Consider the following 57,671-nt stretch of genomic DNA (forward strand, 5'->3'; position numbering starts at 1 on the left):
ATGGCAGGTTGATTGTTTGTGCCTGGTATAACAGTCCGCTGGTTAATGAGGACGGTGAGCTGGTTGGCGTTGCTTCACTCACAGATGATATTACTGACCAGAAAATGGCTGAACTCAAACTCCAACAACAGGCAGAAGAGTTGGCAGCGGCATTGCAAAACTTAAGGCAAACCCAATTACAGATGGTGCAAAACGAGAAAATGGCCATGTTGGGTAACCTGGTTGCTGGCATTGCTCACGAAATCAACAACCCCATTGGTTTTCTCAATGGTAGTGTTAATAACGCCAAAGATTACGTGCAGGATTTGTTCGGCCATCTTGCGCTCTATCAGGAACATCATCCCCAGGCGGCCACCCCAGTTCTGGATCATGCAGCAGCGATCGATCTGGAGTTCTTGCGCGAAGATTTGCCCAAGGTACTCGATTCCATGAAAGGGGCGACCGATCGCATCAAGTCCATCAGCAACAGCCTGCGAACCTTCTCCCGGGCCGATACTGAATATAAAGTCCGGGCCGATATTCACGAAGGCATCGACAGCACGATCTTAATCCTGAAATATCGACTTAAAGCCAATGAGTTCCGCCCAGCGATCGAAGTGCAAAAAGCATACAGCAATCTGCCTATGGTTGATTGTTTTCCTGGACAGTTGAACCAGGTGTTCATGAATATCTTAGCCAATGCGATCGATGTTTTTGATGAGGCAGCCCAACAGTCTTCGTTTAATGACCTGAAAGCAAAGCCTCAGAGGATCACAATTCAAACCCAGCTAGCCGCACAGAATACCGTTGAAATCCGGATTCGTGACAATGGTACAGGGATGTCGAGCGAAGTACTATCTCGCATTTTTGACCATTTATTCACCACCAAAGGGGTAGGAAAAGGAACCGGATTAGGATTGGCGATCGCCCGTCAAATTATCGTGGAGAAACATGGAGGTTGCATAGAGGTGCAGTCGGAAGTGGGGCAAGGCACCGAATTCTGTATCAGCCTACCCATGTCGGTTCATCCATAGTCGGTTCACCCATAGTCGGTTCACCCATGAGCACTCAAGCATGCAGTGATTAGCTTAAAAATTTGTTATGTCACGCAAAGTAGACATCGAATGATGTCTACCCGCAATGTCTGCCCTATGGCTGAAGCAGATTTCTGTTGCGATCGCTAGGCTAAAAAATTGTAGCGAAGATTCAGGCAGCCAGTGAAATTGCGATCGCTCCATCGAAGCATGAGGGTTGTTGTAATAGCCCTGTTCGTTGCGCTGCTCATCATTTTACCCAGTATCGCCCAGGTGCCAGAAACCCAGATCCCACCCCCTGATGCTGAACTGAGCCAATTGGAACCCTTCGACCCGCCAGAGGTAGAAGCCTTCGTGGAGGAGTTTGTCCGGGCGCAGTCGCTCCCAGGTGCAGCTTTTGTTTTGGTTCAGGACGGAGCAATTGTAGCCCAACAGGGTTATGGCTATGCTGATATCGCCCAACAGCGTCCCGTTGATGCAGAAACCACTTTATTTCGGATTGCATCCATCTCGAAATTAGTCACCACCGTTGCCCTGTTGCAGCTTTATGAGCAGGGACAGGTGAGCCTGAATGATAATGTGAATCGCTATCTGCAAGCCTTTCAAATTGACGAAACCTATCCCGCTCCCATTACGGTAGAAAACCTGCTGACCCACACCGACGGACTGGATGTGTCCTGGGGAATTGGCGCGGCCAACACGACAGGAGATCGGTTTTTGCCCCTGGCTCAATTTTTGCAAGACCGTTTGCCACCGCGAGTGGTTGCCCCAGACCGGGTATATCTTTATGGTGATGCTGGAATGACCGTTGCGGGCTATCTGGTTCAGGCTTTGAGTAGCATTCCCTTTGCGCAATACGTAGAACAGCAGATCTTTCAACCCTTAGGGATGGAGCGCAGTAGCTTTCAGCAACCTTTACCGCCCTCCCTTGCAGCGGATGTTGCGGTGGGATATGAAGCGGATCACTCACCAGTTCCGTTTCAGCGAATTCAAAGTGTCCCTGCGATCGCCATGAGTACGACGACCACCGACATGGCGAACTTTATGCTAGCCCAACTGCAAGGCGGACAGTTCAACAACAGCGGCATCTTGAGCGAAGAAACAACGCGCCAAATGCAGCAGCAGCACTTTACCCACCACCCCCGACTTCCCGGTTCTGCCTACGGGTTTTATCTGCGCCAACAAAGCGATCGTCTGATCCTGGAGCATGGTGGCGTGATGCCCGGTTTCAGCAGTACCCTGTTCCTGATTCCAGAAGATAATTTAGGATTCTTCCTGGCTAGCAACAGTTTTCGGGCTGATCTGCCGGAGCGTTTGATGCAAGCCTTCCTGGCGCACTACTATCCATCAACGCCGAGTCCACCCCGGGATTCCCCAACCGGAACCCGATTATCGCCCGATCTGTCCCGGTTTTTTGTCGGCACCTATCGATTCAATCGCTATCCCCACAGGAGTTTTGAGAAGTTAACTGCTTTGATCGGGCTTGTTCCTGAAATTCGGATTGAGGTCACCGAAGATGGCGCGTTAACGATTCAGGGTGCTCGCTACACTCAGATAGAGCCGCTGCTGTTTCAGTTAGGAAATAGTTCTTACTACAGTGCCTTTCGGCAAAACGATCGCGGCCAGATCACCCACGTTTTCCTGGGGCAGAGTGTGTTTCAAGCATTTGAAAAATTAGCGTGGTTTGAAACCGTTCGCTTTAATGCCCTGTTACTGGGAATCTGCGCCTTAATTTTCCTATCGATGGGGATTGTTTATTTAATTGACTTCTACCGTCGCCTGACAAAACGCCTTTCTGGACAGCGACGCTTGCCTCAATGGGCGCTACATTTGGCTGGGTTAACCAGTACCTTAAATCTCTTATTCGTCATGGGTATGGTCTTCACTCTGGTGTTCACCGATATCTGGGTTCTCTATGAAGGAATGCCCTGGCTCGCCCTGCTTCTGCTAGGCATTCCACTCATCACTACTGGCTTAACATTGGGGTTAGCTGTTGGGACGATCGCCGTTTGGGCAAATTATTCAGGCGCGCTCTGGCAAAAGTTGCATTACTCCCTGGTCACGCTGGCTGCCATTGGCTTCATCTGGTTTGTTGAGTACTGGAATCTTTTAGGCTTTCGCTTTGCTTGAGTCAATCCACCCCTCACCCTTCTCCACCAGGGATTTCCCAACATTCCCCTCCTGGGAGGGGTTGGGGTGGGTTCAATGCGACTTAAGCCGCAGAGGAGGATGAGGGACTCGGTAACTGAGTTTCAGCCGCTGTTAGCCTGAACGGGTTATCACTCCCCACCGTCAGGAAGTCCCTGGCACGGAGAGAACTCGCCTGAATGCCATTCAGAATGGCTAACCGTTGGTTATCTCTGGTAATCCGAATCACCGTATTGTCTCCCCGCTGTCGCAACGTCAGGCGATCGAACGTTAGCCTGCCGCCCAAGACAATGCGATCGATTCCCAGTTCAAAATCCAGAATCGTATCTATGCCCTGTCTCGGTTGCAACCAGAAGCGATCGGCTCCTCTGCCGCCTTCCAGCACATCATTGCCTCTCCCACCGTTCAGGAAATCTGCCCCTAAGCCACCCCTCAAGGTATCCTGACCATTGTTGCCATACAGCCGATCGTTCCCGGCATTCCCCAGGAGCAAATCATCCCCTGCTCCACCGACCAGTAAATCTCGACCCTGGAATCCGTACAGCGTATCATTCCCGGCATTCCCCAGGAGGGTATCATTGCCCCGGTTGCCCTCCAGCCAATCGTTCCCGCCCCGACCCGTCAGGAAGTCATTACCGCTATAGCCAACTAAGCGATCGGCCTGCGGCGTACCAATCCGGGCAATGTTGTCAGTGATGCCATTAATCACATCTTGCCGGAGGGTTTGAGCCAGGAGAGAGTGGCTGCGGGTTGTGGGATGTGCCTGATCCCAGAAGAAAAACGTATCTGCATCGGCTGGAGCCGATCGGGGGACTAAATTCACCAGGAATGGATCGGTGACATTGGAAAACCCAAAGGCGGATGGATTTGCAGCAACTTGCTCTCCCAAAGCGAACAGATCAGTCAGAACAACGTTAACGCCCAAGCTTTGTTCCAGCGGCAGCAGGTTACTTTCCAGACCCGCATTGAGGGTTTGCGTCACCTGGGTTAGAGGAGCTAAAAAGTTCTGGCTGAGGGGTAATCGCCCCAGGTTGGGGTTTTGCACCACAACAATATTTTTTGCACCGGCATTCGCCAACGATTCAACCGCCAATCTAATATTACCAACAGCCTGGTTGATGGCTGGCCAAAGGAGCCTGGATCGTTCAGATTCAGGAAATCATTCGCGCCTGACCAAACAAAATACAGGGCATTGGGATCGGCTCCCCCGGCCCAACCTGAGTCACAAAGCGATCGATCTGATCCAGCAGTCCACCCAGTTGAGGGAACGGATTCACATTCGTCCGCCCCGTTGTGGCTCCACCTACCGCAAAGTTGGTCGTTAAATCAAGGTTTAATCCGAGGCTGTCCGCCAGGAATTCCACCGCCACTGGGCCATTTGAAAATCGACCCTCGGCATAGGGAGGGCTGGGGGGCAATAGCCCTGCCGTCAGAAGGAACGAATTACCGATATCCGTCGTGCTGTCACCAAAGGCAATCACCTTCGCATCCCGCTGGGGGATGACCGAAATTTCGTTCATATTAAGTTCTGCCTTTACCAAAATAGATGTTCTAATCTTTACGAACTCGCCAGTCACTCAACCGTACATTGAAGCGTATAGTTATCATACGATTAAGTATTCGATCTGGTTCATTAGAAAAATCAAGAATTTGTAAACTTGCTCCACTTCCGGTTTTTCGCTGATCGGATGAAGCTCCTATCCTCCGAAAGCCCGATCGCCCTGCGCAATTGCTTTCAAACAGAGCTTTCCCAGATCAGGTTTATTTGCCAGTCAGTTACCAAAGGTTTCCAATTCGATCGTGGGTTCAGCAAGAGAATCAAGTTTGTGTGGATCTCCGTGATCTAAGTTTGATTTTTTACTCAGTGTAGGAGCCTTTGGTTCATCTTTTGCTCAGTGAAAATGAGCAGCGAAATCTCTGTATTGTCAAGGCTCAGAGGTATGATTTGTCCAAACAATTTGCACCTCATCTCCGGTTTCTCACGAATCTGCCTCAAGTACAGAAGCCTTGCAATAAAAACTGTCATGATGCATCCGATTGGTCATTCTCTCCGTACCAGGGACGTAGAGTTTGATACGGTTCAACGATGGCTTCATTCAACAACCTGAATAGCGTACTCAGTCAACTGGGTGATGCTTTAAACACGATCGCCGCTCAGGATGACGCAACCCTGCGGCAGCGGATCAATCAAGTCGTTTCAGACTTACAAGCCGGGCGACTCGATGCGATCGACAAAATTCTGTCCTCGCTTCAGCCCACCCCAAAAGCCCCTGACCCTACCACAGCCAAATTTGTCGGACTCACAGCCGACAACCGTCTGGCATTCTTCAATCCTGATGATTTGAGCAATACGACAACCGTTTGCATCATGGGGTTACAGCCGGGAGAAACACTGTTGGGAGTAGACTTTCGCCCAAATACTGGAGAATTGTTTGCCCTCGGCAGCAGCAATCGGCTGTACACAATCGATCCAGAAACGGGAACCGCCACTTCAGTGGGAACTGAACCCTTTGCGATCGCCCTGGAAGGGACAAATTTTGGGTTTGACTTTAATCCCACCGTCGATCGAATTCGGGTGGTCAGCGATGCCGGACAAAACCTGCGGCTCAACCCGGACACCGGAGCAGTCGTCGATGCCGACCCCACGATGGAGGGGATTCAGCCTGACGGTGCGCTGAATGGCGATACGGATTCAATTATTGCCACGGCCTACACCAACAGTTTCACTGGAACAACGGCAACCACTCAGTATGGGATCGATGCGGTTACCAATCAGCTCTTTATCCAGGCTCCGCCTAACGATGGGACTCAAACGATCGTCGGTGATTTGGGCGTTGACTTTGATGCGGGTGCAGGATTTGACATTCTGTTTTTAGAAGATCAAAACCTGGGCTTTGCCACCTCCGGCTCCTCCTTATTTTCGATCGACCTGGAAACAGGAGCTGCTACCCTGGTGGGTGAAGTCAAAGCGGGCGGTCAGTCCCTTGAGCTAGTTGGCTTTGCTGGACGTAGCCCGATCGTGAAGCCTGATCCAGAAACGGCAGAATTTATTGGTTTGAGCGATGCCAACGCGCTGGTATTCTTCAATTCCAATGCCTTAAATAATGTGACTCAGGTTGAAGTAACGGGACTGCAACCCCATGAAACATTACTGGGGATCGATATTCGTCCTGAAACGGGGGAACTGTTTGCCCTGGGCAACGATCGGCTGTACACGATCGATCGGCTTACGGGAGTTGCAACTCAGGTGGGAATGGAATCCTTTGCGGCACCGTTGGCAGGAACAAACTTTGGGTTTGACTTTAATCCCACCGTCGATCGAATTCGAGTGGTCAACGATGCCGGACAAAACCTGCGGCTCAACCCGGACACCGGAGCGATCGTCGATGCTGATCCCTTAACCGGGGGAATTCAGTTCGATGGCAACTTGAATGGTGATACGGATTCAATCATCGCCACAGCCTACACCAACAGCTTCGCTGGCTCCACCATGACCACCCAGTACGGTATTGATGCCCTGACCAACCGCCTCTTCATCCAGGCTCCCCCCAACGATGGCACCCAGAATTTTGTTGGAGAACTGGGCTTTGATTTTGATGCCGGGGCAGGGTTCGACATCGTATTCCGCGAAGGCATGAACCTGGGCTTTGCCACCTCAAATTCTTCCCTGTTCTCGATCGATCTGGACTCTGGGGCTGCCACGCTGATCGGTGAAGTCAGAGATGGTGCAACGTCGATTAATCTGGCTGGATTTACCGCAGCTATGTAGGGGAAAGGAGGTCGTAGGGTAGGCATCTTGCCTGCCCCGTTTGGATTTGTACCGTCTGCTATGGGGGCGTATTGCTGTGCGCCCCTACGAGATACACTATTTTTCGCATATCTCTTCCGACGGATTCCTTAATATTCCTGTCACCATCACAAGTTCCTCAAATTTTTCCTCTACAACAAAGTTAGAAGGTAGTGAGTGCAGAACGATCGAAAACGTCGTTCATTCGCTTCACAGTGCAGATCACACTAAAGCGCATTTCAACCTTCTCTCTCTTCTCACCTTCCCCTCAATTAGGTGAACGCCATGCGAAAAATAGCTTTATCACCGTGGCAGATTTCAGAAACGGACTTTCCGGCTCAGGGTACTCCAACCGAGCAACTTCAGTTTCTATTGCAGTACGCAGTCCTGGCCCCTTCCAGCCACAATACGCAGCCCTGGTTATTTAAGCTTCAAAACGAACAGGTGCAACTCTACGCCGATCGCAGTCGCGCTTTGCCGATCGTTGACCCCCAGGACAGAGCATTAATTATTAGTTGTGGTGCAGCATTATTTAATTTGTGCCTTGCCATCCGCCAGTTTGGTTATACCGACATCGTTAAGCTGTTTCCAGATGCCAGTCAGGCTGATTTACTAGCCCAAGTTCAGCTAGGGGAACCGTATCATGCCACTGCCACTGAGCAAGCTTTATTCAGGGCCATTCCCCATCGCCATACCCATCGCCCCCAGTTTCTCAATCAAGCCCTCTCGCCAGATTTTTTGATAACCCTACAATCAGCCGCGATCGCAGAACATACCTGGTTGGAATTCATTTCCCAGGCAAACCGAGAGGCGGTGGCTGACTTAATTGCTGAGGGCGATCGTCGTCAAATGAAGAATCCCCAATTTCGCCGGGAACTATCCGACTGGATTCATCCCAACCGCAGTCCGCACCGGGATGGCATGCCAGGCTATGCCCACGGGTTTAGCGATTGGTTGTCCTACGCTGGCCCGTTTGTGATTCAACACTTTGATTTGAGCCATCCTCAAGCGAAAAAAGATAGACAACTCGCCCAGCAAGCTCCTGCTCTAGCAGTCTTGGGAACAGCAGCGGATCGTCCAGAGGATTGGATCGCAGCGGGACAAGCCTTATCCCATGTGCTTTTACTCGCTCGCTCGCAGGGAGTCATGGCAGCCTTTATGAACCAGCCGATTGAAGTGGCAGAATTACGTCCTCAACTTAGCCAACAGTTGAAGCAATCGGGTTATCCTCAACTTTTAATGAGACTCGGCTTTGGTGCTGATATTAAACCCACGCCCAGACGGTCGATCGAAGAGGTGTTACTCTCCTCTACTTAGGATTATGGATTAAACAACTAGCACAATGCTCTACTTGACGGACTGGGCGGGCAAGATGCCCACCCCACAAGAGTTTCAGGTTATTAAATTTTTATTCCTTAAGACTAAAAATCTTCCAACAGGGGAGCCAGCCGATCGAGCAAAGGATCGGGTTCTGGAGTCGGAGGGGGAGAAGCCTCAGCAGAGGATAGTTCCACAGGTTGTAGATTAATTCTGGACTCTAAATTGTCCAACCGATCGGCCACCTGAGCCACCTGTTGCACGACCTGTTGTTCGAGCTGCACCATTTTCTGTTCCAACTGCCTCAGGGACATCGATCGCTGCATCTCGATCGCCCCTTCCAATCGAGCCATTTGCCGTTGCAGGGTAGCCATCTGGTTCTGAAGCTCCGGGTCAGAGGGTGGCGGAGATGCATCCTGATCCAACAAAAATTTCCTTAACGCCTGCTTACAAAGGGCACTAAAACTCTCATACTCACCCCCCTTCATCGCCTGCTCAACGGCTTTCAGCAACATCTGATCGGCTTCCGAAGCGGTAAACCGAATCATCTGTCCAACCTTATCTTTGGCATCCCTAGAGGGCATACTGTAACCCTTTAAGCTATGTGAGCCGTAACCCCCGTAGCGCAGGCATCCTGCCTGCCCTTTCCCCTTCTACCTCTTACTCTCTTGTGGGGTGGGCATCTTGCCCGCCCAGTCAACTCAGACGATCGAACTCACGCCCTAAGACTGAGTCGTCGCCAGCTTATTCATCAAGGCAACCAGTTGCGCCTCACCATAAATATACTGTCCCAGGGAATTTGCCTGACGCGAAGGTTTCGCCAGATGCCCCTTCAGCCGCGCATCCTTTAACAAAGGACGCAGATCCGACCAGAAGAACTCACCCCCACCGCCACTGACAATCACATCCGTCACCCGCTCCGGCAACCAGGAAACCAGGCGATCGGACAGGTCACGGGCAAAACTGCGCTTCAGGCTTGGCAGAATGTCATCCAAATTCGTGGGTTTAGTGGCTCCCCTGGGACGGAAAAATCGTTCTCCCTCTGGACGATGCACCGCTTCAATCAGGGAAAGAGACTGACTATCAGCCCCCTGAATCTGGGCTGCCACCTGATCGTAAAACTGACTCATGGCAAAGGGTTCGCTCTTGGATGCGCCCCTGGCAAACCGGAAGCGATCGACCATCAAAAAATCAGTCGTCTGGTGTCCAATATCCACCACCGCTACCGATAGACTGGGAAAATCTGGACTGGAGGCGCGTTTGTCCTGGGCTTCACACCAGATCAGGCTGCCAAATCCCTCCGGCATTACCCAAACCTGCTGAATATCGACGGCGGCAAACTCCCCTCGATAGCTCATCACATGGGGCGATCGAATCAGGCTGATCATCTGCTCTTTTTCGCGGTCAAACTGCTCCTGGGAGTAGTAGGGCAATCCCAGCACCACCGCAATTTCACCCTGCAACCCAAAGTAACCAATACAGGCCAGCACCTTCACCAGCGCATCTTCCACCTTGGATTGTCCCACCCCCAGGTTCGCCCCAAAGTCTGCTGCCAATTGCCCGATCGCAAACCCCTGCCCCTGATATTCCAACCAGATATCCACCAATGGATCGGTTGACTGAGACTCAAACCCACCACGACGCACCTGCTCTACCGTCAGATGGGCCACATTGGCGGGAATCAACACCACCTGATTCGGGTCACGGCTGGTGCAGGTCTTGGTGGAGGTGCGACCGAGATCCACACTGAGAACAGTCACGGAAGAAGCAGAAGGCTGTTTGCCAACCATGAACGCAATCCTCTCCTGAACGATGCTGCGATTCTACTATGGATTGGGTTGAAGCCAAGGTATCGTACTTACGGTTTCAACCAATTCATCCAATGAGCTTATTCTAAGTTCAAATGTACTGAAATACAAACATACTAAATCTTGATTTTTCTCAGGATTTGAGTCGATCGTCAGTCAAATTGAGGCAACGAGTCCAGCAAAATGAACCAACATTTCAAATTCTGTAAAGCTTGTCTGATCTGGCGTTGCGCCAGGGAAGTTGAGACTCAGTTGCCCGAATTTCCATAATTAAGTTAAATTTAATTAAGAATTGCTCTCAGCATAGAACCTTTGCAAGTGGGGATGGCAGGGGTAAAGCCCTAGCCAGCTTGACCCAGAGGATCACAGTCAAAGCGATCGACTTGCGAGATCAGTTACCGTGAGCAGCACCAGTGGTTCAACCAGTGGTTTTTCTGCCTCAGGGCTGGTTTAGGTTCTAAACTGAGATCACTAATGTAGATGATGTTGAGATTCAGTTGAGATCAGCTGAGAACAGCGCGATCGAACTGTTTAGAAAACTCAGTTGAAGCGGTCAGGAGTCCTGCGATCGGGTCATTGCCCCTCATTGGGTTTCTGGCAACAGCGACATTTTAGAGGCGAATTAAACTATGAAATTTTCCTGGAGAGTCATCCTTCTCTGGACTTTACCACTTTTGGTCATTGGGTTCTTCGTCTGGCAGGGCGCATTCACCTCGTCCCCGATGAATGTAGGAAACAACACTGCCAGTGCCCGCATGACCTACGGACGTTTCCTGGACTATCTTGACCAGCACCGAGTCACCAGTGTTGACCTGTTTGATAACGGTCGGACGGCGATCGTTGAAGCAACGGATCCAGATTTGGATAACCGCGTTCAACGGCTGCGGGTCGATCTGCCAGGGAATGCCCCTGAACTGGTGTCCAGACTGAGGAATGAGCACATCAACTTCGATATCCATCCGCCTCGCAATGATGGGGCAATCTGGGGACTGTTGGGTAATCTGATCTTTCCGATTCTCCTGATTGGTGGGCTGTTCTTCTTGTTCCGTCGCTCCAGCAACGTACCCGGTGGCCCAGGTCAGGCGATGAACTTTGGAAAATCCAAAGCTCGCTTCATGATGGAAGCCAAAACTGGGGTGATGTTCGATGATGTGGCGGGCATTGAAGAGGCGAAGGAGGAACTCCAGGAGGTTGTGACTTTCCTGAAGAAGCCGGAACGCTTCACGGCCGTCGGAGCCAGAATTCCCAAAGGGGTGCTGCTGGTTGGCCCTCCAGGAACGGGTAAAACGCTGCTGGCCAAGGCGATCGCCGGAGAGGCAGGGGTTCCTTTCTTCAGCATTTCTGGCTCTGAATTTGTAGAAATGTTTGTGGGAGTCGGTGCTTCCCGCGTTCGAGACTTGTTTAAGAAAGCCAAGGAAAATGCGCCCTGTATTATCTTCATCGATGAGATCGATGCAGTGGGTCGGCAACGGGGAGCGGGAATTGGCGGCGGCAATGATGAACGGGAACAAACCCTGAACCAGTTGCTCACGGAAATGGACGGCTTTGAGGGCAACACCGGCATCATTATCATCGCAGCAACTAACCGTCCGGATGTATTGGATTCAGCCCTGCTGCGGCCAGGTCGATTCGATCGCCAGGTAACGGTGGATGCTCCTGACATTAAGGGACGGTTAGAAGTCCTCCAGGTTCATGCTCGCAATAAGAAACTGGCTGAGGATATTTCCCTGGAAGCGATCGCCCGGCGGACTCCTGGATTCACGGGAGCGGATCTGGCTAATCTGCTCAACGAAGCCGCCATTCTCACAGCCCGTCGCCGGAAAGAAGCGATCACCATGCGTGAAATCGATGATGCCGTCGATCGCGTTGTGGCTGGGATGGAAGGTACGCCCTTAGTAGACAGTAAGAGCAAGCGACTGATTGCCTACCACGAAGTCGGTCATGCGATCGTCGGGACGCTGCTGAAGCACCATGACCCAGTACAAAAAGTCACCCTGATTCCCAGAGGGCAGGCCCAGGGACTCACCTGGTTTACCCCCAGTGAAGATCAAGGTCTGATCTCGCGGGCTCAACTGATGGCTCGCATTTCTGGAGCTTTAGGCGGACGGGCTGCGGAACAGGAAATCTTTGGTGATTCCGAAGTCACGACTGGTGCTGGGGGAGACTTACAGCAGGTGTCTGGCATGGCTCGCCAAATGGTAACGCGCTTTGGGATGTCAGACCTTGGCCCGCTCTCCCTGGAAAGCCAGACGAGTGAGGTTTTCCTGGGTCGAGACTGGATGACTCGCTCGGACTATTCTGAAGAGATTGCGGCTCGCGTCGATGCCCAGGTACGGACGATCGTAGAACACTGCTACGAAACCGCCTGCAAGCTAGTCCGCGATAATCGGGCTGTGATCGATCGCCTGGTGGAACTATTGATCGAAAAAGAAACGATCGATGGGGAAGAATTCCGGCAAATTGTGGCGGAATACACAGCGGTTCCTGAGAAAGAGCAGTACGTTCCCCAACTGTAGGTTGCTGCAACTGCTGCGATCGGTTCCTCCCGTAGCGCAGGCATCTTGCCTGCCCGTGAATTAAATTCTTGGGAAATCTACCACTGGACTGAACCGATCGCCCTGACTGGCAAATGATTTGACTGAATGAACGCTCCTACTGAACGATGGCAGGAGCGTTTTTTACTCAAGGTTAGAACTTCACAGCTTGTATGGTGGTAATGCCTGCTAGACTGGGCGGGCAAGATGCCCATCCCACAAGAGTTGTGGTTCTCAGAAGTTTTTCTTAATCCGCCATGTCCTCAATTACCTACGATGAGTTTGAGAAAGTAGAGATTCGAGTCGGTAAAGTGATTCAGGTCGAAGACTTTTCCAAAGCTCGTAAACCTGCCTACAAGCTATGGATTGATTTTGGCGAAGCCCTCGGCATCAAAAAATCCAGTGCCCAAATCACCAAACTTTACGATAAAGCCGATCTCGTCGATCGCCTGGTTCTGGCTGTGACAAACTTTCCCCCGCGTCAGGTGGCAGATTTCATGTCCGAAGTCCTGGTGTTGGGCATCGTGGTCGAAGACGGAGAAGTGGCGCTGGTACAGCCCGATCGCCCCGTCCCCCTCGGCAAACGCTTACTCTAACGGACTTGCCGCTAAAATCTAAAATCCAAAATCCAACCCCCGATCGCCTGCTATCCTGGAAAAGGAGCTTTACCGAACTTAACAGTATCCTTCATGAAGTGCATCATTAACCGTCGGGCCCAGTTTTCCGCCAGCCATCGCTACTGGTTGCCGGAACTGAGCGATGCTGAAAATCAGCAGCAGTTTGGGCTTTGCGCCAAGGCTCCAGGCCATGGGCATAACTATGTTTTGTATGTCTTGATGGCAGGCGAACTGGATGAATACGGCATGGTGTTGAACCTGTCCGATGTGAAGCAGACCATTAAGCGGGAAGTGACCAGCCAGCTTGATTTTTCTTACCTGAACGAAGCCTGGCCGAGTTTCAGGAAACCCTGCCCACCACCGAAAATATCGCGCGGGTGATCTGGCAGCGTCTTGCCCCTCACCTCCCTCTTGTCCGCATTCAACTGTTTGAACATCCCGAACTCTGGGCTGAATACGAAGGAAACCAAATGGAAGCATACCTCACGATTAGCACCCACTTTAGTGCCGCCCACCGTCTGGCCTTACCCCACCTGACCCTGGAGCAGAATAGTGAAATCTACGGCAAGTGTGCCCGCGTCAATGGGCATGGTCACAACTACCATCTAGAAGTCACAGTCAAGGGTGAAATTGATTCCCGTACAGGCATGATTGCTGATTTGGGTGCGCTTCAGCAGGCGATCGATGATTACGTCGTGGAACCGTTTGATCACACATTTCTGAACAAAGATATTCCCTACTTCGAGAAAGTCGTGCCCACGGCCGAAAACATTGCCATTCACATTCGAGATTTGCTGCAAGAGCCGATCCGCGCCACGGGAGCTGCCCTGCATAAAGTTAAGCTGATCGAAAGCCCCAACAACTCCTGCGAGGTGTACTGCGATCAATTAGAGCAGCCCATGAATTCCCAACAACACCAGGAACCAGCCCTGGTTTAGAAATGCGAATTGAATCATCTGAAACTCTTGTGGGGTGGGCATCTTGCCCGCCCAGTCACTGAAATTCTTGTGGGGTGGGCATCTTGCCCGCCCAGTCAGCAAAGACAAACCTGACACAGATTATTCAATCCATAGTCCTTAGCAAATAAAAAGCCCTATCGTGTCTGGGCGATCGCAGTCCGATGACGGGGACTATTCGCAACGACGATCGGCGGATGAAAGCCAGCTTCAGTCAGAGCAGCCTCCAGATCCAGCGCAAAGTATTCATCCAGGTAAGGCTCTGTACTCTTCAGCAGGGTCAAAATGTAGGGTGGCATCCTGGCATACACTTCGGATTGGGGGTTCATGTCCATCAGAGCGAAGTGACCTCCTGGACGCAGCAACCGCCGAGCTTCCCGCAAGATCTCGATCGCGGCAGATTGGGGTAATTCGTGGAAGATGAGATGGGCTGAAACTAAGTCGAACGAACCATCGGGCAATCCTGTATCCTCAGCGGCCGCGTGAATCCAGGTGGGAGAAGATTCGGGTTGCGCTGGGGAAGGGTGCAGTTGGGCGCGGTGCTGATGGGAACGATATTGAGCGATCGCCAGAAAGTAGGGAGACAGATCGATGCCAGTCAGCCGAGCCTGAGGGTAGATTTCCTGGAGGGCGAACGTACTCATCCCCACACTACAGCCGATGTCGAGAATATCCTGGGGCGGTTGGGCAATGTGCTGTTGGAGCAGGGTGTGATAGCTCTGGCGCAGCATCGCATCTCCCTGTGCTCCCGCATTTGGCCAGATGCGAGCATGAACCGCATGGGCCGCCACTTCCACCTCCATCGCTGCATCCCAACTCAGGTTGCCCTGATCATAGGCGTGAAACGATCGCAGGTAATAGTCCGGATAATGGAGGTCAGGATTCTGAATCTGCGCCAGTTCTGCTTCCCAGGCTGGAGAGAATTCTGTTTCCGTATTCCGAGCGCGGAGTTGCTTCACTTCCTCCCGCCAGTAAACTCCGATCGACTCTGCCCGCTTAATCATCATCGATCGGGCTTGATGCTTTGCCAGACTGAAGAGGGGCTTGATGGCCAGAATGCCATTGACGAGTTGAGCAGTCAGGCTAGGGGTAGGGCTGGAAGTAACAACCATAGGAGTTTGATTTGAGGCTATTAGACGTGGATACTAAAAAACACTTGAGTAGAGCCGCTTTAAACCATCGGTGAGATGAGCTACTCCCTAACAAGATAGGGGGTGAGGGGTCAACAGACAACTCCTTTTAACAATGTTTCAACCTCTTTACAGACAAATTTGTGATCCGTAATTCATCTGTGGGCTTGGTTATCTTTCTCCGTATGATCGGTCTTCCCACCAGGTACGATCGGCGAAACCGTACATCCTCTTTTAGTTCAGTACGATATTCTAAAGTTAGTTGAGAGATAACGCATAAACTCTTCAGATTTATCTCTTCAAACTATCTCTTTCGTATAACGCTGTCGATTTAGATCAACTACTGGAAAGGAGAATAGGAGGAAAGAAACCTATGGCACTTGTTCGTTGGGAACCGTTCACTGAAATGGATTCGCTCCGTCGTGAATTTAACCGACTGTTTGATGATGTCCTGTCGCCAAACGTTCGTAAAACCAACGGATTGACCTTTGTTCCGGCGGCAGAAATGGAAGAAACAGGAGATGCAGTTCACCTGAAGCTGGAAATCCCTGGAATGGAAGCAAAGGATTTAGATGTGCAGGTTACTTCTGAATCGGTATCGATTAGCGGTGAGCGGCGATCGGAAACCCGCACGGATGAGCAAGGCGTAACCAGAAGCGAATTCCGCTATGGTCGCTTCCAACGTATCATTCCATTGCCATCCCGCATTGATAACCAAAACGTGCAAGCAGAGTACAAAGATGGAATTCTGCGGCTGACGCTTCCCAAGATGGAAGAGGAAAAGCACAAAGTCGTTAAGCTGAACCTTGGATCGTAAGGCTGCAGATCGTGAGGCGATCGAGTACTCGATGATTCTGCAATAGCGTATACCCCTTCTTCTGTAGCGCAGGCATCTTGCCTGCGTTATTTTTATAGCTTGCCTGCGTTATTTTTAATCGAGGAGGCAGCTCAGGCAAAAGACATGGTTAACCCAACGTGCGTTTCCTTTAACCCTTTAACTGCTTTAACCCCATATGGGTGCGTTACTCAATCGCAGCCTCCCTCCCCCTCAACGCTTCTACATTTGCAGGAGCTGCCGCCGACGAGGGAACAGCTGTATTTGCGCCGGTTCTACAGTCTTTGCCACCTGGCTGAGGGACAATACCCGCGTTTTCTTCTGAAACACATTGAACTGATAAACCTGTTGATTAGTATAGTCAAATCCGGTGAGCCAGCCGCTTTTAGGATGGTAGGCACCTGTATCAATGTCCAGCCAGCCGTGCCCTCTCGCTAATTCTCCGGGAGAAACACCGGGTAGGGTAAAGGTAATCGTGTGGCCAGTAATAATCAACTTATCGGAGAAATAGGGCTTAGGGCTACTATGGAATTCTTCCCGAATCCAGCAGTATTCCTGAGCCGTTTGGGCATGAATCGGCAGTTTAGGATGCAGCCCTGCATGGACTAACCAAATATCCCCCAGATCGAGATGCGTTGGCAGCGATCGCAGCCAGTCTAGATTTTCCATTAACAATTCAGGGGTGTCAAAGCTCGCCACTGTGGTTTGTCCACCGCTTTGCAGCCAGGCTTGTAGCGCATACTGAGCCACACGGTTACGGGGAAAGGATTCTAGTAAAAGCTGCTCGTGATTTCCCAGAACGCAGGGATACTGATTCTCGCGGACAAATCGAATCACGCTGGCACTTTTGGGACCGCGATCGATTAAATCCCCTACAAAGTACAGTTGATCATCCGCATCTAACGCAATCACCTCTAGCAACCGCATCAAGCCGTCGTAATGACCATGCACATCCCCAATAAAAATTCGACGACTGACCACTCCAAATCCTCTCGTTATGACTGAACACAGGGTGAACGATCACTTCTAACGTGACGTTGGTTCAACGGGACTACAACACGACTTGAGATGACGAGCTATCCCAACGCTGGAACGGATACCGATTTCTGCCCGGTTAGATGCTATTAACCCAAGCTCCCAAAAGGCATTGGACGTTAGGCAGCAATCCAACCCGTACAGATGATCAGATTCACGATTCCTGGACAATTTGGCTATTTAGCCGAAGCCCTTCAATGGCTTACTCTACTCTCGCCTGTCTCTATTGTGCCCACTGATGCTACGGAAGCACAACTTTGGCTGCTCCAATTGTCTCTATTGTTATTTATTTTACACAGACTTTGCAGTTTATTTACGTAAGCTGCCCTGCTCACCATTCACCTTCTGGCTCACGGCTGGTTTAAGACCTCATTTAAAACCTGCTTAAACCCTCACTGGCTCAAGGCTCTGAGGAATTGCTGAAGTGAAGATAGCATCCCTCGACGGGGAGGGGGGGTAGCCTCAGAAGCATCGTCACTGCTGGAGCCAAACAGAATCCGATCGAGCACTTCACCCACGGGTTTCTGGGGTTCTTCAGCAATCAGTTCGTAATCCTCCGATTTTTCCAGCCAAACCTGCCAGGGAGAGGGATAGGCGCGAAACAAAACTGCTCCCTCCAGGGGACGCACATAGTAACAGGACTCAAACGTATTCAAAAATCGCTCGCGCAACTGCCGCCCTGCATAGCCAATCCCGATCGTCGCAACATCTTCCATCCGGGGATTCAGCAACACCACCGTTCGATCGACTGCTTCCTGGCACAGCTGCTCTACCGCCTGCACTTCCACTGAAGAGGGTTCCACAAAGAGAATCAATTCTTCATCCGGCTGAATCTCTGCCTTCAGGTCACTAATGCCGCGAATGGCGTAGGGTTTTTCGCCCCAATCCCGCCGAGCCAGTGCCGCTGCCCCTGCATCGGGAAAGTACACCCGCAGTTTATGCTCTAAGGACTCAAACGGGGGCAGAAATTGCTGGGCGACGGGTAGAACCTTCAGTTCGGGAAAGACCAGTTCGACTTGCAGACGAGCATATCCATCAGCGATCGCCGCCTGGGTTGCTGCTTGAGCCTGGACAATTGCTTCTTCAAGGGATTTAGGAAGAGACATAGGAAATCAAGATAGCTATTTCTAAAGGTTGGTGGGATCAACGTAGCCTTGCAGGCTTTCTGGTTTAAGTCCTTTAAGAATGCGGGTTGCCTTGTTGGTAATGTTGGGCATACCGTTAACGACAAGAATGTATTTGCCTTCCTTCAAACGATTGCGGTAAGGCAGGGTGTCATTGCTGCCAAAACCTAGCCCGACTCCACCCCCCACAAAGAAACTGCCCATGGCACCTGCGACTGCTCCCAACAGTCCACCGATGAGCTGATTACCCAAAGCTCCTGCGGCAGGCACCAGTTGATACTGGGTTGATAGATTAAAAGCAACCCCCCCAACAAAGCCAAACGGAATCAACCAAAATGACATGATCCGAGCCTGCTTGCGAGCCTGCTTACTGGGATCAATAAAGTCATACTCATCGGCACTTTTGTAGCCCTTCCCCAGGATACTGACCTGTTCCATCGGCAAGTTCTCTTGCTCCAGGGCAGAATAGGCGGCTTCAGCTTGAATGCGATCGGCTAAGACAGCAATAACGTAGTTCATGTCCTCGTGGGTGGTTGAAGTGGCATGATCTGGTGGCTGGGCCTACGTCATCGCAGCCCCCACCCGACATAATCCATACCTTCACAATACCAGTTGGAGTAATCTTCCATTATTTTTCTATCAAAGGATCAACAGGGGAGGTTTCTACTGCACGATAAGATCATGCCGAACGACTTGTCAGATCATCCATGAGCCAACTTTCTCCGCAAAAACCGCCGATTTTGCCGTCTCGATCGCAACCCATCAAATTCACGCAGCGTCCTCTGGCATGGCTTTATGCCTTATGGAAGTTTTCCCGCCCCCACACAATCATTGGAACAAGCCTGAGTGTGCTGGCACTATACCTGATCACCTGGACTGGAGTCAGTCCCCTCGCATCCGGCAGGGGGAGTTGGGCAGACCTGTTTTTGAATGCACCTGCCATTTTGCCACCGTTGATCGCCTGTCTTTGCGGCAATGTTTACATCGTCGGGTTGAATCAATTGGAAGATGTGGAAATCGATCGCATCAATAAACCCCACTTGCCGTTGGCCTCTGGCGAATTTTCTCGATTACAGGGCTGGTCAATTGTTGGGATCATGGGTGGTTTGGCTCTGGCACTGTCTGCCTTGCAAAGTCAGGCATTAATGGCAACGGTTTGGATTAGCTTACTGATTGGCACCGCCTATTCCCTGCCACCCGTGCGTCTGAAGCGGTTTCCCGTATGGGCATCGTTGTGTATTTTCTCGGTGCGAGGGGCGATCGTTAATTTGGGCTTGTTTTTTCACTTCCGGGAAACATTGGCAACGGGGGAAGCAGGAGGAGGAATCTTACCCAGTGTGTGGGCGTTGACGGTGTTTATTATTGTGTTTACGTTCGCCATCGCCATTTTCAAAGATATTCCCGACCTGGAGGGCGATCGGCGGTATCAAATTTCAACCTTTACAGTCCGGCTGGGGCCAAAAGCCGTCTTTAACCTGGCCCGTTGGGTGCTCACTGCCTGCTATCTGGGCATGATTTTAGCGGGTGCGCTGATTCCGGGGATCAATACACCGTTTTTGGTGATAACGCACGGAGCGGCATTACTGATTCTGTGGCGGCTCAGTTTCAAGGTCAATCTGGACAGTAAGCCGTCGATCGCCCAGTTTTACCAATTTATCTGGAAGCTATTTTTCCTGGAATATCTCCTATTTTCCATTGCCTGTCTGTTGGGTTAGCTGCAAAAGCTGCTAGAGAAGTAGGACTGTTCCCGATCGCTATCCATTGCTCAATCTCCCAGGAACCAGGACAACAAGCCAAGGGCGATCGTCACATTAAACCAGAGCGGAAAATGGGGAAGATCAAGCAAGTGAATCGTAAATATCAGAAAATCGGTACACCAGGTTGCTGGAACCAACAAAATTAGAAAAATCACGAGTACCAGCACGATCCCTCTTACCCTGTTTTGATTTTGGATTTTAAATTCTAGATTACAGTAACTTACCCCTCATACTCCGTATCAATCTCAATCTCCAGCGTTTCTTCATCTACACGGATATAGAGAATATTGGGACGACAGCAAACCTGACAGTCCTCTACATAGGACTGCTGCCCTCCCGCACTGAGGTCAATAAAGGTCAGATTCGGTTCTCCGCAGTAGGCGCAAGTATATTCAGCCGTGGTCTCCATCTCGTTTACTCTTTCTGGGCGTGGATCACCTGTAGACTACCACCTGCGTGGAGGGTGCGTTGAATCTCCTGAAAACCGATTTCCTGAAGTAGATTCACCAGATCGGTTTTGAGCAGTTGCCAGGCGGTTTCCGTTTCAAACAGCACTAGAAAAAGGTAGAGTCCCGGAATCAAAATCGGATTGGTGGGTTGGTGAAAATCAATGCAAATGAAGCTACCCCCCGGCTTCAGGACTCGATAAACCTCCTGCAAAATTTGCCGAAGCTGATCCGGCTTCATTTCGTGGAGGGCAACGCTGGTATGCACCAGATCAAATTGCGGTTCGGTAAAGGGCATGGCTTCCGCCCATCCTTCCACATAGGTCGCCTCCGGCACATTTTGTTTCGCCCGTTGAAGCGATCGCGGGGAAGCATCCAACCCCGTCACCGCCTGCGATCGTTTCACTAAAACCTGCGTCGTTTGCCCACTGCCACAGCACAGATCCAGCACCTTTGTCTCCGGGGCGATCGGTATTCCGTCCAGGGCAAGCTGCCGAAACCGAGCTTCTCCTCCTACAGTCAGGGCGGCTAACCGACTCACACCGTCATACAACCACTGATACCGATAACTCCAATCTCGTAAGATGGTCGCCATTGTGTTCAATCACCTTTTGTAGCACTGCCTACTAGATACGGGCGATTCCCGAATCGCCCCTACTCCTCACTCCTCACTCCTCACTCCTCACTCCTCACTCCTCACTCCTCACTCCATTCTGCCGAAGTGCCGTCCTCACTGCCTGCTGCTGATCGCGGCGAGTTAACCAGCGGTGATAGGTGCGGGTATGAATGGCAACAGAGTGTCCCATCATGCGAGCAGAAACGGTATCCGGTAGTCCGTAGTGGATGGTGCGGACTGCCCAGGCGTGGCGTAGATCGTAGGGCGAAAAGGGAATTTGATAGCGGCGAAACTGGCAGCTTACGAGTTGGCCAATGCGTTGAAGTGTGGTGCGATCGAGGTCAGTATTAATAGTGGGTAAATTGATTTCTCTCAATTGGAACCGATCGACCCATTCGGGCGGGAATGGCCAAACCTCGTGGTTCCCGGTCTTGGTCGTTTCCAGAACTTCCACGATCGCCTCTGGTTCGCCTCGACTTAATGCTCCGTAATCACAAAAAAACACTTCATGGTTTCTCAGCCCATAGGTTGCCATGATGCCATAGACAAATCGCCAGGCAGGATTGGGAATTTGCTGGTACACCTCCAGGATTTGCTCCTCTGAGGGGAGGTGACGAACCTGAGTACGGCTGGGGCTGTAGGTTCCAGATAAGGTCTTGAGGGCGATCGGCAGTTCCAGATTCAAAAACTCAGCCAGTGCCCCCAGTGCGGTACAGCACACCTGACGGCTGCGGGAATTGGCGCGGGTGGATTGAATTGTGGCGTAAATCAGTTCTGACAAATGGAGCTGGGCCGAAGACTGGGCGATGCTCTCCAGTTTCCTCAGGTAGGGTTGATAGGCTTTCTCCCAGGTCGTCTTTGCGGAGGCTGGGCTACTGGATTGAGCCATCTGGCTAAAGAAATGCCCCTCAAACGCCTGGAGTTTTTCGTGTAAGTCCATCTGGCTCAGTCGTCCTCCCGCCACTGGGAGATATTGCCGCCAGTCAAAGCTATTTTGAATTAATTGTGCTGCAATGATTTTGGCTTCCTGCTCTGCCTGCTTTAGTCCAGCCGTCGTAGCGGGTAAATTGAGACTGATGCGCTGTTGGTGCGGACGGAGGCGATGGCTGCCTGGACGGGGAGGTAAGGTGCCTCGCAGGTTCAAGGTGTTGCCGCGTCGCTCCACCTGAAGCCCCATCTGGGCAATTTTTAGCCGTTGATTCACCTGGGCCAACTTCTGATCGATCGCTGCTATCTCTTTTGCCGTCATATCTTTAGGGGCATGCGGAAAAATAACGTACCTGGATAACCTACCTGGTAGGGGGCATCCTACTGGGCGACCTTACAGCAGATTTCTTCCCAGATTGGCTGCCATTTTATTGCAGATCCCTTAGCCGTTGTACCTTTCATAGATGATTGAGCGGCGGATGTATGGGTGGATACCTGATCGGGAGACGATTGGTGCGACGATCGATTCAACATAATCCTTTGAAGATAGTCCTTGGAAGGCTTGCAGATCCGGTCACAGTCGTTTATTAATCTAGATAATGCGTGCATCGATCGAGCGGTCAAATCCACGCTCAAATCCGGTGGCAGGACTGTACTGCGGGGTCAATCTTAATTGCTTTTGCGAATTTCTACCAAGAAGTTTTAAGAATTGATCAGTTTCAGCCAGGAGTATTGTTAAAATCAGTAACAAAGATTAAGGATAAGGAAACTGTGGGAACTATGGGTCGAGTTGGCGTTCTGTTGCTTAATTTAGGGGGGCCGGATCAGCTAGATGACGTTCGCCCATTTTTGTTTAATCTCTTCTCTGACCCAGAGATTATTCGCCTGCCCTTTTCCTGGCTCCAGAAACCCCTGGCGTGGATGATTTCTACCAGCCGTGCCAGTAAGTCTCAAGAAAATTACAAGATGATTGGCGGTGGCTCTCCGCTCCGGCGGATCACCGAGGAGCAGGCCCAGGCGTTGCAAAGCTCGCTTCAAGAACGCGGTCAGGATGCTCAGGTATATATCGGTATGCGCTACTGGCATCCCTTTACCGAAGAGGCGATCGCCCGAATCAAGCGCGATCGGGTAGAGCAACTTGTGATTCTTCCTCTCTATCCCCAGTTCTCTATCAGCACCAGCGGTTCCAGTTTTCGGTTATTGGAGAAGCTCTGGCAGGAAGATCCATCCCTCGATCGGGTTGAGTATACGGTGATTCCCTCCTGGTATCGGCGATCGGGTTATCTGCAAGCCATGGCCCAACTGATTGCCCAGGAGCTAGATCAGTTTCCGAACCCCGATCAGGTTCATATTTTCTTCAGTGCCCACGGCGTTCCCCTGAGCTACGTTGAGGAAGCTGGCGATCCCTATCAGCAGGAAATTGAGGAATGCACTGCCCTGATCATGCAAACCCTCAACCGCCCTAATCCCCACACCCTGGCCTATCAGAGCCGGGTTGGGCCCGTGGAGTGGCTGAAGCCCTATACCGAAGAAGCGATTCCTGAGCTGGCAGAGCAAGGGGTGGAAAATTTGCTGGTGGTTCCGCTCAGCTTTGTCTCAGAGCACATTGAAACCCTCCAGGAAATTGATATCGAGTACCGGGAGTTGGCAGAAGAGTCAGGGATTCATCACTTTCAGCGAGTGCCGGCCCTCAACACCCATCCGGTGTTTATTAACGACCTGGCGGACCTGGTGGTTTCTGCCATGAATGCCCCCAGCATGAAGCTGGACGAAGTTCCCCAGATGCGGAAAACCGTCAAGATGTATCCCCAGGAACGCTGGGAATGGGGCATGACCACAGCGGCGGAAGTGTGGAATGGTCGCCTGGCTATGCTGGGCTTTATTGCGCTGATCCTCGAACTTATCAGTGGCCATGGGCCATTGCATTTCGTTGGATTGCTTTAAGGAACGCGGATTAAATAAAATCGAAAATTTAATCTCCAGAAGGGGCGCACTGCTGTGCGTTCGTACAGAAAAAATCGGAGTTATTTAATTTGCGTCCCTAAGTGTCTATAAGTGTCTATCGGAAAACTCCCTGGAGTTTTTGGCAGCTAAATCCCCTGACAGCGTTGTTGGACAGGTTCTAGGTTGAATTGCTCTGTGGGATCATTGGCGGAACGATCGTCTGCCCATAGGCATAGAGAATCATGAAGGGGGTCGATCGATCGCGGCGATCGCTGTATTCTAGATCGGCAGATTCAAATCCCTCTCTATTGCATTGATGCCGATGTATCCCTTTGCCCTTTGGGACGTGCCCGTCCGCTCCAACCATCTATCCAGTCGTCGTAGTGCCCTGAAGTTAGCCCGCCAGGGAAATGCGCGATCGATCGCCACCTTGATGAACTATTCCCTCAAAATCAGGGGAATTACTGCGCGGGCCAATTTCCAGGAAGGGTGCCTGTGGGTGACGTTGGAAGGCAACCCGGTGCCCCGGCAGAAGGATATGGTGCGGTTTGTGTATGGTGGGATTTCACGGCTCAATATTCCCGAGCTAAAAATCGTCCGGGTTTATGGCATGCGGATTGGGCAGACAACTCCGGTTTGGAGCCAGGATATTCGGCTTGATCAACCCTATGATGACGAAATTGAGGAATCTGATGCGGGCATTCCTCCCCTGCGGGTGAGTGGCTCGGCTCAATCGCTCAAGCAGATTTACTCAAAATTGAATTCTGATACAGAGACACTCCTGGATTTTGCGTCAGACCTTTCAGATCCTTCTGTAGCAGTTTCCCGTTCCGGCCAGCGGTTTGCCGATGCCCCCTTATCAGAGTTGCTGGGAGAAGGGGGAGGGGTAAAACGCGATCGCTCAATGCCTGCCCACGGGATTGAAACCGTCACCCAGGGTCAACGACTCCGGTTGTCCTTTCCCCTAACGGAACCTGTGCCCAGCCAACGACGGCTCATGGCACTACTGAAGGTCTTGACGGCAATTACAATTCTGGTGGCAGTGGGCAGTTTATGGCAGGTGATGGCTCCGTTGAAAGGGTTGCCAGGCATGGATGATCCATTGATGCTTCGCGTGGTGGGTAGTGCCGCCCTTTTGAGTATGGCGATCGTCGCCTGGTTTGCCCTCTCGTACCGCAGAGGCACGAATCTGCATCCTAAATACGCGCAACAGTCCTATGTGCGTTTGGGGTTTGCTTTTCTCGTGAACATTGGCTCGGCATTGCTGTTGATGCTGCTGTTCGGGCTGGGGATTCTGGCTCCCAGTTCTTCGGTGATTCTCCCCCTATTTGCCCTGTGCGTTGGCTTCTGGATGATGGGCTGTTATTCCCTTGCTAAAGCCAAAGGCTATCATCCGCTTTGGGGACTGGCTGGCATTTTGCTGTTGGATGGTGCTGTATTGTTGAGTATCTTTCCCGATCGCCGCTTACCTCACCTTAGGGTTGTGCCGGAGTCATCCATTGAGCAGCCTGCATTCGATCGGGCTGAATCCAATCGGGCTGAATCTAATCGGGCTGAATCTGAAGAAATCGATCAATTTGCACAGATAATTTGCATAGATAATTTGCATAAATGAAATGCTCCTCCCATCGGGCGTTTTCATTTTGCATTGACATAACCAATTCTCGCTGGCGGGCAAGATGCTTGCGCTACGGAAATCAATTCATTGGCATCAATGGGATACGGCCATCGTTGATCACCATCTCCCCATCTCCCCATCTCCCCATCATCAATCGCCCTTACCAACATTATTACCAACATTTCACAACGAAGCGGCGGAAATGCAAGGATTATTTCGCTTCAAAAATTTGTAACAAAACATTATTAATAGGCAAAGAATTAAGACAGTATAAAATCAAACCTGTAGAATCTGAGACAATACCAGAATCAGTTGAACGACGGTCATCTAGCTTTTTGAACCTATTCTCAGAGCAATATCGAACAACTCTTTTCTGGGCGGGTCAAATTAGCAACTAGTTGAAATCGCAATTTTTTTAGCTTCGATCGTAGTTCTGTAGATTCATCTGAATAAATTGTCGATCGACAGAGTCGTAATACACAGAAAGGATAGGACAGGAACGATAGGTTAGTACTCTACTGCTGACCATTTTCTGCTTCGTTGTTTAACAATTTGAGGTAAACCGTGTTTACGCTAAGAGATGTTTTCTTTGCATTTATCAACATCGCCATTCTGGTGTTGGTAGGCAGATACATCAAACAAAAGGTGCATTGGCTGCAACGATTGTATCTGCCTGAATCAGTCATTGCAGGGGTTTTGGCTCTAATCCTGGCACCGCAGGTCTTAGGGGCCATTGCCACTGCCATTGGCGGAACCGAGGCGACCTTTGCTGATGGATTATTTCCTGAAACGATCCGCACCGTCTGGTCTCAGTCTCCCGGTATTTTCATCAACATTGTCTTTGCTGCTTTGTTTTTGGGTGAAACTATTCCCCCACCGCGTCAGATTTGGCGGAGTGCCGCGCCTCAGGTGGTCTTTGGGCAAACCCTGGCGTGGGGACAATATGTGATTGGAGCCTTGGTCACACTGCTGATTTTGATCCCTTTATTCGATGCCAACCCGATTTCAGCGGCTCTGATTGAAATTGCCTTTGAAGGGGGACACGGTACTGCTGGCGGTATGGCGGGCACTTTGAGCGAGTTGGGGTTTGAAGATGGGGCGATCTGGCCCTGGGTCTGGCGACGGTGGGAATTGTTTCTGGGATTATTTGTGGAACGGCCCTGGCTAACTGGGGCAGGCGCAAAGGTCATGTTCAGACCGTGGCCACAACGGTGGAAGACCCTGGCGATATTCCTGAACTCAGCGAACCCCATCCTCCAGAATTTGAGCGGCGTAGAGCCAGATTAATGCGAAACCTGCTGATTGACCCCCTCTCTATCAACTTTGGGATTGTGGGTTTAGCCGTTGCGATCGGTTGGTTAATTCTGGAAGGGTTGAGGTTACTCGAAGCCCTGACCTGGGGACAAACGGGGTTTGAGGTGATGACCTATGTGCCTCTGTTCCCAATGGCGTTGATTGGTGGCATCATCGTGCAACTGGTCATGGAGCGATTGGGATTGCATCCGTTAATCATTCGTCCTTTGATGCAAAACATTGCTGGACTGGCTCTGGACGTGGTGGTGGTGACGGCCCTGGCATCCATCTCGCTTCAGGTGATTGGTAGCAACCTGCCAACGTTCATCATTCTCAGCGTGGTCGGTATCCTGTGGAATGTTTTGATGTTCCTCTGGCTTGCACCCCGAATTTTCCCCGATCATTGGTTTGAACGGGGCATTGGCGACTTAGGGCAGTCGATGGGCGTTACGGCAACTGGGATTCTGCTCCTGCGGATGGTTGATCCAGATGGTCAGTCGGGGGCGTTTGAGAGTTTTGCCTACAAGCAACTCTTTTTTGAACCGATCGTTGGGGGTGGTTTGTTTACAGCCGCTGCACCAGTGCTCATCGTCAATCTGGGGGTCGTGGGAATGCTGATCCTGACATCGGTGCTGTTGGCGATTTGGCTGGTATTGGGCTTCATGCTGATCAAGCAGCGCAAAAAACAGAAGCAACGGACGCTGACCAGCGTTTGAGGAATTGGCTGCAATTGATCCATGCAATTCCTTAGTCTCAGAATTGGGGAGTCAATGGGGATTAAATCACCTGTTCACCGTTCTGCTGCTTTGACTGGGCGGGCAAGATGCCCACCCCACAAGACTTTCAGATTATTGAATTTGCATTTCTTAGAGAGCTTGATTCTATCCAGTTTCAGGCTCTCTTTTTGATCCCAAATTGCGATCAACTCATACCGATTTCAATTGTTTGTGGAGCAGATGGGTCTTTGTAAGGGCGCACAGCAGTGCGTCCCTGCCAGGATTTGCAACTTCTGCCAATTAACTTAGTATCAAATTGCGATCGAGCGGGTGGATCACAATTTTGCCTTTGCACGACAAATCTCTTACTGGCAGGCAAGATGCCTGCGCTACGGAAAACATCCTGTCGGACATCAATCCCTTTGCCTGAATAGGATGCGCCTGATCACGCTACGCCCATCAAACATCCTGCACAACCACACCGATAGCCCAATCCCGATGAGTCTGCCAGACGGTTGAATGCCGAGCTTTGGGGCTGGTTGCTGGCACGTTGACTGGTACGAGCGGAAGGATTCTGAACCGCAGCCGCATAGTTAACCGTATAGCCAATATCATTCAAAATGGCGACATCCAGCCGATTGGGTAAGGTTCGCACCCCAGCCGCGATCTTGACATCCATCATGGATTCTCCCGATCCACCGAACTCGTAGCCTTCCTGCACATGACCACCGCTTAAGGGAATGGGGTTGCCGCCATTCACCGCTCTGGCATTAATTCCCCAAAAGCCCCGTTCGGAACTGCGGGCTGGATCAATGGGGGCCGTTAGACGATCGAAGGCCTGGCTTGTGCCAAACCCCAGAACGTGACCAATTTCGTGAACAGCAGTGGAAATGAAGTCGATTTGATTGGTGGGAATATCATTCGCAGTCTCCGGGGTAGGGTCAAAAAACCAGCGGGTCGGAGAACCGCCACTGTCCAGATCAAAGGCGATCGACCCCATCCAGGGACGGAATTGATTGCCGGTAATTCGAGCTTCACGGTTTCCGGCGGGAGCCGCCTGGGCCAGGATCGGGCTGCGATTGAAACCAGAGCCGCTAAACCCCAGATCCCTGGCTCCGACGAAAATAACCAGATCATCAATCACCGTATTGTTCACCATCCCTTCCCGAATCCATTGTCCGGTTTGAGGATTGAACACGCCGTAGGTGCGCGTTCCAGCGGGAACTTCTGGAAAATCATCCAGAATAATATTCTCCCAAATCCGAGCCGCCACCTCCAATGCGGCCCGACGCTGCGGGGTAAACCAGCCATTCGTATCGAAGCGGTAGTCAAAGCGAATATTGAATCTAGACTTATCCACCCCAGAGGATGAAGCCGTGGCAGGAGGGCGACTGGGGGAGGATACGACGGGTTGAGCAAGGGGATTTGCCGTCAACACCAACCGATACTTTGTGTCACGGCTGCGCTGTTGGGGCACGACTCGAATATGGTACGTTCCAGGATCCAGAGTTTGCTGAATGCTTGCCGATCCTTTTTGGGGACGGGGTAATCGCCGCAGCACTCGACCGACCGCATCCAGTAGCACAACGCGGGCATTCGATCGCTGACTTCTGGCTGAAAGGGTCAGTTGGCTACGCTGCCCCAGTTGAAACTGGAAAAAGTCTCTCGGAGCATCTCCTCCCACCCGATCGCGGGCTACCACCCGACCGGAGGATAAATTGAGCGCCCTTGCACCGGATAAAACATTGTCAGAACGACTCATATCAGTCCTATGGAACTCTGCTTTTGCACCGATCGTCGAATCGGTCAGCGAATCGGCTATCCAATACACTCAGAGGGCACACACACGACTGAACGGGTACTGGTACTGGTACTGGTACTGATTGACTCAGGGTTTATACGGAAATGTTCCTGAGGTTTCAGATATTGTCTCAGAAATATTACTTTTGTGCGAACCTGGCTTTATGTCGTCTTTGTAAAGTCTGTCTCCAGAATCTAAAAATTATCCAAAAAGTTGGAAGCAATGGGAACCTTTAATGGCTAGGATGGTAACCTATGCTGATCTGATTAGGGTTTAAGATCTGATGTTGACAAAGGGGCTTGATCAAGAGACGGAAAAATTTTTGTCCGATATTCTGGCACGGGAAAAAACAACGACGGATGAGTTAATCAAAAACTTGATCCGCGATCGGTGGATGGCACTCAACCAATCTGCTGATATGTCAGAAGAGCAAATCCGCGCTTCCCGCGAAGCGATGCCAGCAGCGATGTCACAAACATCTGCAGATGTAACGTCCGGTTTGCCAACCAGTGCAGCAAAACAAAAGAATAACAAAAAAGCGATCGCAGAATTTATTAAGAAAAAGCGGTTCTGTTAAGTCCGCTCATCATTGCGGTTTCCTTAAATCCGCCAACCATTATTTTGTGACAGCAGGTTTTCTCCAGGCTTTTAACCCGCAGCGAGAAACCTGCTTTTTTCATGATTATTATTCTCAGCAAAAAATTATTTTCGCGTTGTAAGGGGTATGCGGCAAAATAACATACCCGTTAGGGGCGCGCTGCTATGCGCCCTTACAGCCGATTGTTTCAAAAATTGGGATGCTATTTGATTGCAGATCCCTAATATTCGCTGCGTATCCTAAAATTTTTTCACAGGCAGGCAAGCTGCCTGCGCTACAAAGATTTTTTGACCCCTCACCACTGTGCTGTCTCCAAAACCTGCTGTTCATACACCTTCAGAGCGATCGACCAAACGTAAAACCCTTGCTGATTCAGGTGTAAGCCGTCGGTGCTGAGTTCCATTCGTAAATCTCCTTCATCGTCCGCAAACAGGGAATAGAGATCTAGAAAATACACGCCTTCCTCGTTAGCCATTTGCTCTATCTGGCGATTCATGGCTCGAATCTCAGAATTGGGTAAGGTCAGAAGTCGATCGCGTCCTTCCCAGGTAGCCTGTTCTGCGGCATGGGGCAGGATAGACTGAAGCACAATCTGCGCCTGGGGATGAACGTCTTTTAGATAGTTCACGATCTGTCGTTGGTTCTCCAACACCGTCAACTCATTCGTGCCCCGAATCAAATCATTAATGCCAATCATGACAAAAATGGTGTCGGGGAGCGTCTGATCAAACAAGTCCAGCCGCCTCAGCAACCCCACAGAGGTTTCACCCGAAATTCCCTGATTTAACCAGGTGCGATCGCTGGGTAAATATTCTTCAGGAAACCAGAGACTAATGGAATCTCCCGCCAGAATCGCCAGCCGTTCGGGTCGCTGTTCTGCCACCACGCTAGCCTCTTGCGCCAGCAATTCCTGCCATTCTTCATAGGTCAATTGATGACGTTGTCCCAGCTCTGAATCGGGTGCAGGCATTGGATCAACTTCTGTTAAAGAAAATTCATCCTGCTGGGGTGTGGAGGATGCGGCCAGGGAAGCGGGCGTAGGGCTAAATTGCCTCAATCCCAAAGCCAGGACAATGGCTAACAAAAAGCCGTTGGCAGCCAGAGATAAAAAGACCCAGGTGGGCAGCAGGCGAAGTCGTAGGAGGGACGGAGAAAATTTAAGAAAATTGCTTGCAGCCTGGAGCCGACGATCGCTCCGATGCCTTGAACGCCGATTTTGAAACAACGGTGAACCCATTCAGCTAACGACTATTGTGTGTGATAAGGCTATCAAAGAATTTTGCACTCAGCTACACCCATTAATTTTTTATCAGTTTTTTGTCCTGCCGACTACTGACCTGGCTTTCCCTGTCTGGGCAAACGCAAAGATTTAGGATTCAATGGGCTCAAAATCTGGTTCAACTCTCGCAGTTGCTCTGCCGTCCCCATACAAATTAAGACATCCCCCTCTTGAAGCGTGGCCCCAGCAGTGGGGCCACCAATTAATGTGCCATCAGCCCGACGGATCGCCAGTACTAAGGCTCCAGACTGTGCTCGAATGTCTGTTTCATGGAGCGTCTGCCCAATGTAGGGACAGCTTTCTGGATCAATCAGAAATTCTTCCATATAGAGCGATCGATCGGTTCCCGCCATGATGCCATCGACAAAATCCATCACCTGGGGGCGGAGGGCTGCGGCCGCCATGCGTCGTCCGCCAGTAATGTAGGGTGAAATCACGGCATCGGCTCCACCACGCTGGAGTTTTTTCAGAGCCTCTTCCGTGTTGGCCCGGGCGATCGCTCGAATTTTTGGGTTCAGGGTTTTAGCAGAAAGCACCGTATAAAGATTTTCTGCATCAGAAGGCAAAGCTGAAACCAGACAGATAGCACGGGTCACTCCAGCCACCATCAACGTTTCATCCAGAGTGGCATCGCCTTGCAGCGTGAGATAGCCCATCCGCTCACTCTCTTCTGCCATATCCTGTTGAAATTCCACCACCAGAAAAGAGACATTTTCCGTCGCAAATTCCAGGGCAATCTGTCGGCCCATCCGTCCAAAACCGCAGATAATGTAATGTTCTGATAGCTTACTGATCAAGCGATGCCGCCTCAAACGAACTCTTTCTTGAAGATAGCCTTGAACCACAATTTCCGTGAGTCGATTAATAATGTAACCAAAGCTGGCAATCCCCATCACAATCAGAGCGATGGTAAAGATGCGCCCGTTTGGACTCAACGGTTCCACTTCGGTAAAGCCTACCGTTGAGAGGGTAATCATGGTCATGTAGGCTGCATCCACCCAGGAGTAGCCTTCAATCAGGCGATATCCCAGCGTTCCTACCAACCAAACAATGCCTAGAGCCGCAATGCCGATCGTGATTTCAAAACGAATCCGTTTGTATTTTCTGCGAAGGTTGAAGAACACAGAGGATATCGGGGAAGAAAGATTCAAGTCTCAGTTTAATACGCTCTACAGAGCCAACATGGGTAGCATTTGCCATGCGATCAACATCTCCCCATGCAAATTAGCTATCCATCGCGCAGGCATCGTGTTTTTAAGGCTGTAAATTGACTTAAAATTCAGACTTCTTGCTTAGTATTCCGGACGATCGCGCCTCAGCTCTGTTTGTTGTATTAGTAGGGACTTACCCAATGGTATGGAGATACCTTGGAGTGATCCCGTGTAATCTGTGGGTTCCCAAACTTGCTACCAACGAGTCGCCAGATTCAAGCCTTCAATATTAACTAAAAGCGATCCGAAACAACCGCAGGAAGTTGTCAAACTGATGCGTTTAGACTCAGTGCATCTGGATTGAATTTCTAGAATGCATCTATACTGATGCGTCTGGATGAATTGGTCTAGGGAGTGGTTTAAAACTCTCTGGCTATGGCATAGCTGACTTTGATCCCCCTCAATCCCCCTTTAAAAGCCTACCGTGTACACAGATCTTGGCTGAGAGGCTCAAACCCTGAGTAGATCCCCCTAAATCCCCCTTAAAAAGGGGGACTTCTAATCCGGTTCCCTCCTTTTTAAGGAGGGTTAGGGAGGATCAAACCCAGTCGTGGCTAGAGCAGATGACTTGTGTGTACACCGTAGCTTAAAAAGCAGGGTGTTGAACGGCTTGGCTCCCTGGTTAAGGAGAGTTGGCGAGGATCAAAGGATTTAAAAAAACACCGCCTGGTAGCCCCTGACATCAGTTATGGGCTGGCAGTCGAGACAACCGCTCTATAGTGGCTTTTCTCTGCCCTTTACGAAATAGGGCTACCGATTTGTGCATCAAAGCTCAATGCATCAAAGCTCAATGCATCCATCTTTCCCAATCTGATTTTTCCTAACTTAGGAGTATTTCATGATACCAGCTAACCTGTCGCCCTCAACGTTCGATTCGACTGCCCAATCCGCTGTCCGTCCTCCGGACTCTACGCCAATCAATGATCCTGCCACCCTGACCTACCATAATCGGTTACATCCCTGGTGCATTATTCGCCTTTTGCCCAAGATGCAACGAGTCGTTGTGGTACGGTTTCGTCGTCGTAATTCCGCTGAAGAACACTTGCGCGTTTTAAAACGCTTGAATCCAGATGCAACCTACGAAATTGTGTTTGATTTGCCTGAGTATTAATTTTGCTTCAGGGCTGCATCGCCCACCCTAGCGATCGACTAACGCATTCCTTTAGGATGGAGTTCTACCTGAAGGAATGCACACAAAAGTTAACAAAGGCACTACACTAAGCGAAGAATAGATGTAGGGGTAGGGTCATCTATGCATTCTCAAGCTAAAAGTAAACTGCTGATTGCCAGCCTGTTTGTTTTCTCCATTGGGGGAACGTTTGCCCTCTTCGGTAGTGTACCGATGCTGGCTAATTTGTTTGCAGACCGTTCCGTTCCTAACAATCCCCAGGATTTGCCTCACCCAACCGAGGCAGACCATTCCATCGATCGGGGTAAGGTGGTTGGCGCATCCAAACGAGTCCGTCCGGTTCTGTCAAGACGTACCGTTGATCCCGCTTCACCTCGATCGGCCCTTTAAGTTCGGACGCTTTAAGTTTTAAAGAGAAGGGCTTGACTTTCAAGGAGAATATAGTACATTTGTATTTGTTATTTGTACTGGCAGGTTTGACAGTCATGTCTCAACAACTGCATCTCTTCTCCGATCGTTCGGCAGATCCTACACCCCTTCCTCTTCCTCTACTAGAACAAACCCATCAACTATTCGGAACCCACTCTAACTCAGAACTGATTCAGCGCATTCTCGCAGCCACTAAGGCGATCGATGAGCAGTGCGGCAAGTCTGTTAGTCGATAATCCGATTACCGATTGCGGTTCCTGATTGAAATTCTTGATTGCGGTTCTTGATTGCGGTCTTGTTCAGCACAAACAGATTTGAAACACCCTACAGATCCAGAGGCTCAGAGAATTTCTCTGAGTTTTTTCTTTTGCAATATTTGAAATATAGGAGCGCATCATTAGAGGGATGGGGCAAAATAACGTACCCGGTCTACTTCCTGGACGGGCGAACGCGATCGCCCCTATTCCCTACTCCCTGGACGGGCGCATTGCGATGCGCCCCTACTCCCCACTATGCCTTCTGAATCAACTGACTCAACACATAGGGCAAAATTCCCCCATGCAGGTAATAGTCCACCTCCGTTGCCGTATCAATCCGGAGAATCAGCGGTACGGTTTGGGTTTCGCCGTTGGTGCGATGAATCACCAGACTGACTTCCTGCTTGGGTTTGAGTCCCTGATCCAGTCCCTGTAGATCAAACTGCTCTGTGCCATCCAATTGTAGGGAAGCCACCGAAACGTCAGATGGAAACTGACAGGGTAGAACCCCCATGCCGACTAAGTTCGATCGATGGATCCGTTCAAAGCTTTGGGCGATCACCGCTTTTACCCCCAGCAGTAAGGCTCCCTTGGCGGCCCAATCTCGACTGCTGCCCGTGCCGTATTCCTGTCCTGCGAGGACGATCAGGGGTATGCCCTCCTGCTGATAGCGCATGGCTGCATCGTAGATCGACATTTGCTCGCCACTGGGCTGATGGATAGTTACGCCGCCCTCGGTACCGGGAACCATCAAGTTCTTAATCCGCACATTGGCAAACGTTCCGCGCATCATCACCTCATGGTTGCCCCGACGGGAGCCGTAGGAGTTGAAGTCCGTTGGTTTGACTCCTTTGGATTGCAGGTAGAGTCCAGCAGGGGAATCCGATTTAATTGCGCCAGCAGGGCTGATGTGATCGGTGGTGACAGAGTTGCCGAACAGGGCAAGGGGTCTGGCTCCCTGAATATTCTCTGCCGCTCTGGGCTGCATGGAGAAGTCCTCGAAGTAGGGCGGTTCCTGGATGTAGGTGGAACTGTCATCCCATTCGTAGACTAACCCTGTACTGCTGGGAATCTCCGCCCATAGTGGATTTTGCTCTGCGAAGTCTCGATACAAGCGATGGTAAGTTTCAGGATCAAAGGCATTTTGCAAGAGCTGCCGCAGTTCCTCTGGAGCAGCCCACAAATCGCGCAGATAAACCGGATTGCCGTCTCGATCGCTGCCAATTGGCTCCTGGCTCAGATCCAGATCGACCCGTCCTGCCAGGGCAAAGGCAATCACCAGAGGCGGACTCATCAAGAAATTCGCTTTGACGCTCTGATGGACTCGGGCTTCAAAGTTGCGGTTGCCGCTCAGGACGCTGGCTACGACCAGATCATTTCCAGTAATCGCTGCATCCAGATGGGGTTCCAGGGGCCCACTGTTGCCGATACAGGTGGTACAGCCATAGCCCACGGTTTGAAAGCCGATCGCATCCAGGTAGGGCTGAAGTCCAGTTTGGGTCAGATAATCTGTCACCACACGAGATCCGGGAGCCAGGGAGGTTTTAACGTAGGGGGGGACGGTCATGCCTCGTTCGGCTGCTTTTTTGCCGAACAGCCCGGCCGCCAGCATCACCGATGGATTTGAGGTATTGGTACAGGAGGTAATGGCTGCGATCACCACGTTGCCATGCCCCAGAGTGACTTCCCTGGGTGATGGTTCTGACCCTGGCACACAGTCTGGAGTCGGACGGTTCTGGATCATTTCCAGTTCGGTTAACACAGCGGTATTACGATCGCTTTGCAGGGCTTCTCCAGCGGGCAGGCGATCGTCTCCCTGTTCTCCCCCACCGGATACACAGTCTGAATCCTGGGCTGCGCCGATCGTCACTGCCACCTGCTGCTGGAGTTGGTCTGGCGTTTTGTTGTAGCCATCTTCCTGGATTGGACGCTTCAGCAAATCAGCAAATTTTGACTTCAAATCTGAAAGGTTAATCCGATCCTGAGGACGTTTCGGCCCCGCCACACTCGGTTCAACGGTGGATAAATCTAGCTCCAATAACTGGGTATATTCAATTTCGCCCTGACGCGGAATGCCGAAGAGTTCCTGCGCCTGAAAATAATTGCGGAAGGTATCAACGAGTTCAGGGCTGCGTCCAGTAGCCAGCAGATAGCGGCAGGTTTCCTCATCCACCGGGAAAAAGCCCATCGTGGCCCCATATTCCGGCGACATATTGCCAATCGTGGCGCGATCGGGGATGGTCAGACTGGCGGCTCCCTCCCCATGAAATTCGACAAACTTACCGACGACCTTGGCCTGCCGTAGCATCTCTGTAATCCGCAACACCAGATCGGTAGCGGTGACTCCTGGCTGTAAACTGCCCGATAGGTGAACCCCAACCACATCCGGCATCAGGAAATAAACCGGTTGCCCCAACATTCCCGCTTCTGCTTCAATCCCTCCCACACCCCAGCCCACAATCCCCAGGCCGTTAATCATGGTGGTATGGGAATCGGTACCCACCAGGGTATCAGGATAATAAACGCCATCCGACTCCAGCACCCCTCGCGCCAAGTATTCCAGGTTCACCTGATGGACGATGCCAATGCCAGGTGGGACGATCGAAAATCCATTAAAGGCCTGCGTGCCCCACTTGAGGAAGCGATAGCGGGCTTCATTCCGCTGAAATTCGATCTGCATATTCAGTTGTAGGGCATTGCTCATGGCACTAAAATCCACCTGCACCGAATGATCCACCACCAGATCCACCGGAACCAATGGTTCAATCACTTCTGGATCATGACCCATCCGTGCCGCCGCCGATCGCATTGCCGCCAAGTCCACCAGCACGGGCACTCCGGTAAAATCTTGAAGCAAAATTCGGGCAACGACAAAAGGAATCTCTGTGGTGCGATCGGCCCTGGGCTGCCAGTTGGCCAGATTCCGCACATCTGCCTCGGTAATCCGCTGACCATCATAGTGACGCAACACCGACTCCAGCACAATCCGAATGCTCACGGGCAAACGCGAAATAGCCCCAACCCCCGATCGTTCCAATTGCGGCAGGGAATAGTAATGGGCAGTTTGGCCGTTTCCGGTCGGGAAGGACTGAAGGGAGTCAAACAGGGAGTGGGGCGTAGTTGCCATGATGGGGATCTCCTGGAGGTGAGCCATAGGCTGAAACAGTAACTACCCTATCATTTTTGACCTGAAACGATGTGCAGCAGGAACTACCTCTAAAGTCCGGAACTCTTTTTCATCCACTGATTCATCCACTTGATTCATCCATTGACATTAGACAGATCTCAATCCTCAGTCGATTGCTTGTTGCTCCAAAAAAGTTGAAGCGCTGACTCATCCAATATATAGGCTGACTCACCATCCCTAATCACTCGTTTACCAAGCCGAGGAAAAACGCCAACATCTAAGCGTCCTGCTTCTCCACCCATCAGATATACAAGGTCTTCATCGAATGGATTACGAAGATGATGAGGTTGTTGAGGTAGCCCATAGCCCATGAAGTCTCCTGGCTCGACTTCGTACTCCACATCTCCAATTTCCGCGATACCTCGACCCGACAAAATGTAAACCCATTCTTCTTCGTTCTGGTGAGCGTGGAAGATGAAAGATTCCTTGCCTGATGGTACACGCGCGATCGTTACACCGATGCGTTTAAGACCGACAGCACGCCCAAGGAATCGTAAATAAATTTCTGAATTGGGGTTAAGCGGATGATGAAACTCAAACGCATCCATTGAATTGATATCTGATACTTTCAGCAGGGAATGTTGTTCATCAGTCACGTTGATGTTCTCCTATCAAGTTGGCAAAGGGTCTGAGCACCACAAGTCAGCAGCATAACGGTTTGGGTCAGCGGCTGCGAATAACTTTTGCAACACTACCAGAATCTCTCAACAGTCCGCTCCATCCGGATTTTTAGCCTGTTTTTGATGGACATTTAAGTTAACGATCGACGGGCAACTCCCACCTCGGATAAAGCTGATTAAACCTTGCACGCTGCTGCTTGAGGTCAACTTGCGGTAAGCACTGATCTACAAGATCGAACGTTTCCTCCACGAGTCGTCGCAACTCAGCGGTTCCACTTGCAGCATCAGATTGAAAAACGCACTCCAACCGGGCAAAAAACTCAGGCGGCTTAATGCTCATTTCTTCAACAAAGTAACGGGTCCATTTGAAACCGGGGTGATAAACACGATTTAGCGCGAACAGAATATTAAGAAGCCATCGCGTGATGGCGCAGTTGTTTTCATACAGCATTGGGATTTCAAGGCGATTGGTTAGAATGTGTTGCCCATCAAACGGACGAAATTTCAGATGCTTCTGAACCATTGCAACAGCGAGTTCTTCAGGATAAGGATAAAGCCGATCTTGCCAATGTTTGATGAGGTCTTCGCCATAAAGAACAATAGCCCGTTGAAGATTAAACGCTGAGGCTTGCTTCTCAAACAACAGCCCGTTTTGCGACACATCGTAATGCTCAACAACATCGGTCACGATGCTATCCATTGTATTTCGCGCCCAATGACCCGCTTCGACTTTCATATCGTACAGGTAGAACTGCTCCAGCCATGCTTGTTTTGCTTCTCCATACGGCTCAAGCTCCCATCCTTTGACACCAACCCTTTGCGCTGTGGCTCGTAACTCTTCGACGGACGGCAATTGTGACCAGATGAAGCCTAATTCAAGATCAGAATACTGGTCTGAAATTCCTAATGCTGCTGAGCCAAATACAAAACACGCTTCAACTTCAGGATTCGCTATGAAAGCAGGAGCGATTTTGTGAGCTAATGAAATTCGCCATGCGCTATGTTTAGTCATACATCATGCTGTCGAAACTGAGGGCATCTATGCAATGCTCGATATATCAAAAATTTGATGACTACCATTTTCGACTGACCCCATAACTATCGTCAGGTGCTCAAAGGTAATTATCAGAATTTCAATGTTGTTAAGAATAATCTGCTGAGGGATAAACTGCTCATAACTATCAGGTAACGTCAGTTTATTCAGGCTAACTTTGATAGCGATTTCCCAGAGGCTAGCTGTACTGAGGAGCAAATCAACATCAGACTCTAACAGATCAGCAGCAGAGCTACTCAGTTCGGGACTATTATTAATGAACCAAAGAAAGGTATGCGTATCCAGGAGTAGTTTCATGACCTGTACTCCTTAAAGTCCTCAATGGGTTCATCAAAGTCTGGAGCCATCCAAATTTGACCTTTGGCACTGCCACGTTGTCGTCGTTTGGTAATGGGTAGAATCTGAATCAACTTCAGAATCGGCTGGTTATTACGGGTGATAATCACTTCTTCGCCTTGCAGGGCAGATTGCAGAAGTTGATTAATTCGAGTTTGAGCTTCGGTAATATCAACTTGTTGCATGGTCTGACCTCCTAAACTTCCACTTCTGAACTTCGGCTTTGAAGAACTCCAGAATCGCCCGCCGATGTTCTTCATCTGCTCCCTACAAGCGACCCTTTGGCCACCACTGCCGCTCGTAGTGCCCCAGGTTATAGACATCAAAGGCGCGATAGGGCTTGCCCTCACTGTGCAACTTACGCTGAAGCTCAATCATCCGCTTGCGCGAGGTTCTGCCCTCAATTATAGTCGCTGCCCCAGATGCCACCAAATCAAGCTTTTGCAAGATTGAATAGGCGTGGTGGGTGGGGGTGGTAGGGGCGATCGTCCTGGCGGACACACTAAAGGGCGATCGCAGAAATTCTTCACTTTAGATGAGTGACTTAAACACTGCCCCAACCCAGGACTAAAGCGAGATAACTACATATTCACCGTTACTTTGGCAGGATAACACTCCCCACAACAGCATGATCCAGTAGTACCTATGGTGTAAACTCGATCGCCCCACCCTTTCAGCTTAGGGTTTCCACTGCTGCCCTCTGACAGAAGTAGTAGCGAAACTCGAATTCTTCACCATCGGGCGTGATTTTGCGGTGGGCGCGGTTGAACCAGTGGTTGAGGAACTGAATCGTAGTGTCGCTGGCTCTGATGTAAAAGGCTTCTCGCCATTCCCGCACTGCTGCCCGCAGATTATTGACCACCTCGATCGGTGAGGCTCTACGTCCCTGTTTCACCACAGCGGGGTCGTCAGGTTTTTCTACCCGAACGCGATGGGCGTTGGATTCTTGCCAGGGACAAACAGGGTTTCGAGAACGGTGGGATTGAGGGTGGAGGAGGTCATAAAAATCAGAATAAGAGCTTTTGAAATAGATCCGCCACGGGGAACGTAAATCCGGGAATCACCTCTTCTCCATCCAAAGAATCAATGGATTTCAGCAGGCGATCGGGTTCTTGGGCACAGCGGTAGACCAGTACATAGTGTTCGCTGGGGTGAACAATCCAGGCTAAACGAGTGTCATTCTCGAAGTATTCCACCAACTTGTCGTGAATCTCTTCCACCGTGTTGCCAGGGGATAACACTTCAACGGCGAGATCAGGGGCACCGTCCAGGAATCCGGAGGGGAGTTCGGTCATCCCTTGCAGGCGTTCTTTGGCAAAGAAGGAAATATCAGGCGATCGCCGATTCCCATTTTTCATTTTGAAGGCAGTACTGGAATCTAAAATAATTCCCAGCTTTTTAGGCAAGACATAGCTGGCTAAGGCTGCAACTAGTAGGCTACAGATATAACCATGCAATGCCCCTGAATTTCCCATATCAATCAGTTCTCCATTCACGATTTCATAGCGATGCCCATCTTTAGGCAGTGCCATAAATTCTTCATCTGTCCAAACCTTTTTATCAGTTTTTAATTCAATTGCAGTAGACACGAATTACCTCCTTGCAATGACTGTGCACCACGATGATGTTCGATCTCAACAAAAATAGTGACTTAAACACTGCCCCAACCCAGGACTAAAGCGAGATAACTACATATTCACCGTTACTTTGGCAGGATAACACTCCCCACAACAGCATGATCCAGTAGTACCCTATGGCGTAAACTCGATCGCTCCACTCTTTCAACTTTCTGATTCCAGTAAATTTGTACAACAGAACACTTGACTATGGCGATCGATCTGGTAATGTCTTAATTTATGGCTACACAAATGCGTGTCGCAGTAGCCTGGCTCCCAACAACCTGGCGAGGTATGAAGTAGCGAGCACTACAGCATACCTCTAACCCCACAGACGACCGTAGCTGTCCGTCGGGCTTGGATTAGTTTAACGCTTTTGTTGAACAACTTCCTATCCCCAACTTTGCGATGGTTGAACGGGGGGACAACCGGGTTGGTGGGTTTCTTCCGTTCATTACAACCCCAATCGTTTGCACGGCAGATAGATTGCCTGTAGGGGCGCACAGCAGTGCGCCCTTACCAGGATGTGCAATTTCTGCAATCAGATTGGTATGACTTTAACCTGTTCGCTCATCCTACCTTTGGAGAGGATGCTGATCCGAGTACCGGACGAGAGCATGTTCGCATTATTATCTTTGGCTCTAAAGAAGTCGTTCGCGCCACCATTCATGATCTCTATCTCAAGAACTTTCGCCGCATCGAAAGCTGGAGTCCCCTTTTACCGACTCCTGATCCCACCCTATTCATGGCCATCAGCACCGAATATCGCCTCATGCGATAGGTCATCCCAACCAGCCATCCCGCGATCGAATCGATCGCATCATTCCGGCTCTACCAGCCGCAGCAGCGCAACTTGATCTTGCTCGATCGCCTCTGCGTTCAGGGAGTACACCGTTTGTAGAGTGCCAATCAGCATTTCCGACGGGAAATACAAGAATCGATCGCGCCCTTCTGCCAGGTCTGGTACTGCCGGATCTTTAACCAGTTGGAAACGAACCTGGGGGTGAACCAGATAGCTGAGGGAAATTACATTTCCAAGACTCGTTGCACCAGAACTGCCCACGACAACCGGCTGATCAAATTGATTGAGAAAAGCGGCTGTCTCTGCATTAGTGTAGCTCACGCCCTTACTCCACCAGGTTTTTGCCTGCCAGCTTAAACCACAGGAAATGATCCCGGCGGTGAGTAAGACTGCCAAAAGCCCTCGTCCAACTCGCTGCCGAACATATGATGGATGTTGCATCAAACGGGATAAAAGATGGGCTACAGCCAACTGTCCTCCCACCAACATGGGCACGAAATATCGGGTTTGGGACGATCGCTGTCCTTCCCATATCAGATCGGGCAGCATCAAAGTCAGTGAAGGCAAAAGGATCAGCAATGGAATCAAAATTGCCGCAGGACGAGGCGCGTGGCGATACAGCACCCAGAGGCTATAAGCGAGCAGCAAGAGAACGATCGGCGGAGCAATATAGGTATAGAGGTGATCGAGGGGCAATCCGAGATCAATAAAATTACTGCTGAAATGCAGTCCCCAAAGTTTAATCAATACATCTTTGGGTAGGAACTGAGTCGTCCAGAAGGTTTTGGCATCCAATGCCCCCTTTTCCTGCACCAGTACAATTAACCAGGGCATGAAGGCAATTAAGCCGAGGGCAACCGCCAGGAGATAGCCTTGCAAAGATTTTCTAGCTGCCCCAGTGCTATCCTCTGCGCTGTTGCTTCCCGCCTCCGATCGCCCCCATCGTTCCAGAATGGGATGGGACAAAATCACCAAAAATCCATGACCCATGACCACCAAAACCGAAAACAGAAACGTATACAAATTCAGGGCAATCGTGGCAGCATAAACGCCCCAACTCGCCCAGGTTTTTAGCCGCATCGCCCGGACTAACGCCGCCGAGGATAGAAGCGTTGCCAATGTCCACAGGCTAGACTGACGAGCTTCCTGAGCATACAGCACATGAAACGGCGAGATGGACAATAACCCGATCGCTATCCACCCAGTGAACGGTGAATGAAATAATTCTTGACACAGCCAGTAGAGAGCCGGAAACGCCAGCAGACTAAACCCGACGGACAAGCTTCTGACGATCGCCGTTTCACTCCCAAAGAGTTCCATCCAAACCCGCGCCAGCAGGTAATAAAGCGGAGGATGTTCGGGATGACTGGTTAATGCTTGCCAGGTATGCGACCAACCGCGATCGGGAGACAGGCGTTGGTACTGTAGCAGCGTTTCCGGCAAAATCACTTCCCCCGTAAACACCTCTGAGGTCACTTCAGAACCGTTGTGGCCTGCGGCTCGCAGCGAGGTGAATACTTCATCATGCCAGTAGACTTTTTGCCCCAGGTGAGTCACCCGCACAAAGATGCCCAGTGCCAGCACGATGGTCAGAACAAACACCAGTGGCAGTGCTGTCAACCGAGGAGAAGGAAGCGATCGTTGTTTCATTCTGTTAGCAATACTCGCCCATGGCATTACCGACGGAGATTGGCAGGCTTGATCCGGAAAAAACATCATGCTGAAAGAGGAACCCTGACGGGTGATGTCGGTCACGGTTTCATTTGTCAGCATGAAATTAGATGGAATCAATGGTTCACCACCAGAGATGATTCACCACCCAATTAAGGCTATAGGCTATGAATTTTAACCCATCCGATCTCTCACTGATTATTGCAGCAGCCGGTATTCTCTTCTGTCCAACGCTGTGTGGCATTATGGCCTATCGGGTCAGCCGCACCTACACCACCCTGAGAATGAAGGCTGAGGCTTAATTGAGGCTTAATTAAAGAGGCTTAATTAAAAATGAGGGGCCGAAGCCCCTCACTGAGTTTACTAACTTGGCAGCATTTACCTGATATCCCCCTTCCACCCTTCTATCGTTCCAGGACAGCAACTTCCTGCTGCAACTGCTGCACAGCCCGATTAAGCTGTTCTAGGGCGCTGTTGGTGTCATCCAGCGTATGCTTCAAATAGTTGGCGGTTTGGGCGGAGGATGTGCTGAGCTGGGCGATCGCTGAACTAATGGTTTGCGCACCTTCCAACTGAGCTTTCATCCCCTGGTGTACCATTTGCAGGTGAGGCGCGATGGCTTCTACGTGTTCGCTCGTAAAGTTGTTCATTTCCCTTACCCCACTGGACACCGCAGTTTGCATTTCTCTGACGATCGGCTGAATTTTGCGAGTTACAGTGGCCGTTTCCGTCGCTAGCTTGACAATCTCCTGGGCAACAATCTCAAACCCTTGCCCCCCTTCTTCATTGTCTGCGGCTTGAATCGAAGCATTCAGCGAGAGCAGTTTGGTTTGATTTGAAATTTCGGTAATCGTCAGGACAATGTCATCGATCCCGTCTGCTTTTTCAGCGATCGCCCCCAGTTTTTTGGTTAAGGAACCTGTGGCTTGCTGCAACTCTTCAAATGCCGTATCCATCTGCTGAACGGTAGTGGCCAATTTGGCTGAAATCTCGGAAATTTCCTGGGCAGTGGCCATCACATCATTGGTGGAAGCGACTTGTTCCGCCATCATGGTTTCCAGGCGTTGACCTGACGTGGTAATCAGGGTTGTTAAAGTCGTTGAATCAAGCACTTGTTTGGCCAGCGAATTCAGTAATGACAAACTCTGCCGTAGGTCTCTGGAAAGCGAACGAGATTCCTTACGATAAATCTGGACATATTCCAAACTCAGGCCAATCAACGGCACCAGGTAAGCCAGAATTTTGAGAAAGTGCGCGACGTTGAAGCCGTTATCAAACAGGGCCGTTGATCCCAAAGCCATATAGGTTTGCGTGGCCACGTTGGGAATAATGCTAATAATCAAGGCATGGCTGAACAGGTTGGGATCATGACGGTAAAAGTAGGGATATAAAAAGATACCTGCCAGAAGAAAGATGATCAACGGAGCCACATCCCAGGGTCGCGTAATGATCGAGTCGGGGAACATGGTTGTAGGCAGTGTGTTGCGAGTGGCGCAGAACTGGATAATGCCATAGGCAATGAAGCCTAACATGACACTAACAAACAGAACCAACCTCAGATTTTGTTTGCGATCGGTTTGAATGGCAAATCGCTTTTGGAATAAAACAATTCCCATCCCCACCACCACGATCAGGGCATTGAACAGGCGACAAATTGCCCAGGTAAAGGGAATCAAGTTTTGAGTATCTGCAACGGCTTCAATCAAGCGATCGGCCGCCAGGGTATGGAAGGCATCCATCACTCCAGCAAAGAACAGGGAGCAGCCGATGATTGGTACTGTTGGATTCCCCTTGATACTGTAATTGAGAAAGCTGAGAAGCACGATAAAAATCGCCGCACAAAATGCACTCCATTCCAGAAGCGAATGAATAAAGCTGCCAGCGAGAGCATGGTGCATCGCATCTGCTAATTCATTAGGCGAGAAAAATTCAACTTGAGAGACATCTAAGGGTTGTCCTGGAGTGCCAAAATCTATGCCCAACAAATTCAGCACAAAGGGGATAATACAAATCGCTACAACAACCCAGATAATTTCCTTAGGAACTTTTGTAGTATCATCCTGCTGCATTCTGCTGTTGATAAATATTCCGGTCATTAGTCCACCTCTGGAGCAAAAAGTATGGTTCGATCGTGTTCTTCAAAATTCAGGTTTTCTCCGCTCTGCATTTCTGAATTGAAGAATTAACGTATCCGTACACAGGGTAAAGCAGAAAGAGTGAGCGATGTGAGGGTAAGTCTGCTAGGCTAAAACGCATGGAATCCCCGAATGCCTTTTTAAGCGAAATTTCAGCAGAGGACTGGGCCAACACACCGGAGAGTGTCAAGCAGTTGGTGCAGCGTCTATTGGAGCGTATTGAGGCATTAGAGGCAGGCCAGCAAGCGTTACAAGAGCAAATTCAGCGCAATTCCAAAAACTCCTCGCAACCGCCTTCGCAAGACCCTCCGAAGGGATTCAAGGCTACCCCGAAAAGAAAAGTGGGAAAGCGCGAGGCGGACAACCGGGACATCCGGGACATTCGCAGGAACTTTACCCGCCGGAACAATGTACGCGCATTGAGGATCACTACCCTGAGGTGTGTTGCGAATGTGGACATCGCTTGAGAGGGAAAGATGCCAATCCGCAACGGTGTCAGATCGTAGATTTGCCACCGTTACAACCGATTGTTTTGGAACATCGCTTTCATGCGTTGGAGTGCCCCCAGTGTGGGGTAAGCAGCCGTGCCTATGATGGCGAGATTGTGGATGGTTGTCGCTATGGGGAAAGGCTGTGTGCATTAGTCGCACTGTTGAGTGGAGAGTATCGTCAAAGTCACCGGATGGTGGTGCGGCTGTTGAGTGAATTGTTTGAGATTCCCATCTCCGTGGGCAGTGTCGGACGCTTGCGGCAACAGATGAGTGAAGCGATTGAGCAACCCGTCGAAGCGGTTCATCGCTATGTGCAGCAGCAACCCGTTGTTGGGATAGATGAAACGAGTTTGCCTCAGGGTAACGCCGATGGGAACAATGGCAAGGGGAAGCGAGGCTGGTTGTGGGTGATGGTAACCCCGTTGGTGTGCTATTTCCAGGTGGCGTTAAGCCGCTCTCAAGCCACCGCTCAAAGCATCTTAGGAACTGATTTTGCTGGGATTGTCAACAGCGACCGCTACAGTGCTTACAACTGGTTAAACTTGCAATGGCGACAATTGTGTTGGGCGCATCTGAAACGCGATTTCACCAAAATTGCCGAACGGGGTGGGGTGAGCCAGACCTTGGGAGAGCAACTTCTCCAACAGCAAGAGAAATTATTTGAGTTATGGCATCGGGTGCGAGATGGAACCTTAGCACGCCCCCAATGGATAGAAGCCGTAGCACCCATTCGACAACGGGTGAAAGCACTGTTGGAAGAAGGAGCGGCTTACCCAATTGGACCAGAGAAAAGACACCTTTGGCAAAGACGGTGCGAACCTGTCAGCAGTTACTCAAAGTAGAACCTGCTTTATGGTTATTCGTCACAACCGTTGGAGTAGAGCCAACCAATAATGCAGCAGAACAGGCGATTCGTCCAGCAGTGTTGTGGCGACGCTGTAGCTATGGCTCCCAAAGTGAGGCAGGCAGTTTGTTTGTCGGACGAATGATGACGGTTGTAGCAACGCTGCGGCGGCAAAATCGCCATGTCCTCGATTATCTCACCGATGCTTGCTATGCCAAGCGTCGGGGCTTGCCTGCCCCTTCTTTACTTCCGCTTCCCGACCTACAGCGATCCTCCTGACTACCTTGCTAACCCTGTGTACGGATACGAATTAACTGCCGGGATTAGATGGCCTGATCAACCACTAACCCACCCTTCAACAAAAGCTTTGGTAGATCTAAAATGCCCATCGTTCCCTCGCTGTAGGGTGCAATTCCTTTCAGGTATTGATCCGATTTAGCGTAGGGATTCGACACAACAGCCGTAATGTCTTGCTGATTCAGCATAAACATCGCATCATTGACCTCTTCAACTAAAAGGCCAACGACGATCGCTTCAAACTCTACAATCATCGCTTTGAAATCAGTCAAAAGACCGGATGCAGGCAGGTTTAATACACTGCGAATATCAACCAGAGTCAGGATTTCACCTCGTAAGTTTGTGTTACCTACAATGTGGGAGGGACAGCAGGGAACTGGAGTCACTTTTTGAATATTGATAAACTCTCGAATGTCGGATAAATCAATTCCCCAAAATCGACCGCCTAATGTAACCACTGCGATCGGTTTCAGCAGTTCCACGGCTTTCTGAACCGTATCTTTTAAGTGATCGGCTCGCTTGCGGAAAATTTCCTGGTCAGTTGTGGGGGTGTTTTGTTGCGCCGTTTCATTCGGTGAAGGGGCACCTGATTTTTGATCAAACTTTAGGCTTTGGTGAGGGAAATGGCGAGACACGAAGGACAGAATTTGCTGCGCCTCAATCCAAACTTCTGGATCATGGAGAATGAAAATTTCATCTTCAACACTAAAAGCCTGGATAATGGCTGGTTTTTCAGCATCGGTTGACTCCTGCAATTCTTTTGAGTGCATATTTTTATTCAGGGAGATCGGCCGTATATCATGCACTGCATTAACCAGAATCCCAACCTTAAATTGAGGACACTTTAAGGTGATCACAATATCTGTTAGTTGCCGATCGATTTTTGAATGTCCTAAGTCAGCATTAAGATCAATGATAGGCAGCGGCTTTCCCCGAAGATCTACAATGCCCGCGATCGTATGTGCTCCAGGGGGAACATCTGAAATTAATATCAGCTCCGGCAAGGCGAAAATTTCCTTAACACAGGCTTTTCGGATGCCGTAGCGTTCACCATTTAACTCAAAAATTAGATAGATATCTTCTTGCATAACCCCTTATTCCTGAACCGCAATGGGATCATTTGGATGCTGGTAAATGATTGATTCTGGAAATACTTTAACCTGGAAGTTTTCTAAATCTTGGTCGTAGACTTCAGCATGGCCCGTCAGGAGATAACCCCGGGGATTGAGCGCGTGATAGAGTCTATCTAAAACAGCGCAGATTGTCGATCGTTCAAAGTAGATGAATACATTTCGGCACAGGATTAAGTCCATATCTTTAAAGTCAACCGCCGTCGCTGAAAAATCAGGTTGAACCAGATTTAAGAGCTGAAATTGAGGCAGTTGGCGAATGGATGGAATGATCTGATATTCATGCCCCCTACTCTGGAAGTATCGCTGCTGAATCCTGCCATCAACGCCTCTAAAAGACCAGGAACGATAAAGTCCTAGCTTTGCCTTTTGGAGTACTTCTAAATTAATATCTACACCCAGAATCTTAATATTCCACTGCTCTTGATCGGGGAGCAGCTCAGTGAGCAAAATCGCCAGAGAGTAAGCTTCTTCACCTGTTGAACATCCGGCACTACAAATGCGGAGTGTTTGGGTCGATCGATTCCGCTGAATTAGCTCAGGCAGAATGCTATTTTTCAGGAGAGAAAACTGTTCTTTATCTCGAAAAAAGTAGCTTTCAGGATTGGTAAGCAGTGTGATTAAATGCTGCCACTCTCGATCGCTTTCACTCGTTTTAGAGTTCATGAGTTGGTAATACTCTGGAGAAGCCAGTTGGAGCACCTGCATTCTCTGAAAGATTTTTTGATACAGGGCAGCTTGCGCCGAGGGGCGAATGGCTAAACCCGTTTGTTCGGCAATCAATTGCCCAAATGAGGCACTGAAGCCCGACTTGAAAGATTCGATTTGTGACACGTTAGTTGCTGCATTGGATAGCAGAATCACATTATTCGCTCCTCTGAGCCAAAGCCGCTTGAATCAGGGTTAGCAGAGTTGGCGCAATGGTCTGAATCGGGAGCACCCGTTGGACAGCACCCAGCTTGATCGCTTCTCTGGGCATACCAAACACAACGGAGGTTGCTTCATCCTGAGCGATCGTATAGCCACCGGACTCCGCAATCGCCTGCATTCCATCCGCTCCGTCTCGCCCCATGCCAGTCAGCAAAATCCCGACCGTATGGTTGCCATAAAACTGAGCGATCGATTGGAAGGTTACGGTTACGGAAGGACGGTGCCCATCGACCGCTGGCAGATAATGACACTTGAATCGCCCTTGAGCATCTAGCCCTAAATGTTTTCGTTCAGGCGGAAAGTACACCTGACCGGGTTCAGGCCGTTCTCCAGGTTGAGCAATTTGAATCGGTAATGGACAACTACTGGCTAACCAGTTGATCAATCCTTGTAAAAAACCTGAGCAAATGTGTTGAACACAGATAATGGGTAACGGAAAATTGGCTGGGAGTTGAGACAGCAATTCCTGCAAGGCTTGAGGGCCACCCGTTGATGCTCCAATCCCGACAATTTCAGGCTTAAAGGCAGAATTGACCCTGTATCCTGCGCGATCGTTCCCTGATAGATGGGCAGACTGCAATGATGGTTTTCGCCTTTTGGTAAATACCTTAACACCGGATAAAATTTCGATGCGATCGATTAATTGTTGGTTGAATTGTTGATCATCCGCAATCAGTCCAGCAACTGGTTTGGGAAAAATATCGACTGCCCCTGCTTCTAACACTTGAAAAATATGATGCGTATCATCCGCCTGAACGGAAGCACTGACCACTAAAATCGGTCGAGGATACCGGGTCATCACCTCATGGGTGAACTCCAATCCATTCATATGGGGCATATGCAGATCGGTACAAATCACATCGGGATCTACCGTTGGAATTAACGATAAGGCTTCCAATCCCGTCCGGGCTGTCCCTACTACCTCAACTCGAGGTGATGCATCCAGAATTCGCTTTAAAAGCACCAAAGCGATTTGTGAATCTTCAACAATCAGGACACGAATCGGCGTTAATCGAGGCAATAATGTTGATTGAGGAAATGAATCGTTCATGTAACCTGTTTAAGGATTGAGTATGCGCATCAAACCAACCTCTCCAAAGTTTCCAAAAGAATTTCTTGATTAAACTTTCCCTTTGTAATGTAGGCATTCGCCCCTGCTTCCGCCCCACGACGACGATCCTCATCAGAGGACAGCGTTGTCACCAGGATGATGGGCAACTTATCGTATTCTGGGTGCTGCCGAATTTGAGCCGCCAGCGATAGGCCATCCAGGTTCAGTAGATCGCAAATTCTCTAGGAAAGGGGTAGGGTCAGGCTAAACGCATTAAAACAAAGCCATGACGATCTACCCAAGTTCATTATCGCCTGCTCCAGCTTTGACGGATGAAGCGACGTTGGAGGTAGCCCTCGACTGCCTATTGGAACACTTATCCCTGGACATGCAAGGTGGATACACACTCCAAGATCTGTTTGAGATTTTGCTACGGGCCGCCAGTCGCAGCGATAGCATTGAACACACAACACAACGATTGGAGGGCGTACCCAGTGGCAATGGCATTCGCTATCATCTCGATAAGTTAGACGATATCACAACTCTGGAATCTCAACTCAATGCCGCTCTGCAAAGCCGCATCCCCCCAAAAATTCGTAAGGGCAAGCATCGTATTGCCATTGACCTCCATCTGATTCCCTATTACGGCAGTGTGAACGTCGCCACTGAGCCTTACATCTACCGCTCTCAAGCTAAGGCAGGCACGACTTCGTTCTTTGCCTATGCCACCGTCTATGTGATTTGTCGTAACAAACGGGTTACTTTGGGTATTCATGCCGTGCATCGGCATGAAACATTGGTTGCAACCATCACTTATTTATTAGCCATGCTGACTCCCTTACGAGTCCGCGTCAAACGGCTTTATCTTGACCGTGGGTTCTATAGTGTACCAGTCATTCGTTGGCTCAAAGCTCTCAATATTCCGTTTCTCATGCCTGCGGTAATTCGAGGCAAACGTGGAGGTACTCGCCAGTTGTTGATTGGGCGCAAAAGTTATGCCACCCGTTATACCCTCAACAGCCCTCAATATGGTTCAGTTACCTGTCAGATGCGGGTGATTTGCAGCTATTACAAAGGGTTCAAAGGGAAACATGGTATCCAATACACCCTATACGTGGTGCATCGTGTGAGGGTTGCTTTGGAGCAGATGCATCAGCATTACAAAGACCGTTTCGGTATCGAGACCAGCTACAGGATGAAAAATGGGTGCCGTATCCGCACCACGAGCAAGAATCCAGTCACCCGTTTGCTGTTTGTGGCTCTGGCGTTTATTTTGGTCAATCTCTGGGTGTATTTGCTCTGGTTCTTTGTGAGCCGTACTCAACGAGGAGGACGGGTCGTTTACCGAGAACTCTTTAGTCTCAAGACCATGTTGGAGTTTCTCTCTCAGGCTGTCGAGCGACATTTCCCAGTCATCACAGCCATCTATTTACCCTCTCTAGAATGAATTTGCGATCTACTGAGGTTTGGCATTTCAATATCAGAAACCACTGCATCAAAGCTGCGCGATCTGAGGATGTTATAACCATCCAGACCATCAACCGCACTCACCACTTCATACCCTGCACTTTCAAACAGGCGTTTCTCCTGAATTCGCACAGGAGGTGAATCTTCCACCAGAAGAATCACGGGCTGACGACGTGGTTTGGGTCGAGGTCGGATCGGTACTGTAGACCCAGTGGGTTGCTGCAACGATTGCACCAATTCAAGAGGATTCAAAATCATGCAGACCTCCCCATCAGCCAGGGTTGTGGCTCCTATTACATTGCGGACTCGCTTTAACAACTGACTTTGGGGTTTGATGACAACTTCCTGCGTATCCAGCAACCGATCGACAAACAATCCAGCTTGTTGATCTTCTACATTAAGCAAAATGCAAATCCGCCGATCGCGCTGACGTAACTCCGTTTGAGCGATCGCAGCATAGGCTGGTGACCTGGAAAGCTCCAAGACATCCACTAGATTCGCAACGGGAATCGATTGTCCATTTACAAGAATCGTGTTGCGATTGTCCGCTGTCGTCAGTTGCTCTGGAGAAACCAGTAGCGTAGATTGTAATGCCTCAAAGGGCAGGGCATAAAGAATCCCCTGAACATCCACAAGCACAACATTGAGCGTTGCTAATGAGGTACTGAGTTGGAGTCGAAAGGTGCAACCCTGTCCCGGAGTTGACTCAATCTGAATCCGCCCCTTCATACGCTCAACCACTGTCCGCACAACATCCAACCCCACCCCCCGTCCTGACACCTCCGTGATCAGTGTCCGAGTTGAAAATCCGGGTGCCAAAATCAGGTTTTGCAACTGACTGATAGACATGCTTGCTAATTCATCAGCCCGATAGAGCTTGCGTCGGATTGCTGTCTGTTTAATTTGCTCTAGATCTAACCCTCTGCCATCATCAGCCACCTCAATAACGATACTATTCTCAGTTTTATATCCCCTTAAAACGATCGTAGCTGTTGAAGGTTTTTGATGCTGTTTGCGTTCTTCTGGAGTTTCAATGCCGTGATCGATCGCATTCCGAATCAGATGTGTTAAAGCATCTTTGATTCCCTCTAAAACCTGTTTGTCGGCGGTGATTTCTCCTCCCTCAATGCTCAACTGGATACTCTTAGACTGCTGCTTTGCCAAATCCCGCACCAGTCGGGGAAATGATTGAAATACCGTTGATAGAGGCAGCAAACGGAGGGTGCGGATCGTTTCACCCAGGGTTCCCACAATGCGGTCTAGTTTGCTCTGGTTTTCCTGGGCTGTGATTCTGAGCGTATTGATGAGCTGTTCTAATCGCTCCTCATCTGGACTGGTGAGCGCAGACATACCCAGGCGAGGGCTACGGTTACGGTTCGTTTTCCAATCCTGCCACAGGAGGGCAATTTGTTCTGCCTGGGCCATCATCTGAGCGGTCTGAATTTTGGTCACTGTCAGCTCATCCGCCTGGGCCATCAGAGCATCCAGATCACGGGTTTGGATACGAATCGTCTCAATTTGGGGTGTTTCGTCTGCGGCAGAAGGAGCTGGAAGAGCCACCTGGGGAGCGGAGCGCGCAGGAGTGGGTTCTGCTGGCTGCGTCGAAGTTGGAACAGGCAGTGCAACCGCTTCAACCAGATGGGCCAGAACTTGAGCCGTGTTCACTCCGCTCGGTTCCCCAGTGATCGTTTCCCGTAGAAGCTGCTGGATGGCATCCAGACTGTCATAAAGCCGATCGCTGATAGGGGGAGTTAAAGCAATTTCCTGATGCTGGATGTATCCCAACACCTCTTCAAATTGGTGAGTCAGGGTTTCTATTGTCTCCACACCCACACTGCTGGAATCCCCTTTGAGGCTATGCGCTTCCCGCATCAACTCTGCCAGAATCGCTGTATCATTTGGATGATTTTCCAGGTGAACCAGTCCAGCCTCTAGCTTTTGGATCCGTTCTGCACTGGTGATACGGTAAATTTCTCGTAACTCAGTATCAATCGCTCCAGATGCACTGGCTCCAGATGCACTGGCTCCAGATGCATTTACCCCAAATCCATCAGGGGAAACTACCGATGAAGAATTAACAGGTGATGTTGTAGCAATTTTTGTTGGTTCTGCGACTTTAGTGGCTTCTGTAACTTCTGCGACTTCTGCGACTTCTGTTGGTTCTGCGACTCTTGCGACTTCTGCGACTTCTGCAACGGGTTGTGCCGACGCAGCGATCGTTTCGGCCAGGAAGCTTAATATCTGGTTAAGATCAACGCCGCTGGGTTCACCTGTCACAGACTCATGCACGAACTGCTTCAGGGTAGTCAATCCCATTAATATCCCGTTGCTGACCGTTGAGGTGAATTTTATCTCCTGCGATCGCACCTGTTTCACTATGGTTTCAAGTTCATGGCTCAGTACCTCTACTGTCTCTAGCCCCACGCTTCTAGAATCACCCTTGAGACTATGGAGTTGCCGTAACACGTTGGTCAGAACCATCTCATCCGTGGGCTGTTGCTCCAGTTGCGCTAAGTCAACCTCCAACTTTTGGAGCCGTTCTTCGCTGGTCGTGCGATAAATTTCCCGCAGTTCATCATCCTCAATGAATGCTGTTGTGACAACTGTTGAAGTTAATGGCATTGAGTGGGCAGGCTCTGGGGGAAATGCAGCAGACGAGACACTAGACGGAGGAGCGATCGCTGCTGCTAAAACAGCAAACACTTCTTCCATATCCACGCCGCTGGATTCACCCGTCACCGCTTCGCCAATTAACCGCTCGATGGCATTTAATCCGGTGAAAAGTCCGTTGCTCATCGCTGGCGTTACCACTGAATTGGATTGTCGCAGACTTTTGAAAATGTCTTCAATCCGTTGAGCCAGGCTTGCTACGAGGTCTAATCCTAAACTGCGAGAATCACCTTTGAGGCTATGAATTTCCCGCCGCAGGCTCCGCAGGATTGCTTCATTCTCAGGGTTTTCCTCTAATTGCACCAAATCAGCTTCCAGCCGCTGAAGTCGCTCTTCTCCAGAAATCCTGTATAAATCTCTCAGTTCTTCATCTTCAATCATCATGGCTTGTCGATTTCAATAATCATGGCTTGTCGATCGAACTACACCATTTCTTGTTTGAGAGCTGAAGCCATGTCGTTCAACTGCTTTGTACTGGTCTGGATTTCAGTCAATCCCGTTGCTGTTTCATTGGCTCCTTTATTAATGTTTTCCATTGCTTCAACAACTTGTCGAATTGCATCCACTTGTTGTTTCAAATTCAGGGAAACCTGCTGGTTATTCAACACCACTTTATTGACGGACTCCGCTACCCCCATGAAGGTTTGTTCTGTACGTTGGGCAGTCTGCACACTCGTTTTCACAGTTTTTGTCCCTTCGTCCGTTACCATCACCGTTGAATTAATTGCCTTTTGAATCTCTGCAACCAAAAGGCTGATCTTTTCAGCAGACTGTTGGCTCTGGTCAGATAACTTGCGAATCTCGTTGGCAACCACTGCAAAACCTTTGCCATGTTCTCCAGCCCGAACTGCTTCTACGGAGGAATTCAGGGCCAGCATGTTTGTCTGGTTAGCCAATTCAGAGACCAATTGAGAAATGCCGCCAATCTGGTTGGCTTGCTCGCTGAGTCGCACAATCTGTTCTGCGATCGCTTCCACCTTTTTTTCCATTAGAAACATCCCTTCCAGGGTTTCTTCCACTGCCTCTGTTCCACTCTCGGTGAGCTGGAGGGCCTGTTTCGCAGCTGTAACTGCTGCCTGAGCCTGTTCTGAGGATTGGCGGCAAGATGCTTCCAGTTCATCCATGGTGGTCGTGGTTTCGTTTACAGAAGCAGCTTGCTGACTGGCAATGCGTTCGTGCTGCGCCATCGCTGAGAAAATTTGTTGGCTGAAGGCAGAAATAGAAGACACCATCTGCTCAACCAATGCTTTGCGTTGTCGCCCTCGAATCAGACCTAAGGGGAGAACCGTTGCCAGCACGATCAGGGAAAGAATACCAACCACAAACGGAAAGGCATTACCCAGGCCGAGTCCCTCAGGGTAGTTGCTTCCGGAGAAGATGTCTGTTGGGCTAGCTGTGCTTGGATAAACTGCACCTCGCCTTTCAGGGTGTTGCCGTACTCGGTTCTGGCTTCTGTTCTGGTTTCCGATACCCTGGCTGTATTTGCAGTAATTGAAGCGATAGATGTGGAAAAACTACCCTGTAATCCTGTCATCAGAACTGGCAGCGCTGCTACCAAAAGTTTCGATCGCAATGCTTGAGGCTGGGAGCACTTAGAGTTCTTATATCGTTTTGGATGCATTACAGACTACCTATAACAACAGAATCGGTCTGATTGGTGCACCTGATTGAGTTAATTTCCTGATCTACTCATCAACAGGTTCTATAACGATCCGGTTGAGAAGGATGAGAGAACAATGAGAATTTGATTGGACTCACGCCTCTTTTATGAAGCTCCTGTGAAGCTATATTTGAATGGCACTGATGTCAGTAATTTTGAATGGTTGAGCACCTTGATTGGTCGATCGAAATGACGCTCTTGATTTCACTCCTCTCATGGCATAGCTTTTGGGTCAATATACTTCTGAATCATCTGCAATAACTCATCGGCATGGGGAGGTTTGCTCAAAAATTCAGTTGCCCCCGCCAGCATTGCGCGAACTCGATCGATCGAACTACTTTGCCCCGTTAAGATAATGATTGGTGTTTTCTTAAATACAGGGGTATCTCGCAAAAATTTGCAGATGCTATAGCCATCAGCATTCGGCAAAAGCAAATCTAGAAGGATTAAATCCGGTTTATGTTCAATCAGTTGAGCAAACCCTCGCATGGGTTCTGGAATGCTCAACATCTGGTATCCTGACGAGACTAGAATTTTTTTTAATGTATGGGCTAATACCGGGCTGTCGTCGATGCAGGCGATGAGGGGTTGTTGCTGGACAGGAGGTGGTTTGCTCGCGGCGGGTGGCAGGGTTACTCCGGGCGAGGTTGCACCGGGTGAGGTTGCTCCGGGCGAGGTTGCTCCGGGCGAGGTTACGCCAATCGGCTGTTCTGCAGTAAGTGGGGCGCAATCCTCAACCGCTTTAAACTGCAACACACCCTTCTCCAGCCAGGGTATTAAGGAACAGGTTACACCTACCACAGATTGCTCCAGCCGTAACGCAATGTCCCATAGGGTCAGCTCACCATTGAGGTACTGTTGGGGGACGGGAAGTAATTCGGCAGGCAAATCTTGTTGAGTTAATGCCGGTGCCAGCGTCGGGCTGAGATGGTCTAAGCCTGCCTCCTGCCATTCTTGCCGCATTCTGGTTGCCCGACCAAGGATGGCTTGCATTTCCCAGGATGAAAGCGCGATCGATCGACAGGAATCCCAAATTTCATATTCATTCGGCATCCACTGGCTTTCCATGTGAGTCTGGCTGCTCAACTCAAACAACCCTTCCTGCGCAGTACTTCGGACAATTAGCTTGGCCCGAACCAGGCTCAACTGGCTTTGGCTAATGCCCCGATTCAGCAGTTGGCATTCCCAGTTATGTTTGTCCGGAAGTCGAGGGAGTTCAGTGCTCCAGTTCCAATTGATGCTATGTTGCTGTAACGCTCTGCTCCATCGTCTTGTAGGATGCTCTCCACCTGCAATGTAAAGAACTTGACCACGGATGAGATGTATCTTCCAAACTTTTGTTTGATGACACAGGGTTACTTCACCATCAACATGCTTAATGGGCT

The 57,671-nt window shown here is 50.2% G+C and carries 48 protein-coding genes and 5 pseudogenes (2 of these 53 running past the window's edge); 20 read left to right on the forward strand and 33 right to left on the reverse strand.

Translation table 11 applies throughout. The features are described 5' to 3' along the window. Both ACM1PF_RS21190 and ACM1PF_RS21195 read left to right on the forward strand, forming a co-directional pair. Positions 1-1,013 carry the 3' portion of a trifunctional serine/threonine-protein kinase/ATP-binding protein/sensor histidine kinase gene (locus ACM1PF_RS21190; protein WP_416666617.1) on the forward strand. The gene continues 4,933 nt to the left of window position 1, outside the view, so 1,013 of the gene's 5,946 nt are visible here — the last part of the coding sequence; its start codon lies off the left edge, out of view; the stop codon is at positions 1,011-1,013. 210 nt (positions 1,014-1,223) lie between these two features. Further along, positions 1,224-3,143: a serine hydrolase domain-containing protein gene (locus ACM1PF_RS21195; protein ID WP_416666618.1), complete on the forward strand. Its 1,920-nt coding sequence runs from the start codon at positions 1,224-1,226 to the stop codon at positions 3,141-3,143. An 82-nt stretch (positions 3,144-3,225) separates the two neighbouring features. Here the strand turns inward: ACM1PF_RS21195 and ACM1PF_RS21200 are convergent, their stop codons facing one another. Beyond that, the gene (locus ACM1PF_RS21200) at positions 3,226-4,254 is read right to left on the reverse strand and encodes a hypothetical protein (RefSeq protein WP_416666619.1); all 1,029 of its coding nucleotides are present in this window, start codon (positions 4,252-4,254) and stop codon (positions 3,226-3,228) included. A 58-nt stretch (positions 4,255-4,312) separates the two neighbouring features. Beyond that, positions 4,313-4,681, reverse strand: a complete 369-nt coding sequence (locus ACM1PF_RS21205) for an SGNH/GDSL hydrolase family protein (RefSeq protein WP_416666620.1) — start codon at positions 4,679-4,681, stop codon at positions 4,313-4,315. Positions 4,682-5,247: 566 nt separating this feature from the next. On the opposite strand from ACM1PF_RS21205, the gene ACM1PF_RS21210 reads away from it, so the two are divergent. Both ACM1PF_RS21210 and ACM1PF_RS21215 read left to right on the forward strand, forming a co-directional pair. Then, a complete protein-coding gene (locus tag ACM1PF_RS21210) occupies positions 5,248-6,930 on the forward strand; it encodes a DUF4394 domain-containing protein (protein ID WP_416666621.1) in 1,683 nt (560 codons plus the stop codon). Positions 6,931-7,233: 303 nt separating this feature from the next. Next, complete coding sequence (locus ACM1PF_RS21215) at positions 7,234-8,265, forward strand: Acg family FMN-binding oxidoreductase (protein ID WP_416666622.1); 1,032 nt, start codon at positions 7,234-7,236, stop codon at positions 8,263-8,265. 104 nt (positions 8,266-8,369) lie between these two features. On the opposite strand, the gene ACM1PF_RS21220 is transcribed toward ACM1PF_RS21215, so the two are convergent. Both ACM1PF_RS21220 and ACM1PF_RS21225 read right to left on the reverse strand, forming a co-directional pair. After that, positions 8,370-8,849 carry a hypothetical protein gene (locus ACM1PF_RS21220; RefSeq protein ID WP_416666623.1) on the reverse strand — a complete coding sequence of 160 codons (480 nt, stop codon included), beginning with the start codon at positions 8,847-8,849 and terminating at the stop codon, positions 8,370-8,372. A gap of 138 nt (positions 8,850-8,987) precedes the next feature. After that, positions 8,988-10,055, reverse strand: a complete 1,068-nt coding sequence (locus tag ACM1PF_RS21225; protein ID WP_416666624.1) for a ParM/StbA family protein — start codon at positions 10,053-10,055, stop codon at positions 8,988-8,990. A gap of 647 nt (positions 10,056-10,702) precedes the next feature. On the opposite strand from ACM1PF_RS21225, the gene ftsH2 reads away from it, so the two are divergent. The 3 genes and pseudogenes from ftsH2 (at position 10,703) to ACM1PF_RS21240 (ending at position 14,162) form a co-directional block, all read left to right on the forward strand. Further along, a complete protein-coding gene (gene ftsH2 / locus ACM1PF_RS21230; RefSeq protein ID WP_416666625.1) occupies positions 10,703-12,589 on the forward strand; it encodes an ATP-dependent zinc metalloprotease FtsH2 in 1,887 nt (628 codons plus the stop codon). Positions 12,590-12,864: 275 nt separating this feature from the next. Next, positions 12,865-13,203, forward strand: a complete 339-nt coding sequence (locus tag ACM1PF_RS21235; protein ID WP_416666626.1) for a tRNA-binding protein — start codon at positions 12,865-12,867, stop codon at positions 13,201-13,203. A 93-nt stretch (positions 13,204-13,296) separates the two neighbouring features. Next, a pseudogene (locus ACM1PF_RS21240) lies at positions 13,297-14,162 on the forward strand (6-pyruvoyl trahydropterin synthase family protein). Between the two features lie 155 nt (positions 14,163-14,317). On the opposite strand, the gene ACM1PF_RS21245 reads toward ACM1PF_RS21240, so the two are convergent. Then, positions 14,318-15,292 carry a class I SAM-dependent methyltransferase gene (locus ACM1PF_RS21245; RefSeq protein WP_416666627.1) on the reverse strand — a complete coding sequence of 325 codons (975 nt, stop codon included), beginning with the start codon at positions 15,290-15,292 and terminating at the stop codon, positions 14,318-14,320. 391 nt (positions 15,293-15,683) lie between these two features. On the opposite strand from ACM1PF_RS21245, the gene ACM1PF_RS21250 reads away from it, so the two are divergent. Beyond that, positions 15,684-16,127 carry an Hsp20/alpha crystallin family protein gene (locus ACM1PF_RS21250; protein ID WP_416666629.1) on the forward strand — a complete coding sequence of 148 codons (444 nt, stop codon included), beginning with the start codon at positions 15,684-15,686 and terminating at the stop codon, positions 16,125-16,127. Between the two features lie 240 nt (positions 16,128-16,367). Here the strand turns inward: ACM1PF_RS21250 and ACM1PF_RS21255 are convergent, their stop codons facing one another. The 3 genes from ACM1PF_RS21255 to ACM1PF_RS21265 form a co-directional block, all read right to left on the reverse strand. Beyond that, positions 16,368-17,126: a metallophosphoesterase gene (locus tag ACM1PF_RS21255; protein WP_416666630.1), complete on the reverse strand. Its 759-nt coding sequence runs from the start codon at positions 17,124-17,126 to the stop codon at positions 16,368-16,370. A 446-nt stretch (positions 17,127-17,572) separates the two neighbouring features. After that, positions 17,573-18,286: a DUF1995 family protein gene (locus ACM1PF_RS21260; protein WP_416666632.1), complete on the reverse strand. Its 714-nt coding sequence runs from the start codon at positions 18,284-18,286 to the stop codon at positions 17,573-17,575. A gap of 21 nt (positions 18,287-18,307) precedes the next feature. Next, on the reverse strand, positions 18,308-18,823 hold the full coding sequence (locus ACM1PF_RS21265) for a hypothetical protein (protein WP_416666633.1): 516 nt from the start codon (positions 18,821-18,823) through the stop codon (positions 18,308-18,310). Between the two features lie 188 nt (positions 18,824-19,011). Here ACM1PF_RS21265 and ACM1PF_RS21270 point away from each other — a divergent pair, with 188 nt between their 5' ends. Beyond that, complete coding sequence (locus ACM1PF_RS21270; RefSeq protein WP_416666635.1) at positions 19,012-20,019, forward strand: homogentisate phytyltransferase; 1,008 nt, start codon at positions 19,012-19,014, stop codon at positions 20,017-20,019. 50 nt (positions 20,020-20,069) lie between these two features. Here ACM1PF_RS21270 and ACM1PF_RS21275 read toward each other — a convergent pair whose 3' ends face one another. The 4 genes from ACM1PF_RS21275 to ACM1PF_RS21290 all read right to left on the reverse strand — a co-directional run bounded on the left by ACM1PF_RS21275 (position 20,070) and on the right by ACM1PF_RS21290 (position 22,372). Then, positions 20,070-20,228, reverse strand: coding sequence for a hypothetical protein (locus tag ACM1PF_RS21275; RefSeq protein ID WP_416666637.1), 159 nt, complete (start codon positions 20,226-20,228; stop codon positions 20,070-20,072). A 53-nt stretch (positions 20,229-20,281) separates the two neighbouring features. Further along, positions 20,282-20,470: a CPXCG motif-containing cysteine-rich protein gene (locus ACM1PF_RS21280; RefSeq protein ID WP_416666639.1), complete on the reverse strand. Its 189-nt coding sequence runs from the start codon at positions 20,468-20,470 to the stop codon at positions 20,282-20,284. Positions 20,471-20,475: 5 nt separating this feature from the next. Next, positions 20,476-21,102: a class I SAM-dependent methyltransferase gene (locus ACM1PF_RS21285; protein WP_416666640.1), complete on the reverse strand. Its 627-nt coding sequence runs from the start codon at positions 21,100-21,102 to the stop codon at positions 20,476-20,478. 94 nt (positions 21,103-21,196) lie between these two features. Then, positions 21,197-22,372, reverse strand: a complete 1,176-nt coding sequence (locus ACM1PF_RS21290) for a site-specific integrase (protein ID WP_416666642.1) — start codon at positions 22,370-22,372, stop codon at positions 21,197-21,199. Between the two features lie 458 nt (positions 22,373-22,830). Between ACM1PF_RS21290 and hemH the strand changes: the two genes are divergently transcribed. Further along, entirely contained in the window at positions 22,831-23,994 is a 1,164-nt protein-coding gene (hemH, locus tag ACM1PF_RS21295) for a ferrochelatase (protein WP_416676746.1), read from the forward strand. A 178-nt stretch (positions 23,995-24,172) separates the two neighbouring features. Here the strand turns inward: hemH and ACM1PF_RS21300 are convergent, their stop codons facing one another. After that, complete coding sequence (locus tag ACM1PF_RS21300) at positions 24,173-24,361, reverse strand: hypothetical protein (RefSeq protein ID WP_416666644.1); 189 nt, start codon at positions 24,359-24,361, stop codon at positions 24,173-24,175. On the opposite strand from ACM1PF_RS21300, the gene ACM1PF_RS21305 reads away from it, so the two are divergent. After that, positions 24,341-25,609 carry a hypothetical protein gene (locus tag ACM1PF_RS21305; RefSeq protein ID WP_416666645.1) on the forward strand — a complete coding sequence of 423 codons (1,269 nt, stop codon included), beginning with the start codon at positions 24,341-24,343 and terminating at the stop codon, positions 25,607-25,609. The two genes, ACM1PF_RS21300 and ACM1PF_RS21305, sit on opposite strands and share 21 nt — an antisense overlap. A 567-nt stretch (positions 25,610-26,176) precedes the next feature. Next, positions 26,177-27,621: pseudogene (locus ACM1PF_RS21310) on the forward strand (sodium/glutamate symporter). A gap of 445 nt (positions 27,622-28,066) precedes the next feature. On the opposite strand, the gene ACM1PF_RS21315 reads toward ACM1PF_RS21310, so the two are convergent. Further along, on the reverse strand, positions 28,067-29,383 hold the full coding sequence (locus tag ACM1PF_RS21315; protein WP_416666647.1) for a hypothetical protein: 1,317 nt from the start codon (positions 29,381-29,383) through the stop codon (positions 28,067-28,069). A 322-nt stretch (positions 29,384-29,705) separates the two neighbouring features. Between ACM1PF_RS21315 and ACM1PF_RS21320 the strand changes: the two genes are divergently transcribed. Beyond that, positions 29,706-29,999 carry a hypothetical protein gene (locus tag ACM1PF_RS21320; RefSeq protein ID WP_416666649.1) on the forward strand — a complete coding sequence of 98 codons (294 nt, stop codon included), beginning with the start codon at positions 29,706-29,708 and terminating at the stop codon, positions 29,997-29,999. A 316-nt stretch (positions 30,000-30,315) separates the two neighbouring features. Here ACM1PF_RS21320 and ACM1PF_RS21325 read toward each other — a convergent pair whose 3' ends face one another. Both ACM1PF_RS21325 and ACM1PF_RS21330 read right to left on the reverse strand, forming a co-directional pair. After that, positions 30,316-31,257 carry a GDSL-type esterase/lipase family protein gene (locus tag ACM1PF_RS21325; protein WP_416666651.1) on the reverse strand — a complete coding sequence of 314 codons (942 nt, stop codon included), beginning with the start codon at positions 31,255-31,257 and terminating at the stop codon, positions 30,316-30,318. A 92-nt stretch (positions 31,258-31,349) separates the two neighbouring features. Continuing rightward, complete coding sequence (locus ACM1PF_RS21330) at positions 31,350-32,423, reverse strand: potassium channel family protein (protein WP_416666653.1); 1,074 nt, start codon at positions 32,421-32,423, stop codon at positions 31,350-31,352. 925 nt (positions 32,424-33,348) lie between these two features. On the opposite strand from ACM1PF_RS21330, the gene ACM1PF_RS21335 reads away from it, so the two are divergent. The 3 genes from ACM1PF_RS21335 (at position 33,349) to ACM1PF_RS21345 (ending at position 34,304) form a co-directional block, all read left to right on the forward strand. Continuing rightward, entirely contained in the window at positions 33,349-33,621 is a 273-nt protein-coding gene (locus tag ACM1PF_RS21335) for a hypothetical protein (protein ID WP_416666654.1), read from the forward strand. A 141-nt stretch (positions 33,622-33,762) separates the two neighbouring features. Further along, on the forward strand, positions 33,763-34,029 hold the full coding sequence (locus ACM1PF_RS21340) for a hypothetical protein (RefSeq protein ID WP_416666656.1): 267 nt from the start codon (positions 33,763-33,765) through the stop codon (positions 34,027-34,029). Between the two features lie 95 nt (positions 34,030-34,124). Further along, entirely contained in the window at positions 34,125-34,304 is a 180-nt protein-coding gene (locus ACM1PF_RS21345) for a hypothetical protein (RefSeq protein WP_416666658.1), read from the forward strand. Positions 34,305-34,578: 274 nt separating this feature from the next. Here the strand turns inward: ACM1PF_RS21345 and ACM1PF_RS21350 are convergent, their stop codons facing one another. The 8 genes from ACM1PF_RS21350 to ACM1PF_RS21385 form a co-directional block, all read right to left on the reverse strand. Then, positions 34,579-37,452, reverse strand: coding sequence for an aconitate hydratase (locus tag ACM1PF_RS21350; protein WP_416666660.1), 2,874 nt, complete (start codon positions 37,450-37,452; stop codon positions 34,579-34,581). Between the two features lie 158 nt (positions 37,453-37,610). Continuing rightward, positions 37,611-38,108: a cupin domain-containing protein gene (locus ACM1PF_RS21355; protein WP_416666662.1), complete on the reverse strand. Its 498-nt coding sequence runs from the start codon at positions 38,106-38,108 to the stop codon at positions 37,611-37,613. 160 nt (positions 38,109-38,268) lie between these two features. Next, positions 38,269-39,144: a DUF4037 domain-containing protein gene (locus ACM1PF_RS21360; RefSeq protein ID WP_416666664.1), complete on the reverse strand. Its 876-nt coding sequence runs from the start codon at positions 39,142-39,144 to the stop codon at positions 38,269-38,271. Positions 39,145-39,171: 27 nt separating this feature from the next. Then, entirely contained in the window at positions 39,172-39,483 is a 312-nt protein-coding gene (locus ACM1PF_RS21365) for a type II toxin-antitoxin system VapC family toxin (RefSeq protein WP_416666666.1), read from the reverse strand. Further along, the gene (locus tag ACM1PF_RS21370) at positions 39,480-39,707 is read right to left on the reverse strand and encodes a type II toxin-antitoxin system Phd/YefM family antitoxin (RefSeq protein WP_416666668.1); all 228 of its coding nucleotides are present in this window, start codon (positions 39,705-39,707) and stop codon (positions 39,480-39,482) included. The genes ACM1PF_RS21365 and ACM1PF_RS21370 overlap by 4 nt, the downstream gene beginning before the upstream one ends. Before the next feature lie 82 nt (positions 39,708-39,789). Beyond that, on the reverse strand, positions 39,790-39,969 hold the full coding sequence (locus ACM1PF_RS21375; RefSeq protein ID WP_416666670.1) for a hypothetical protein: 180 nt from the start codon (positions 39,967-39,969) through the stop codon (positions 39,790-39,792). A gap of 226 nt (positions 39,970-40,195) precedes the next feature. Next, entirely contained in the window at positions 40,196-40,420 is a 225-nt protein-coding gene (locus tag ACM1PF_RS21380; RefSeq protein ID WP_416666672.1) for a hypothetical protein, read from the reverse strand. A 109-nt stretch (positions 40,421-40,529) separates the two neighbouring features. Then, positions 40,530-41,054: a Uma2 family endonuclease gene (locus tag ACM1PF_RS21385; protein WP_416676747.1), complete on the reverse strand. Its 525-nt coding sequence runs from the start codon at positions 41,052-41,054 to the stop codon at positions 40,530-40,532. A 592-nt stretch (positions 41,055-41,646) separates the two neighbouring features. Here ACM1PF_RS21385 and ACM1PF_RS21390 point away from each other — a divergent pair. Then, on the forward strand, positions 41,647-41,919 hold the full coding sequence (locus tag ACM1PF_RS21390; protein WP_416666674.1) for a hypothetical protein: 273 nt from the start codon (positions 41,647-41,649) through the stop codon (positions 41,917-41,919). 39 nt (positions 41,920-41,958) lie between these two features. Here the strand turns inward: ACM1PF_RS21390 and ACM1PF_RS21395 are convergent, their stop codons facing one another. Then, entirely contained in the window at positions 41,959-43,713 is a 1,755-nt protein-coding gene (locus ACM1PF_RS21395; protein ID WP_416666676.1) for a glycosyltransferase family 39 protein, read from the reverse strand. A gap of 65 nt (positions 43,714-43,778) precedes the next feature. Here ACM1PF_RS21395 and ACM1PF_RS21400 point away from each other — a divergent pair, with 65 nt between their 5' ends. Next, on the forward strand, positions 43,779-43,913 hold the full coding sequence (locus tag ACM1PF_RS21400; RefSeq protein WP_416666677.1) for a hypothetical protein: 135 nt from the start codon (positions 43,779-43,781) through the stop codon (positions 43,911-43,913). A 102-nt stretch (positions 43,914-44,015) separates the two neighbouring features. Here the strand turns inward: ACM1PF_RS21400 and ACM1PF_RS21405 are convergent, their stop codons facing one another. Further along, positions 44,016-45,707, reverse strand: a complete 1,692-nt coding sequence (locus ACM1PF_RS21405) for a methyl-accepting chemotaxis protein (protein WP_416666679.1) — start codon at positions 45,705-45,707, stop codon at positions 44,016-44,018. Between the two features lie 158 nt (positions 45,708-45,865). Here ACM1PF_RS21405 and tnpC point away from each other — a divergent pair. Continuing rightward, positions 45,866-47,360: pseudogene (gene tnpC, locus ACM1PF_RS21410) on the forward strand (IS66 family transposase). Positions 47,361-47,404: 44 nt separating this feature from the next. Here the strand turns inward: tnpC and ACM1PF_RS21415 are convergent. The 4 genes and pseudogenes from ACM1PF_RS21415 to ACM1PF_RS21430 all read right to left on the reverse strand — a co-directional run. After that, entirely contained in the window at positions 47,405-48,466 is a 1,062-nt protein-coding gene (locus tag ACM1PF_RS21415; protein WP_416666680.1) for a chemotaxis protein CheW, read from the reverse strand. Between the two features lie 6 nt (positions 48,467-48,472). Continuing rightward, positions 48,473-49,342 (reverse strand): CheR family methyltransferase, encoded by an 870-nt coding sequence (locus ACM1PF_RS21420; RefSeq protein ID WP_416666682.1) that lies wholly within the window; start codon positions 49,340-49,342, stop codon positions 48,473-48,475. Between the two features lie 31 nt (positions 49,343-49,373). Continuing rightward, positions 49,374-50,489, reverse strand: coding sequence for a chemotaxis-specific protein-glutamate methyltransferase CheB (cheB, locus tag ACM1PF_RS21425; protein ID WP_416666684.1), 1,116 nt, complete (start codon positions 50,487-50,489; stop codon positions 49,374-49,376). A gap of 29 nt (positions 50,490-50,518) precedes the next feature. After that, positions 50,519-50,713 (reverse strand): annotated as a pseudogene (locus tag ACM1PF_RS21430) (response regulator); the annotation flags it as partial. 62 nt (positions 50,714-50,775) lie between these two features. Between ACM1PF_RS21430 and ACM1PF_RS21435 the strand changes: the two are divergent. Next, entirely contained in the window at positions 50,776-51,936 is a 1,161-nt protein-coding gene (locus ACM1PF_RS21435) for an ISH3 family transposase (RefSeq protein WP_416666610.1), read from the forward strand. Here the strand turns inward: ACM1PF_RS21435 and ACM1PF_RS21440 are convergent. The 3 genes and pseudogenes from ACM1PF_RS21440 to ACM1PF_RS21450 form a co-directional block, all read right to left on the reverse strand. Next, a complete protein-coding gene (locus tag ACM1PF_RS21440; RefSeq protein ID WP_416666686.1) occupies positions 51,915-55,010 on the reverse strand; it encodes a hybrid sensor histidine kinase/response regulator in 3,096 nt (1,031 codons plus the stop codon). The two genes, ACM1PF_RS21435 and ACM1PF_RS21440, sit on opposite strands and share 22 nt — an antisense overlap. 38 nt (positions 55,011-55,048) lie before the next feature. Then, positions 55,049-55,963, reverse strand: a pseudogene (locus ACM1PF_RS21445) (methyl-accepting chemotaxis protein); the annotation flags it as partial. 536 nt (positions 55,964-56,499) lie between these two features. Next, positions 56,500-57,671: the 3' portion of a response regulator gene (locus ACM1PF_RS21450; RefSeq protein WP_416666687.1), read on the reverse strand. 34 nt of this gene lie beyond the right edge of the window; the window shows 1,172 of its 1,206 coding nt (coding positions 35-1,206); its start codon lies off the right edge, out of view — the gene reads right to left on this strand; the stop codon is at positions 56,500-56,502.

The organism is Egbenema bharatensis FJBBOT/2019 (assembly GCF_048077055.1).
GTDB lineage: Bacteria > Cyanobacteriota > Cyanobacteriia > Elainellales > Elainellaceae > Egbenema > Egbenema bharatensis.

Bases quoted from the DNA above. Each gene is read 5' to 3' on its own strand.
- hemH (WP_416676746.1), top strand. From the start codon at position 22,831: ATGGGTCGAGTTGGCGTTCTGTTGCTTAATTTAGGGGGGCCGGATCAG.
- ACM1PF_RS21320 (WP_416666649.1), top strand. From the start codon at position 29,706: ATGTTGACAAAGGGGCTTGATCAAGAGACGGAAAAATTTTTGTCCGAT.
- ACM1PF_RS21435 (WP_416666610.1), top strand. From the start codon at position 50,776: ATGACGATCTACCCAAGTTCATTATCGCCTGCTCCAGCTTTGACGGAT.
- ACM1PF_RS21265 (WP_416666633.1), bottom strand. From the start codon at position 18,823: ATGAACTACGTTATTGCTGTCTTAGCCGATCGCATTCAAGCTGAAGCC.
- ACM1PF_RS21285 (WP_416666640.1), bottom strand. From the start codon at position 21,102: ATGGCGACCATCTTACGAGATTGGAGTTATCGGTATCAGTGGTTGTAT.
- ACM1PF_RS21300 (WP_416666644.1), bottom strand. From the start codon at position 24,361: ATGGTTGGAGCGGACGGGCACGTCCCAAAGGGCAAAGGGATACATCGG.
- ACM1PF_RS21290 (WP_416666642.1), bottom strand. From the start codon at position 22,372: ATGACGGCAAAAGAGATAGCAGCGATCGATCAGAAGTTGGCCCAGGTG.
- ftsH2 (WP_416666625.1), top strand. From the start codon at position 10,703: ATGAAATTTTCCTGGAGAGTCATCCTTCTCTGGACTTTACCACTTTTG.
- ACM1PF_RS21215 (WP_416666622.1), top strand. From the start codon at position 7,234: ATGCGAAAAATAGCTTTATCACCGTGGCAGATTTCAGAAACGGACTTT.
- ACM1PF_RS21400 (WP_416666677.1), top strand. From the start codon at position 43,779: ATGAATTTTAACCCATCCGATCTCTCACTGATTATTGCAGCAGCCGGT.
- ACM1PF_RS21395 (WP_416666676.1), bottom strand. From the start codon at position 43,713: ATGCTGACAAATGAAACCGTGACCGACATCACCCGTCAGGGTTCCTCT.
- ACM1PF_RS21260 (WP_416666632.1), bottom strand. From the start codon at position 18,286: ATGTCTCTTCCTAAATCCCTTGAAGAAGCAATTGTCCAGGCTCAAGCA.
- ACM1PF_RS21235 (WP_416666626.1), top strand. From the start codon at position 12,865: ATGTCCTCAATTACCTACGATGAGTTTGAGAAAGTAGAGATTCGAGTC.
- ACM1PF_RS21250 (WP_416666629.1), top strand. From the start codon at position 15,684: ATGGCACTTGTTCGTTGGGAACCGTTCACTGAAATGGATTCGCTCCGT.
- ACM1PF_RS21225 (WP_416666624.1), bottom strand. From the start codon at position 10,055: ATGGTTGGCAAACAGCCTTCTGCTTCTTCCGTGACTGTTCTCAGTGTG.
- cheB (WP_416666684.1), bottom strand. From the start codon at position 50,489: ATGAACGATTCATTTCCTCAATCAACATTATTGCCTCGATTAACGCCG.
- ACM1PF_RS21370 (WP_416666668.1), bottom strand. From the start codon at position 39,707: ATGCAACAAGTTGATATTACCGAAGCTCAAACTCGAATTAATCAACTT.
- ACM1PF_RS21245 (WP_416666627.1), bottom strand. From the start codon at position 15,292: ATGGTTGTTACTTCCAGCCCTACCCCTAGCCTGACTGCTCAACTCGTC.
- ACM1PF_RS21335 (WP_416666654.1), top strand. From the start codon at position 33,349: ATGATACCAGCTAACCTGTCGCCCTCAACGTTCGATTCGACTGCCCAA.
- ACM1PF_RS21440 (WP_416666686.1), bottom strand. From the start codon at position 55,010: ATGATGATTGAAGATGAAGAACTGAGAGATTTATACAGGATTTCTGGA.
- ACM1PF_RS21315 (WP_416666647.1), bottom strand. From the start codon at position 29,383: ATGAGTCGTTCTGACAATGTTTTATCCGGTGCAAGGGCGCTCAATTTA.
- ACM1PF_RS21270 (WP_416666635.1), top strand. From the start codon at position 19,012: ATGAGCCAACTTTCTCCGCAAAAACCGCCGATTTTGCCGTCTCGATCG.
- ACM1PF_RS21345 (WP_416666658.1), top strand. From the start codon at position 34,125: ATGTCTCAACAACTGCATCTCTTCTCCGATCGTTCGGCAGATCCTACA.
- ACM1PF_RS21325 (WP_416666651.1), bottom strand. From the start codon at position 31,257: ATGGGTTCACCGTTGTTTCAAAATCGGCGTTCAAGGCATCGGAGCGAT.
- ACM1PF_RS21210 (WP_416666621.1), top strand. From the start codon at position 5,248: ATGGCTTCATTCAACAACCTGAATAGCGTACTCAGTCAACTGGGTGAT.
- ACM1PF_RS21385 (WP_416676747.1), bottom strand. From the start codon at position 41,054: ATGGCACTGCCTAAAGATGGGCATCGCTATGAAATCGTGAATGGAGAA.
- ACM1PF_RS21415 (WP_416666680.1), bottom strand. From the start codon at position 48,466: ATGCAAGAAGATATCTATCTAATTTTTGAGTTAAATGGTGAACGCTAC.
- ACM1PF_RS21365 (WP_416666666.1), bottom strand. From the start codon at position 39,483: ATGAAACTACTCCTGGATACGCATACCTTTCTTTGGTTCATTAATAAT.
- ACM1PF_RS21360 (WP_416666664.1), bottom strand. From the start codon at position 39,144: ATGACTAAACATAGCGCATGGCGAATTTCATTAGCTCACAAAATCGCT.
- ACM1PF_RS21340 (WP_416666656.1), top strand. From the start codon at position 33,763: ATGCATTCTCAAGCTAAAAGTAAACTGCTGATTGCCAGCCTGTTTGTT.
- ACM1PF_RS21280 (WP_416666639.1), bottom strand. From the start codon at position 20,470: ATGGAGACCACGGCTGAATATACTTGCGCCTACTGCGGAGAACCGAAT.
- ACM1PF_RS21195 (WP_416666618.1), top strand. From the start codon at position 1,224: ATGAGGGTTGTTGTAATAGCCCTGTTCGTTGCGCTGCTCATCATTTTA.
- ACM1PF_RS21205 (WP_416666620.1), bottom strand. From the start codon at position 4,681: ATGAACGAAATTTCGGTCATCCCCCAGCGGGATGCGAAGGTGATTGCC.
- ACM1PF_RS21405 (WP_416666679.1), bottom strand. From the start codon at position 45,707: ATGACCGGAATATTTATCAACAGCAGAATGCAGCAGGATGATACTACA.
- ACM1PF_RS21220 (WP_416666623.1), bottom strand. From the start codon at position 8,849: ATGCCCTCTAGGGATGCCAAAGATAAGGTTGGACAGATGATTCGGTTT.
- ACM1PF_RS21350 (WP_416666660.1), bottom strand. From the start codon at position 37,452: ATGGCAACTACGCCCCACTCCCTGTTTGACTCCCTTCAGTCCTTCCCG.